Source organism: Pseudomonas sp. LFS044 (assembly GCF_047978245.1).
GTDB lineage: Bacteria > Pseudomonadota > Gammaproteobacteria > Pseudomonadales > Pseudomonadaceae > Aquipseudomonas.
The window spans coordinates 1-56,208 of the sequence record NZ_JBFPFX010000005.1; the positions used below are offsets into that span (position 1 = coordinate 1).

The window sequence follows — 56,208 nt, forward strand, 5'->3', positions numbered from 1 at the left end:
GGCTCCTACAGGTACACCACCGGCCTGAAGGCATGCGCTGTACCTGTGGGAGCCGGCTTGCCGGCGATAGGGCCCGCCCAGTCGATACATCTCCCCAACCCGCCAAAAACAGTCAATACTTCCCCCATCCGCACGTGGGCAGGATCGCCCGTTGTCGTGCCAAGACCAATAACAATCACGCTTCCAAGGAACCGGACCTATGCTGCGCCGGCGCATGCTCATCATGTTGGCCGTGGTTCTGCTGATCGTGTTGGCCCTGGGGGGCTACAAGGCCTTCTCGGTCTATCAGCAGATCCAGCTGTTCACCGCTCCCAAGCCACCCGTCACCGTGGCCGCAGCCTTGGCCGAAGAGCGCCAGTGGCAGCAACGCCTGCCGGCTGTAGGCAGCCTCAAGGCACTGCAGGGCGTCGAACTCAGCCTTGAGGTCGAAGGCACGGTCAAATCGCTGCACTTCGACTCCGGCCAGAAGGTCAAGGCCGGGCAACTGCTGCTGCAGCTAAACGACGACCAGGAAACCGCCCTGCTTGGCACTGCCCAGGCCGACCTGGGGCTGGCCAAGGTCGACTTTGGCCGTGGCAGCCAACTGGTAGGCGACTCGGCCATTTCCCGTGGCGAGTACGACCGCCTTACCGCCCAGTACCGGCGCAATCAGGCGGTGGTCGACCAACTCAAGGCGTCGAAGACCAAGAAGAGCATCAGCGCGCCGTTCAGCGGCACCATCGGCATCCGCCAGGTGGATGTGGGCGACTACCTGGCCCCCGGCACCGTGATTGCCACCCTGCAGGACCTGTCCAGCCTCTACGTCGACTTCAATGTGCCCGAGCAGGCGCTGCCGCAGCTGAGCCTGGGCCAACAGGTGCTGGTACAAGTGGCTGCCTACCCTGGCCAGAGCTTCCCTGCCAGCCTCAGCGCGATCAACCCCAAGGTCGACGAGAGCACACGCAACCTGCTGGTGCGCGCCACCCTGGGCAACCCGGATGGCAAGCTGCTGCCGGGCATGTTCGCCAACCTGTTGGTGCTGCTGCCCAACCCGCAGCCGCAAGTGGTGGTGCCAGAAAGCGCCATCACCTACACGCTGTATGGCAACTCGGTGTATGTGGCCACGCCCAGGAAAGACAAGGACGGCAACCCCGAGCAGGATGACAAGGGCCAACCGCAGCTCAGCGCCGAACAGCGCAGCGTGCAGACCGGCGAACGCCGCGATGGCGTGGTGGTGGTCAGCAAGGGGCTCAAAGCTGGCGAGCAGGTGGTCACCGCCGGGCAGCTCAAGCTGACCCCGGGCGCCGCCATCCGCATCGGCCAGGACACCGCCCTGAAACCCGAACCAGGCGCCCCGCGCGCAGACTGACCCGGAGGCAGGCATGGCGTTCACCGACCCGTTCATCCGCCGCCCGGTACTGGCCAGCGTGGTCAGCCTGCTGATCCTGCTGCTGGGCTTCCAGGCCTGGAGCAAGCTGCAGATCCGCCAGTACCCGCAGATGGAAAACGCCCTGATCACGGTGACCACCGCCTACCCCGGGGCCAACGCCGAGACCATCCAGGGCTATATCACCCAGCCACTGCAGCAAAGCCTGGCGAGCGCCGAAGGCATCGACTACATGACCTCGGTGAGCCGGCAGAACTTCTCGATCATCTCCATCTACGCGCGCATTGGCGCCGACAGCGACCGCCTGTTCACCGAGCTGCTGGCCAAGGCCAATGAAGTGCGCAACCAGCTGCCGCAGGACTCCGAAGACCCGGTGCTGAGCAAGGAAGCGGCGGACGCTTCAGCACTGATGTACGTCAGCTTCTACAGCAAGGACATGAGCAACCCGCAGATCACCGACTACCTGTCCCGGGTGATCCAGCCGAAGCTTGCGACCTTGCCAGGCATGGCCGAGGCAGAGATCCTCGGCAACCAGGTATTTGCCATGCGCATCTGGATCGACCCGGTCAAGCTGGCCGGCTTCGGCCTGGCTGCCACCGATGTGACCAACGCAGTGCGCCGCTACAACTTCCTGGCTGCCGCCGGTGAGGTCAAGGGCGAGTACGTGGTCACCAGCATCAATGCCAACACCGAGCTGAAATCGGCCGAGGCCTTCGCCGCATTGCCGGTCAAGACTGCAGGCGACAGCCGGGTGCTGCTGGGTGATGTGGCGCGGGTCGAAATGGGTGCGGAAAACTACGACACGGTCAGTTCGTTCGACGGCATCCCCTCCGTGTACATCGGCATCAAAGCCACCCCGGCGGCCAACCCGCTGGACGTGATCAAGGAGGTCCGGCGGATCATGCCGGAGCTGGAAAGCCAGCTGCCTGCCGCGCTCAAGGTCTCGATCGCCTATGACGCCACGCTGTTCATCCAGGCCTCCATCGACGAAGTGATCAAGACCCTCGGCGAAGCGGTGCTGATCGTCATCGTGGTGGTGTTCCTGTTCCTCGGCGCGCTGCGCTCGGTGCTGATCCCGGTGGTGACCATCCCGCTGTCGATGATCGGTGTGCTGTTCTTCATGCAGATGATGGGCTACTCGCTGAACCTGCTGACCCTGCTGGCGATGGTGTTGGCCATCGGCCTGGTGGTGGACGACGCCATCGTCGTGGTGGAAAACATCCATCGGCACATGGAAGAAGGCAAGACGCCGTTCGACGCAGCGCTGGAAGGTGCACGGGAAATCGCCATGCCGGTGGTGTCGATGACCATCACCCTGGCTGCCGTCTATGCGCCGATCGGCTTTCTGACCGGGCTTACGGGTGCCCTGTTCAAGGAGTTTGCCTTGACCCTGGCGGGTGCGGTGATCATCTCAGGCATCGTTGCCCTGACCTTGTCGCCCATGATGTGCGCACTGTTACTGCGCCAGGAGCAGAATGCCCACGGCCTGGCCCATCGCCTTGACGTGATCTTCGAGCGCCTGAAAAACCGCTACCAGCGCCTGCTGCGCACCACCCTGGACAGCCGCCCGGTGGTGCTGGTGTTCGCAGTGATCATCCTGTGCCTGATCCCGGTGCTGCTCAAGTTCACCCAGAACGAGCTGGCGCCCAACGAGGACCAGGGGGTGATCTTCATGATCAGCAGCTCGCCGCAGCCAGCCAACCTCGATTACCTGAACGCCTACACCGACCAGTTCACGCCGCTGTTCAAGGCCTTCCCCGAGTACTACTCATCGTTCCAGATCAATGGCTTCAATGGGGTGCAGAGTGGCATAGGCGGCTTCCTGCTCAAACCGTGGAACGAGCGCGAGCGTACGCAAATGGAATTGCTGCCCCAGGTACAGGCCAAGCTCGAAGAAAGCGGCGGCCTGCAGATTTTCGGCTTCAACCTGCCGTCATTACCGGGCACCGGCGAAGGCTTGCCGTTCCAGTTCGTGATCAATACTGCGGGCGATTACCCGGCGCTGCTGGAGGTCGCCCAGCGGGTCAAGGAGCGCGCCCAGGCATCAGGCAAATTCGCCTTCCTCGACATCGACCTGGCGTTCGACAAGCCCGAGGTGGTGGTCGACATCGACCGGGCCAAAGCGGCGCAGATGGGCGTGTCCATGGACACCCTTGGCGGCACCTTGGCTACTTTGCTGGGCGAAGCGGAGATCAACCGGTTTACCCTGGAAGGCCGCAGCTACAAGGTGATCGCCCAGGTCGAGCGGCCCTACCGGGACAACGCCGGCTGGCTGAACAATTACTACGTGAAAAACGACCAGGGTCAGTTACTGCCGTTGTCGACCCTGATAACCCTCAGCGACCGCGCCCGCCCGCGCCAGCTCAACCAGTTTCAGCAGCTCAACTCGGCGATTATCCAGGGCGTCCCCCTGGTCAGCATCGGCGAGGCCTTGCAGACGGTTCGGGACATCGCCGCCGAGGAGGCGCCGGACGGGTTTTCGTTCGACTATGCCGGTGCCGCGCGGCAGTACATTCAGGAGGGCAGCGCGCTGTGGGTGACCTTTGGCCTGGCCCTGGCGATCATCTTCCTGGTGCTGGCGGCGCAGTTCGAAAGTTTCCGCGACCCACTGGTGATTCTGGTGACGGTGCCACTGTCGATCTGCGGGGCGCTGCTGCCGCTGTTCCTGGGCATCTCCAGCATGAATATCTACACCCAGGTCGGGCTGGTGACACTGATCGGCCTGATCAGCAAGCACGGCATCCTGATCGTCGAGTTTGCCAATCAATTGCGTGAGGAAAAGGGCTTGAGCGTGCGCGAGGCCATCGAAGAAGCGGCGGCCATTCGCCTGCGGCCGGTACTCATGACTACTGCGGCGATGGTGTTTGGCATGGTGCCGCTGATCTTGGCGACCGGGGCCGGGGCCGTGAGCCGGTTCGACATCGGCACGGTGATTGCGACCGGGATGTCGATCGGGACATTGTTCACCCTGTTTGTGTTGCCTTGCATTTATACCCTGCTGGCGCACAAGACGGTGGCCAAGGAGACTGTTGTCGCCTGAGACGGCCTCTTCGCGGGTGTACGCTCCCACAGTCAACCCGTTGAACCTGAATGTTCCAACACCCGAAAAGCAAAGGCCCCGCAACTGCGGGGCCTTGTTTGCTCGAACGGGTCAGCCGAACGGCCGAAGCCCCTGTCGCAAGCCGAACAGGAACAGCAACAGGTCATGATCAGGCTGAGCCTGAACCTGATGTTGCTTGACTTCCTTCGGCAACGCGCACTGCTCTGCCTGCTCAGCCTTGCTGAACACCACCGGCCGCGGCTCTTCCCAGGCAGCTACCGCCACCGTGGTCACCGCCAGCCCAGCTACCAGAAACAAAGCTCGAGCTATTTCTAGTTTCATTGCCCTAACCCTTTGACAGCGCTGCCAAACGCCATCTGGTAAAAGTAGAGCAGCTGCTGCCATTCTGCGTCGTTGAGCGACGAATGGCGGCGCAACTGGCGCAAGTCATTGCCGGCCGCGCGCTGGCAGCTGATGCGGCGGCGGCACTTCTCGAGATCGAGCAGCGCGACTTCGACCCGGGCCTGCTCACCCTCGCCGATCACCTTGATGAATACGTGCTTGCCGTACAGGCAGCCATGCTGCCAGTGGCCCAGGTGCATGCGCGCCAGGTTGTCGGCCAGGTCCTTGAGCATGCGCTCGTGCACCACCTGCGGGTAGCGCTCGCGGGCACCTTCGGCGTGCCAGGTATCAAGCTCGACGAAGCCATCCAGCGCCTCGCTGACCAGCAGCGCACGCCATTTGTGCTCGGCATCGCGCTCTGCACCACAAAAGACGATACGCGGTACACGTACGCCCAATTGTTCAAAGCTGTTCAGCGCGTCGAGCTCACGCAGTACCGTCGGCCTGCCGAACGGGTGCAGCAGGCTGCGGTAGATATGGCCGACCTGGCGCTTGGCATAAAGCAGCTTGCCGTTGCCGTCGTTCAGCCGTTGCACACCACTCTCACCACCACGCCGCTGGTTAGGTTCTTCAACCCATTCGCCCTGTTGCCGCCAGTAAAAATCGAAGCGTGACTCCCCGCTCTGGGCTACAGCCATCAAACACTACCCCTTACGCAATACATAGACCCGCCACATGGCATAGAACGGCAGGAAATCGAGGCGCTCCTGGATTCTGAAGCCGGCGGCCTTGAATTCTTCTTCAACTGTCTCTGCTGGTAACACAAAACGGTTCTGGTAGCTGCCCTGCTCGGCCTTGGCACTGCGCCGCTGCTCGAGTTTCTGCCGCCGCCATGCCTTGAAATTACCATCCACCCACAATGACAGGATTACGCTGTCACGGCTAACCCTTTGAAATTCGGAAAGAATTGTTTTCCGATGAGCGGGCTCGCCAATATGGTGGAACAGCCGCATGCAAAAAATGCTGTCCACCGCGTTATCCGGTAGATCGATCGCGAAAGCAGATGTTTGCAAGGGCCGTACCCGCGCCACCACTTCCGGCGGTTGTGCCGCACAGGCTGTCTCGATCATCGCCTCGGAATTGTCGGCACCAATGATCACGCGGTTGGGTTTTTCTGCCAGTAGCGGCCAGAACCGCCCGGCACCGCAGGGCAGATCGAGCACCAAGCCCGGTTCTCCGGCCAGCGCCAGAGCACGACGCGCCAATTGCTCGTCACGCTTGTGGGACAGGCGACGCGCCAGCCCATCCTGGTGCTTGAGGAAGTACTCGCGAGCATGTTGCTGGTCGTACTTCTCGGAAAATTCGAGTTTGATCGGGCTACGCATTGGGCATCTCCTGGCTCCATTGCGCTCACCTTAGGTAACACCGCGTTGGAAACAGGTTATGCCAATGTGAAAAAAGTGTTATCACCAAAGCAAGATGTTTCAGCGCATTACTCGCAGAGCTGGGACGGGTCAGTCTTCTCCGCGCCTTGGCTCAAATCCACCTGGAATCGGCAACCATGGGGTGCGGTGGATGTGAGTGTCACCCGCCAGCCTTGATCGTCACAGATCCGCTGCACCAGCGACAAGCCCAGGCCCAGGCCTTCACCCCGCCGCTCGTCGCCGCGCACGAAGGGCTTGAACATCGCTTCGCGCTGCTCTTCCGGGATGCCCACACCACTGTCTTCCACGCTGAAACCATTGGCCTCCAGGCTCAGCCGGATGTAACCACTGTCGGTGTAGTGCGCAGCGTTACGCAGCAGGTTGCCCATCACCGATTGCAGGAAAGTCGCGTTGTACAACAACGGGCCGGCACTGACGCGGCCATCGAAGTACAGCGCCAGCCCCTTCTGCTCGATGGTATCGCGCCACACGCCGATCAGGTCATCGGCGACTTCGCGCAGTGTCGCCTGGGATGCCACGGCGCCTTGGTCACGCTGGGCACGGGCAAGCATCAGGAAGGTCTTGACCAGCTCGCGCATTTCTTCGGTGGCGCGGGCAATCCGCTCCACCTGGCTGCGTGAGCGGGTATCCAGGTTGGGGTTCTCGATCAGCAGCTCGCAGGAGGTGGCCAGCACCATCAGCGGCGTGCGCAACTCGTGGCTGACATCGCTGGTAAACAGGCGCTCACGTGTCAGTGCATCGCGCAGGCGGCCGAGCGTATCGTCGAACGCCACGGCCAGCTGGCCGACTTCATCGGCGGCATAATCCGGTGCCAGGGGCGGTGCCAGGCCAAGCAACTGGTCTCGGTGGCGTACTTGCCGCGCCAGGCGGATCACCGGCGCCATCACCCGCCGCGCCAGCAGCCAGCCGAGGAACACCGCCAGCACCAGGCTGAGCACAAAGCCCACCACGACAACGGCGAACAGCACCCGCTCGCGCTCTTCGAAATCGCTCTGGTCCTGCAGCAGCACATAGCGGCGACCGTCCACGATCTCCACCATCGCGTGGTAGGACAACTGGTCGCGGAATACCTCGTGGAAGCCTTTATCAAGGTGGCGCAGGTCTTTGGGCAGCTCGAAGTCATCACGCCCGCCACTGAAGTAGAACAACTGGTCAGGGCGCGGGCGGTGGCTCCAGTCACTGACGCTGTCCATGCGCAACAGGCGTTGCAGGTCGCCGCCCAGCACCGATGAGATCAAACGCTCCTCGACCAGGTGCACGGTGGCGACGATACCGAAGGCGAACGCCCCGGCAACCAGTGCGCTCATCAGCGCGAACGCAATGATGATGCGCTGCGCCAGGCTTTGCTTAAACTCCATCACGGCCCTCGGCGAGGCGATAGCCGACGCCATGGACGGTATGCAGCAAGGGTTTTTCGAACGGTTTGTCGATCACCTGGCGCAGCTGGTGCACATGGCTGCGCAGGCTGTCGCTGTCGGGGCAGTCGTCGCCCCACAGCGCCTCTTCAAGCACCTCGCGGCGCAACACGTGCGGGCTCTTCTGCATCAGCACGGCGAGCAGCTTGAGCCCGACCGGGTTGAGCTTGAGCAGGCGGCCCTGGCGGGTGACTTCGAGGGTGTCGAGGTCGTAGCTCAGGTCGGCGACCTGCAACGTACGCCGCCCACCCCCTTGGGCGCGGCGCAACACGGCCTCGATGCGAGCCGCGAGTTCCGACAGGGCGAACGGTTTGAGCAGGTAGTCGTCGGCGCCGGAGCGGAAGCCTTGCAGGCGGTCGTCCAGCTGGTCGCGGGCGGTCAGCATGATCACCGGCGTATCGCGGCGGGCATCCTCGCGCAGGCGCTTGCACAGGGTGTAGCCATCGATGCCCGGCAGCATGATGTCGAGCACGATCAGGTCGTAGTGCTCGGTGGCGGCCAGGTGCAAGCCGGACAGACCGTCCTGGGCACAGTCGACGGTGTAGCCCTTCATGCCCAGGTAATCGGCAAGGTTGGCAAGGATATCGCGGTTGTCTTCAACCAAAAGAATGCGCATCGGGTTCTCCTGAGCGGCGCTTCGCTGTGGTGCGCGGCAGGCGCAGCTTAAGGCCATCGCCCGGACTGTGCCAGCCCCACGGCAAATTCAGCGAAGTTGACGGATTTTTCACTGATCCTTCACGCACACAGCATAGCGGCCGCAGGACAATCCCCGGTCTTTTCCGCCCCCTTGGAGCCGTCATGCAACAACGCATTCGCCCCCGCCCGATCAATTACTGGTTGTATCTGGGAATTCCGCTGGCAACTGCAGTGGCCTTGATCCTCCTCGAACTGACCTCGGTCGACATGGACGTGGCCAACCTGTTTTTCGATCAGACCGCCGGCGCGTTCATCGGCCGCCACAGCTATCTGCTCGAGAACATTCTGCATGATCGGGTCAAGCAGGGTGTGATCCTGATGGGGCTGGTGGCGCTGGTGGCATTTGCCGCGAGTTGCTTCTGGCAGCGCCTGTTCGGCTGGCGCCGCGAACTGGGTTGCCTGGTGCTGGCGCTGGGGCTTTCCACGGCCTTCGTCACACCGTTGAAGAAGGTCACACAAGTGCAGTGCCCGTGGAGCCTGAGCCAGTTTGGCGGCAAGGAAACCTACAGCAAGCTGCTGGAGCCGCGCCCCGCAACCGACAAGCCAGGGCTGTGCTGGCCCGGTGGGCATGCGGCCACCGGTTTCTGCCTGTTCGGGTTGTTCTTCATGCTGCGTGATCGGCGCCCGCGCCTGGCGCGGGTGGCATTTGCGGTGGCCTTGGTGGCCGGGTCGGTGTTGTCGGTGGGGAGGATGATGCAGGGGGCGCACTTTCTGTCGCATAACATTTGGACAGCGGTGTTTTGCTGGCTGATCGGGTTGGGGTCGTACTACCTGATCCTGTATCGACGCCGGGTGACGGAGGTAACCGCTGCCGAGCGCGGTATTGCCTGATAAAGCACTGACAAACGAAAAAGCCCCGCACTAGGCGGGGCTTTTCCTGAAGCTATGGGTAAGGCTGGCTTACATCATGCCGCCCATGCCACCCATGCCGCCCATGTCTGGCATACCGCCGCCAGCTGGAGCTTCGCTCGGTGCATCGGCAATCATGGCTTCGGTGGTGATCATCAGACCGCCGATCGAAGCAGCAGCTTGCAGTGCCGACCGGGTGACCTTGGCTGGGTCGAGGATACCCATCTCGATCATGTCGCCGTATTCGCCGGTAGCAGCGTTGTAGCCGTAGTTGCCCGAACCCTGCTTGACCTTGTCGGCCACAACGCTTGGCTCGTCGCCGGCGTTGGCAGTGATCTGACGCAGCGGCGCTTCGACAGCGCGACGCAGCAGAGCGATACCGACGTTCTGGTCTTCGTTGTCGCCTTTGAGGTCAACGATTGCGTTCAGAGCGCGCACCAGGGCAACACCACCGCCAGGCACCACGCCTTCTTCAACGGCTGCACGGGTAGCGTGCAGGGCGTCTTCAACGCGGGCTTTCTTCTCTTTCATTTCAACTTCGGTGCCTGCACCGACCTTGATCACGGCAACACCGCCAGCCAGCTTGGCCAGACGCTCTTGCAGCTTCTCACGGTCGTAGTCCGAAGTGGTGTCTTCGATCTGGGCGCGGATCTGCTTGACGCGTGCCTGGATGTCATCTTCAACGCCAGCGCCGTCGATGATGGTGGTGTTTTCCTTGGACAGGATGACGCGCTTGGCGTTACCCAGGTGCTCCAGGGTAGCGGTTTCCAGGGACAGGCCGATTTCTTCGGAGATGACCTGGCCGCCGGTCAGGACAGCGATGTCCTGCAGCATGGCTTTGCGGCGGTCGCCGAAGCCTGGTGCCTTGACCGCAGCAACCTTGACGATACCGCGCATGTTGTTGACTACCAGGGTAGCCAGCGCTTCGCCTTCGACGTCTTCAGCAACGATCAGCAGTGGGCGGCCGGCCTTGGCAACGGCTTCCAGCACTGGCAGCAGCTCGCGGATGTTGGAGATTTTCTTGTCGACCAGCAGCAGCAGCGGGCCTTCCAGCTCGGCAACCATGGTGTCTGGCTTGTTGACGAAGTACGGCGACAGGTAGCCGCGGTCGAACTGCATGCCTTCTACGACGGACAGTTCGTTGTCCAGGCCCGAGCCTTCTTCAACGGTGATCACGCCTTCTTTGCCGACTTTTTCCATGGCTTCGGCAATGATGCTGCCGATGGAGTCGTCAGAGTTGGCGGAGATGGTGCCTACCTGGGCGATGGCCTTGGAGTCGGCGCATGGCTTGGACAGGTTTTTCAGTTCGGCGACGACAGCAGCGGTGGCCTTGTCGATGCCGCGCTTCAGGTCCATCGGGTTCATGCCGGCAGCGACGGCTTTCAGGCCTTCGTTGACGATGGCCTGAGCCAGAACGGTCGCGGTGGTGGTGCCGTCACCGGCAGCGTCGTTGGCCTTGGAAGCAACTTCCTTGACCAGCTGGGCGCCCATGTTTTCGAAGGCGTCTTTCAGCTCGATTTCCTTGGCAACCGAAACACCGTCTTTGGTGATGGTTGGCGCGCCGAAGCTCTTGGCCAGAACAACGTTACGGCCTTTCGGGCCCAGGGTAGCTTTTACCGCGTCAGCCAGAACGTTGACACCAACGAGCATTTTCTTGCGGGCGGAATCGCCGAATTTTACGTCTTTAGCAGCCATGATCGTTTAATCCTTGGAATTCTTTGGAGTAACGGGAAGTCGGGTAAATCAGCCTTCGACGACAGCGAGAATCTCGTTCTCGGCCATCACCAGCAGGTCTTCTCCATCAACTTTCACGGTGTTGCTGCCCGAGTACGGGCCGAAAACCACTTTGTCACCCACTTTCACGGCCAGCGCGCGAACTTCGCCGTTGTCCAGGATGCGACCGGTGCCGACGGCGACAACTTCGCCACGGTTTGGTTTTTCAGCGGCCGAACCCGGCAGGACGATACCGCCAGCGGTTTTCGATTCTTCTTCGCTGCGACGGATGACTACGCGGTCATGCAGAGGACGAAGCTTCATTGTCGATCTCTCCCAAATTGTGGTTTTCATCGGCCGGTGTCGACACCGGCGGGTTGATGCGGTCCGGCGTTGCCGGGGGTGGCCCGCGACGGGCGAGCCACCTGTGTTTTGTCTGGCGTTGCCGCCAGAAACCTTGCGGTGACCACATACATGAGGCCGACATAATCAATTACAAGGCTTGCTGCAGAAAATTTTTCAGTGGCATGAAAAGGTTGGGGCCGCAAAGCGGCCCCTGGGGTGGTTACTTGTCGCGGCGCTCGTATTCGCCTTCGATGACATTCGGCCGGTGGCCGCTGTCGCGCGGCTGTGCCTGGAAGGGGTCGTCCTGAAACGCCCGCTGGCGCATGGCCTGGGCCTCGGCACGCTGACGCATCTTGCGCGCGGCAAGGTGGCGGGTGAACGGCAGCAGGCACAGCAGGCCCAGCACGTCGCTGATGAAGCCCGGCAACAACAACAGGCCGCCGCCGACTGCCAGCATCATGCCCTGAAACATGTCCTCGGCGGGCAGTTCGCCACGCTGCAGGCTCTCACGGGCACGCAGGGCGGTGGCCAGGCCGGCCACACGCATCACCAGCACACCCAGTGCGGACCCGGCGATGATCAACAGCAGCGCCGGAAAGAAACCGATGGCTGCGCTGACCTTGACGAAAACGAACAGCTCCAGCACAGGAAACAGCAAAAACAGCAGTAGAAAAGCACGCATCAAGGATTCCTCGACGGAAGACAATCTTCCCTTACGACCATCACATGGATGCGTATGCTCGGTTTTTCAAGCTTCGACTTCCGTCGCAGCCGGCCATTGGTCGGCGCGCGCCAGCAATACCAGGGCCTCGCGAACTTGTGTCGGCGTGTTGCAAATAGACGGGAACGGTAACCAGTGAACGCTTTGGCCAATACGCAGGTGCATGCCTTCGCTGTCGATGCCGACCATCTGCGCAGGTGCGCTGCGCGGCAGGTCGCTCAACTCGACGTAATGGGCGATGGCGTTGGCGTGGTCGCTGTTCATGTGTTCGATCATGCTGGCCTCGGCCTTGCCCGCGAACGGGTTGGCCCGGGTTACCTGGTCGAGCCAGTGAATTGCACCGAAGCCGCCGATGTAACGGTGGCGTACCGGTTGCAGTACCCAGAAGTCGAAATCGTGCGCCTTGTGGTAATTGGCAGCATCGGCGAAGTAGCGGTAGTAGCGCTCGGCAGCCGCCTCGATGGCGGCTTCGTCGACCAGCTTGTGAGCCTCGGCCATCACCGTCAGGCGGCCAACGGCTTGCACATCCTCGGCTTCACGTTCGCCGACCAGCAGCGAGCACTTCGGGTCTTTCTGCAGGTTGTGGGTGTGCTGGGCGATGCGGCTGATGAGGATCAGCGGGTTGCCATCGGCATCCAGGCAATACGGCACCACCGACCCGAAGGGAAAGCCGGGCATGGACTTGGAATGGGTCGAGAGCACGCCGCGGTACTCTTTGAGCAGCAGTTCCCGGGCGGGGCGGATGGCATTGGTACTCACTGAAGGGGCTCCTGCAGGCGGACTGGATGGGTGACAAGATAATCATTATCACCCGCCAGTGCCACCAGGGCTGCTTGACGCCCCCCGGGTATTTACCAGGTCACACCGAAGCCTGCGGTGTAACGGGTCTTGTCCAGGTCACTTTCACGTGTGCCGGTGATGATGTCCTTTTCTGCCTTGAGGTTGAGCGAGGCCCATTCGGTGACCTTGTAGCGCAGGCCTACCTCGGCATCCAGCGAATAGTCGGCCACGCCACCCAGCGGTTTGGCGAACTCGCCATTGGTGAACAGCTGGACGTTCTTGCCGATCAGGTAACGGGTGTAATCCCACTTCACCGCCGCCGAATAGAAGTTGTCCTTGCCGCCATCCTGGTATTCGAAATCGGTGCGGTTGATCAGCGAACCCAGCGAGAATGCGCCCAGTTCGTCGTCCCAGAACTGGTAGCCCGGGCCAGTACCGACCGTACGCTGGCGCGCCAGGTCTTCGACGTGGTCGCGCTTGTATTCAAGCCGCCCCTGCCAGAACCACTTCTCGGTAATGAAGCGGTCGAGTGCGTACTCGGCACTCCAGTTGTTGGCGGTGGTGACGTCGTCCTTGGTTTCGCGGTTGTACTCGCCTTCGGCATTGTGCCGCCAACGGCCATGACGGGCGGTGGTCTTGAAGCCGATGTCGTAGTCGTCGGTATCGTTCTCGGCACGCTTGTAGTCCAGGGCAGCATCGACATTGCCCTTCCAGACCAGGTCTTCCACCACCGGCTTGGGCTTCATGATCTGCTGGATACTGGCAAGCTCGACGGTCTTCGGCGCTTCGCCGTTGGCCAGGGTCACCTTGCCCGCCTCGGCCGCCTTGAGCGACTTGGTCTTTTCGCCGTTGTAGGCATCCTGCTTGACCAGCAGTTCCTGGTCGCTCTCGAGGGTTTGAACCTGTTTCCAGTCCAGGGAGATCGAGCCGCCATAAGGCGTTTCCAGCAGCAGCTTGCCGCCGTCGAAGACGCGGATCTTGCCGCTCAAGCGGTCACCGTTTTTCATCCACACGGTGTCGGCGAACGCAGGAGCAGCGCACAGGGAAGCGGTCAACAGGCACAACAACGATCTAGAATGCATAAGCGGACTATGGGTTCGATTGGGCGAAAAAGCCGGGGATTATCCAGATACCGACGACCAGAGCAAGGACAGACCGACCATCATGCCGTTGAGTTCAACTCTCATTTGCCGTGACCATTGGTCCGGTTTCACTTCAGGCCAGGGCTGCCGCGATGTCTGAGGAATTTCCGCACACGCTGGATGCCCCGCAAGCCCGACGAACGGCGCTGTATTCGGTGCTGGGCCAAGTGCCTGAAGGCAAGGTGGTCAGCTATGGTCAACTTGCCGAGCTGGCCGGCCTTGGCCGTGCAGCGCGCTGGGTCGGGCGAACCCTTGGCCAGCTTCCGGCCGATACCCGCTTGCCATGGCATCGCGTGTTGGGCGCAGGTGGGCGTCTGAGCCTGGCGCTGGGTACGCCATCGGGCGATGAACAACGGGCACGGTTACGTGCGGAGGGCGTTAATGTAACCAATAATCGTGTGGATATGACGCGCCATGGCTGGCGCCCGATGGAGCACAGCGGTTAGAGTGCGCGTTTTGTTTTCGCAAACTTGAGGCAGATGTTGGCCCATGCCCCGTAAAACCTGGCGCGCTGCGCTTGCTGCCTATGCCAGCCCGTCAACCCTGGTGCTTTTGCTGCTCGGCTTTGCCGCCGGTCTGCCCTACATGCTGGTGTTCTCGACCCTTTCGGTGTGGCTGCGCGAAGCTGGCGTGGCGCGCGAAACCATTGGCTACGCGAGCCTGATCGGCCTGGCGTATGCCTTCAAGTGGGTATGGTCACCGCTGCTCGACCAATGGCGCCTGCCGCTGCTGGGCGGGCTTGGGCGCAGGCGTTCGTGGCTGTTGTTGTCACAAGCGCTGGTGGTGATCGGCCTGGTCGGCATGAGCCTGTGCGACCCGCAGCAACACCTGTCGTGGCTGATTGCCCTGGCGGTGCTGGTGGCGTTCGCCTCGGCCACCCAGGACATCGCCGTCGATGCCTATCGCCTGGAAATCGCCGACGACCAGCGCCAGGCAGCCCTTGCCGCCAGCTACATGGCCGGTTACCGGATCGCCGCCCTGCTGGCCACCGCCGGTGCGCTGTTCTTTGCCGAATGGTTCGGCTCTACCGGCTTCAGCTACCTGCACAAGGCCTGGGCCGGCACCTACGTGCTGTTCGGCGTGATGATGCTGCCTGCGCTGTTCACCACCCTGGTGATGCGCGAGCCCCCCGTGCCCCTGCGCACCCAGTTGTCGGCGGCGCGCTACGGCCTGATTCACCAGTTGGCTTCGGTGTTCGTGCTGATCATTCTGCTGGTGTCGGTACCGGCAAGCTTCACCCAGCTGTTCAACACCGATTGGGCCAGTGTCATCTTCGGCGATGCAACGCCCCTCGACCTGCTGCTGGAAGACCGTGCCTTCCTTCGGCTGATTCTATACGCACTGCTGACCTGGGCATGCCTGTCGAGCATGGGCCGCCGCGGCCTGGCACCGGTGCTGACGCCAGTAAACGACTTCATCACCCGCTACCGCTGGCAGGCGCTGCTGTTGCTCGGGCTGATCGCCACCTATCGCATGTCGGACACCGTGATGGGCGTGATGGCCAACGTGTTCTATATCGACATGGGCTTCACCAAGGACCAGATCGCAAGCGTCAGCAAGGTCTTCGGCCTGATCATGACCCTGGTCGGCGCGGGCGCGGGTGGCTTGCTGATCGTGCGGTTCGGCATCTTGCCGATCCTGTTCATCGGCGGCGCAGCTTCGGCTGCCACCAACATCCTGTTCCTGATGCTGGCCGATATGGGGCCGAACCTGGAGATGCTGGTGGTGACCATTTCGCTGGACAACTTCAGTTCAGGCTTGGCCACCTCAGCGTTCGTCGCCTATCTGTCGAGCCTGACCAACCTCAAGTTCTCGGCCACGCAATATGCCCTGCTCAGCTCGATCATGCTGTTGCTGCCGCGCCTGATCGGCGGCTATTCGGGGGTGATGGTGGAGAAGTTCGGGTATCACGACTTCTTCCTGATTACCGCGCTGCTGGGCGTGCCGACGCTGATCCTGATCGCCTTGCAATGGCGGCAGGAAGTGGGCCGAGGCAAGCAGGCACCGGTTGAGAACTCAGCGGCCGAGCGGCCCTGAGAGATTTCCGCTGTCTGCTCTGGCCTCTTCGCGGGGCAAGCACTGAAGATTACTGCGCGACAGCCCCTTCGTCAGGCCGGCCACCCACTACAAACCACAACGGCCAGAGCGCCAACGCCCCCGCCACCCCTGCGGCCAGCGCGAAGTGCAGCAGGCTCGCCCCTGCCCCGATCATCGCCATCACCGCGCCGCCCAGCCCCAGCAAGGCAATGGTGATCATCCCCAGCATCGCCGAGACCAAGCCCTTGCTCTGATCGCTGGAGAACAGCGTCATGCGGTACAGCACTGCGTTGGCGACACCCAGGCCAAGCGCATACAGTGACATCCCCGCCACCACGCTGGTCACCGTGGGCCAGTACCAGGTCGCCAGCACCATCAGGCACAGGCCGGCCAGGTAAGGCCACAGGGCACCGCGCACCAGGGCTGGCAATGGGTAGCGGTCGGCGATGCGGTTGATGATCAGGTTGCCAAGGATCAGCCCGCCAAACACGGGCAACTGCCACAACGCGTATTCCAGGGTGCTCAACCCCTCGTCGTGGATGAGCAGCACAGGCGACAGGCCGATCCAGCCGATCAGCGGCAGGCCCACCAGGCCCAATGCAGCGCTGCCGGCGACAAAGCGGCGGTTCGCCAGCAACTGGCCATAACCAGCAAGCAACGGCAGCAGGTGAATCGGCGTGAACGGCAAGCGCGAGCCGTCGCGACGCTCCACCCCCAGGGTCTCGGGCATCAGGCGGTACAATAGGCCCCACACCAGCACGGCACCCACGGCAAACGCCACGAACAGCCAGCGCCAGTCCAGCCATTGCAACATCAATGTGCCCACCAATGGACCCAACAGCGGCGACAGCAAGGCGATGTTTGCCAACAGGGCCATCATGCGTACCGCATCGGCTTCGCTGAATGCTTCGTTCAGGGCCGGGTAGCTGACCGTCACCACGAAGCCCAGGCCGATGCCCTGCAGCAGGCGCAGCAGGTTGAACAGGCCGATGTCCTGCACCCAATAAGTGGCCAGGCAGGCCGCACCGAAGAAAGCGCAGCCGACCAGCAGCAACGGGCGGCGGCCATAGCGGTCGGCCAGCGGGCCGATCAGCCACTGCAGTACCACGCCCCCCAGCAGGTACAGGTTGAGGGCGTGGGGGATGTACTCCGGGCTGGCGTTCAGGTGGTCGACCACCACCGGCATGGCTGGCATGACCGCGTCGCTGGCCAGGTAGGTCAGCAGCTCGAACAGGGCCAGGGTCAGGCCGAACAGCAGGGCTCTGAGGGGGGTGATGTACAGCAGTGGTTTCATGATGGCGTTCAGCTAGAGGCAGGTGCGGTCAGGGTATATGCCAGAAATGGCGGAATTTGGCTGTGAACAAGTGTAAAAGGGCAAAAAAAAAAGGGCCGCGAAAGCGGCCCCGGATTCCTCGCAGCAATTACTGCGCTGCGGTTTCCTGCACCACGCGAATCACCCGCTGCGGGAACGGAATGTCGATACCCTCGGCCTTCAGGCGGTCACGCGCCTGTTCATTGAGCATGAACATCACGTCCCAGTAATCGCTGGTCTTGGTCCACAGGCGCAGCGACACGGTGATCGAGCTGTCACCCAGGGTTGCCACCACGGCCTGCGGCGCCGGGTCGGGCAGCACGCGCGGGTCCTGCGCCAGCTCCAGCAGCACGTTGCGCGCCTTCTGCAGGTCGGCCTCGTAATCCACACCTACGTCGAACACCACCTTGCGGGTCGGCTGGCGGTTGGTGTTGGTGATGATGCCGTTGGACAGGCTGCCGTTGGGCATGATCACTGTCTTGTTGTCACCGGTACGCAGCACGGTGTGGAAGATCTGAATGCTGTCGACGGTACCGCTGACGCCCTGCGCCTCGATCCAGTCGCCAATGCGGAACGGGCGGAACATCAGGATCAGCACACCACCCGCGAAGTTGGCCAGGCTGCCCTGCAGGGCCAGGCCGATGGCCAGGCCGGCGGCACCGATGGCGGCGACGAACGAGGTGGTCTCGATGCCGATCATGGAGGCCACGCTGACCAGCAGCAGTACCTTCAAGACGATGTTGGCCAAGGTGCTGATGAAGCCTTGCAGAGCCAGGTCGGCGTTACGCAGGCCGACCAGTTTGCCCAGGCGGGCGCTGACCTTGTTGACGATCCACCAGCCGACCGCCAGGGTCAGCAGTGCCAGCAGCACGCGGCTGCCGTATTCCATGATCAAGGGGATCCAGGTCTGCGATTGGCGGACCAGCTGATCGACTTCAGCGTTCAAATCCATGTTCATCTCCTGATGCCGAACGGCATGTACGCGGTAAAACTGGCCGCAGGCATTTCAGCGGCCATGGACCCGATGGACATCATTGCGCCACAGGGGTTCCTGGCAACGCCCGCATCAATCGCGGAAGTTGTTGAACTGCAGCGGCATGTCGAATTCCTTGGCGCGCAAGGCCGCGATGGCCTCTTGCAGGTCGTCGCGCTTCTTGCCGGTGACGCGCACCTGCTCACCCTGGATAGCGGCCTGAACCTTGAGCTTGGCGTCCTTGATGTGGGCGACGATCTTCTTCGCCAGCTCCTTGTCGATGCCTTCGCGGAACTTGGCTTCCTGCTTCATTTCCTTGCCGGAAGGGTACGCGTCCTTGGTTTCCAGGCATTTGACGTCGATCTTGCGCTTGACCAGCGCCAGGCGCAGGATCTCGATCATCGCCTCGAGCTGGAACTCGGCCTCGGCGGTCAGCATCACGGTCTGCTCCTTGTCCTTGAACTCGAAGCTGCCCTTGCCTTTGAGGTCGTAACGGCGGTCGAGCTCCTTGATGGCGTTTTCGACGGCGTTCTGCACTTCGTGCTTGTCCAGTTCCGATACCACGTCGAACGAAGGCATGGTTGTTCTCCATAAAATAAAAGCGCGCTCAGTCTGAAGATGGAGCGCGTCGGGGTTAGAAGGTTAAAATGCGGACTCATTATAACGGGTTGCGAAACGCAGATGAGCAGCACCTGGCATATTCTCGGCGCCGGTAGCCTCGGCAGCCTCTGGGCTTGCCGCCTGGCGCGGGCGGGCAAGGCAGTGCGCCTGATCCTGCGCGACGGGCAGCGTTTGCAGGCCTACCAGCAGGCCGGTGGCCTGACGCTGGTGGAACAGGACCAGCCGACGCATTATGCGATCCCTGCCGAAACTGCCGAGTCCAGCGGGCCCGTGCACCGCCTGCTGGTGGCGTGCAAAGCCTATGACGCGGCGCCGGCAATCGATCGCCTGGCCGCGCGCTTGGCCGATGGCGCCGAAATCGTGCTGCTGCAGAACGGTCTTGGCAGCCAGGATGAGGTCGCAGACCAGGTCCCGCATGCCCGCTGCATCTTCGCCTCGAGCACCGAGGGTGCGTTCCGCGAGGACGATTGGCGGGTACGCTTTGCCGGCCACGGCTTCAACTGGCTGGGCGACCCCGCCAACCCAGCCATACCCGAATGGTTCGACGACCTGCACGAGGCCGGCATTCCGGCTGAATGGACCGTGGACATCCTCACCCGCCTGTGGCGCAAACTGGCGCTTAATTGCGCGATCAACCCGCTGACCGTGCTGCACGACTGCCACAACGGCGGCTTGCTGGCGCACCTGAGCGAAGTCGACGGTTTGAGCAATGAACTGGCCCAGCTGCTGCAACGCTGCGGCCAGCCGGAGGCTGCGCAAAACCTCGACGAAGAAGTGCAACGGGTGATCCTCGCCACCTCAGCCAACTACTCTTCCATGTACCAGGACGTGCGCGCGGGCCGACGTACCGAGGTTCACTACCTGCTCGGCCATGCCTGCCGCGCCGCAGCCCGCCACGGCATGGTGCTGCCGCAGCTGGAACGCCTGCACCGGCGCCTGGTCGATAACCTGCGTGCGCGTGGTTTGCCCTGCGCCTGACGCGCCCTCTCAACCGGATACGGACATTGCCTAGCCCATGACCTTGCGCCAACGCCTGGAAAACCTCCCGGTCGGGCAGAAGCTGCTGGCGGCCCTGCTGGTGCTGCTGGTGACCATCCTGCTGGTGGCCAACCTCACGTTCATCAGCGCCGCCTACTGGATCACCCAGGAGAGCATGGCGCCGCAAGCCTTGCAGACCATCGGCCGGCTGGTCGCCAACCCGCAACTGGCAGCCCGCGCCGGTGACAATCAGGACACCGCCACGGCGCTGCTCAAGGAACTGGACAGCTACACCCCGCTGCGCGCCGCGGCCGTCTACGGTGGCGATGGCCGCCTGCTGGCCCAGTTGCAGCATGGCGACCCCCTGGCCCTGCCCAAACGGTATCGCAACATCGACGGCTGGCGCCTGATGGAGTTTCGCAGCACCCAGCTGATCCGCATCCCCCGCGATGCCAGCCCGCCAGCCCACCTGCTGCTGGTGGCCAGCAGCGAACTGCCTACAGCCTTCTACACCGGCACGCTCAGTGCCAGCCTAGCGATCCTGGTGTTCAGCATTCTGCTTTGGCTGGTGATCGCCCGGCAGATCAAGCGCCTGATTACTCAGCCGATCAACCAGCTCGAAGAGCTCAGCCGCCAGGTCACCCGCGAAGAAAGCTACGCCATGCGCGCCAAACGCGGCAACGACGACGAAATCGGCAGCCTGGCCGACGCCTTCAACACCATGCTCTCGCGCATCGAGGCGCGCGAGCAGCAGCTCAAGCGCACCCGCGACGAATTCCAGGACGCTTACGACCAGGCCCAGGGCCTGGCCGAGGAAACCCGTCATACCAACCGCAAACTGGAGCTGGAAGTCCAGGTGCGCAGCAAGATCGAGAAAAAGCTCACCGGCTTTCAGAACTACCTCAACAGCATCATCGACTCCATGCCTTCGGCGCTGATCGCCCTCGACGAACAGCTCTACGTAACCCAGTGGAACCACGAAGCCACGGTGCTCTCCGGCACGCCGCTGGACGAGGCGCTCAACCAGCCGATCTTCATCGCCTTCGAACCGCTCAAGCCGTTTTTGCCACAGCTCAAGGAGACCGTGGAGAAACACCGCGTGGCGAAGATCGAACGGGTTACCTGGCCCAAGGACGATGACCTGCGCCATTATGCGCTGACCTTCTACCCGCTGATGGGCGGTGGCGGCCGTGGCGTGGTCATCCGTATCGACGACATTACCCAGCGTCTGTCGCTGGAAGAAATGATGGTGCAATCGGAAAAAATGCTCTCGGTCGGTGGCCTCGCCGCGGGCATGGCACACGAGATCAACAACCCGCTGGGGGCGATCCTGCACAACGTGCAGAACATCCGCCGGCGCCTCTCGCCAGAACTGCCGCGCAATCAGGAGCAGGCAAGCGAACTGGGCATCGACCTGCCCATGGTCAACCGCTACCTGGAAAGCCGCGAGGTGCCGCAGCTGCTGAACGGCATTCAGCAGGCTGGCGCCCGGGCGGCCAAAATCGTCACCCACATGCTCAGCTTCAGCCGCCGCAGCAATCGTCAACTGGCGCCCTGCGACTTGCCAGCGCTGATCGACCAGGCAGTGGAGATCGCCGGCAACGACTTCGACCTGGCCATCGGCTTCGACTTCAAGGGCCAGGCGATCGTCCGTCAGTTCGACCCCAACCTCGGCCCGGTGCCGTGTACCGCCAACGAACTGGAGCAAGTGCTGCTGAACCTGCTGAAGAACGCCGCCCAGGCCATCCACCAGCGGCCGCAAACCAACGAACCCGGGCGCATCACCTTGCGCACCCGGCTTAGCCCGCCCTGGGCGGAAATCCAGGTCGAGGACAATGGCGTCGGCATGCCCGAGGCCGTGCGCAAGCGCACCTTCGAGCCGTTCTTCACCACCAAGGAGATCGGCCAGGGTACTGGCCTTGGGCTGTCGGTTTCGTACTTCATCATCACCAACAACCACAAGGGGCAGATGGAAGTGCAGTCCACGCCCGGCCAGGGCACCTGCTTCACCCTGCGCCTGCCCCTGGGCCTGCCAGCAGCGGCGGCGCCGACCAAAACGGAGGCATGACATGGGCTATCGCCTGTCGAAGATCTACACCCGCACCGGCGACCAAGGCGAAACCGGCCTGGGCGATGGGCGCCGGGTGCCCAAGGACCATCCTCGGATCGAAGCGATCGGCGAGGTGGACAGCCTCAACAGCCAGCTTGGGCTGCTGCTGGCCGGCTTGGCCGAGCAGGGGCTGGACGAGGTCAGCGAGGTTCTGGCGCCCTGCCAGCACCGTTTGTTCGACCTGGGCGGCGAACTGGCGATGCCCAGTTACCAAGCGTTGAACCAGGCCGAAGTGGAGCGGCTGGAGGCCGCCATCGATGTGTGGAACGAAGAGCTGGGGCCGCTGAAAAACTTCATTCTGCCCAGCGGCTCGGCGCTGATCGCCCAAGCCCATGTGTGCCGTAGCCTGGCGCGCAGTGCGGAGCGGCGGTGTCAGCAGTTGAATGCTGTGGAACCGCTGGCAGGCGTAGGGTTGGCGTACATCAACCGCCTTTCGGATCTGCTGTTTGTCGCGGCGCGGATCATCGGGCGGCGGCAGGGGGTTGCCGAGGTGTTATGGCAGGCGGCGGATAAGCCAGCAAGCTGACACCGCGAGTTGCGGCTTTGCCTCCCACAGAGTCACCAATGCCCGTGCGGCCGGCGCAGTCCCTGTGGGAGCCGGCTTGCCGGCGAAAGGGCCGCGAAGCGGCCCCTCTACCCGCCCACTCAGGCCTCAGGCCAGAACGCCCGAATCCCGGCAACACCTTGCGCGCCAGCTTCCCACGCGCGCTCACGCTCGCCCGGCCCGACCCCACCGAGCAAGAACACCGGGTGGCTGAACCCTGCAATCAACCGCTGCGCCTCCTCCCAGCCCAGCGGCACCGCCTCAGGGTGTGTCTGGGTCGCCTGCACCGGCGACAGGGTGACGAAATCAACGCCCATCTGCTCCGCCAGCGCCAGCTCCTCGGCCGTGTGGCAGGACGCTGCCAGCCACCGCTCCTTGGGGAATGGCCGGCCCTTGGCGGCGTACTTGCGCAGCTGCGCTGCAGTCAGGTGCCAACCGGCGGACGGGAAGTCGCCCAACCACTCAAGCGGCCCTTTGAGCATCAGCTGTGCCTTGCCGCCACACAGCCCCACTGCATCCACCGCCACGTCCCGGTACTTGGGGTCGTACATGTCCGGCGCGCGCAGTTGGATCAAGCGGGTACCATTGGCCACGGCCCTCTGGATGCCCTTGAGCATCTGGGGCACTTCCAGGCCGTCCGGGGTAATCAGGTACTGGTCCGGCAGGCGCGCAGCGGCCACGATCGGCTTGTTGGCCTCGGGGAAGTCGTAATCCGCAAGCTCCCGTGGCGTAACCCAGGCCAGCGGCTGGCCCTCAGCACCATGGGGTTCGCCCGTAAACGCCTGAACCTCGCGGACATCCAGCAATACCTGCTTGTCAGGGTAATCGTGGCTGACCTTGATCAGCGCCCGCGAACGGGTCACTTCGATACCAAGCTCTTCGCGAAGCTCGCGGGCCAGCGCCGTTTCGACGCTTTCGCCCTCCTCCACCTTGCCGCCGGGAAACTCCCAGAGGCCGCCCTGGTGCTGGCCATCGGCGCGCCGGGCAATGAGAATGCGGCCATCGTTACCGCGAATGACCGCTGCTGCTACATGAATCCGTTTCACCCTTCACGCTCCGCCAGGCCAGCTTGTTGCCAGGCCTTGAAGGCTGGCCACTGGTAAATAGTCTCGATGTAAGCGGCTGCCTGCGCGGGCACTTCTACGCGGTAGCTGCGCAAGCGCACGGCCACCGGGGCGAAGAAGGCATCGGCCAGGGTCGCTGTGCCGAACAGGAATGGCCCGCTGTCCTTGGACACCAGACGGCATTCGGACCACAGCGCGACGATTCGGTCGATGTCCACCTGCACGTCCAGCGGAACATTCTCCAGCCCCTCATCCCGCGACAGGTCGAACGGCATGGCCCCACGCAGGGCGAAGAAGCCGCTGTGCATCTGTGCGCAGGCCGAGCGGGCCTGGGCACGTGCGGCCACGTCGGCCGGCCACAGCTGGGCCTCGGGGTGGCATTCGTTGAGGTATTCGGCGATGGCCAAAGAGTCGGCGATCACGCCGTGCTCGGTCTTGAGCAGCGGCACCTTGCCGGTAGAGGAGAATGCCAGGATGCGCCGACGGGTGTCGGGCTGGTTGAGTTTGATCAGGGTTTCTTCGTAGGGCACACCGGCCAGTTCAAGGGCCAGGGCGGCGCGTAGCGACCACGAAGAATACAGCTTGTCGCCGATGATCAGGTGATAGCTCATGGGTCGGCTCCATTGTTTGGAATTATGGGGCTGCTGTGCAGCCCTTTCGCGACACAAGGCCGCTCCTGCAGAGAAGCAGACCGATGCAGGAGCGGCCTTGTGTCGCGATGGGCCGCGAAGCGGCCCCTGTTGCATCAGGTACGGTATTCGGCGTTGATTTTCACGTACTCGTGGGACAGGTCGGTGGTCCAGATGGTTTCGCTGCACTGGCCACGGCCCAGCTCGATACGGATGGTGATTTCTTCCTGGGCCATCACTGCCGAACCCTGCGCCTCGGTGTAGCTCGGGCTGCGGCCGCCTTGGCTGGCGATGCAGACGTTGTCGAGGTACACGTCGATCAGGCTGACATCCAGTTCCGGCACACCGGCACGGCCCACAGCGGCCAGGATACGGCCCCAGTTCGGGTCGGAGGCGAACAGCGCGGTCTTGATCAGCGGCGAATGGGCAACGGCGTAACCGACGTCCAGGCACTCTTGATGGTTACCACCGCCGTTGACCTGCACGGTAACGAACTTGGTGGCGCCTTCGCCGTCACGGACGATGGCCTGGGCCACTTCCATGCACACTTCGAACACAGCCTTTTTCAGCGCTTCGAACAGCGCCCCGCTGGCTTCGGTGACTTCCGGCAGGTTGGCCTTGCCGGTGGCGATGAGCATGCAGCAGTCGTTGGTCGAGGTGTCGCCATCGATGGTGATGCGGTTGAACGACTTGTTGGCACCGTCGAGCATCAGGTCCTTGAGCACCTTGGGGGCGACCTTGGCGTCGGTGGCGATGTAGCCGAGCATGGTGGCCATGTTCGGGCGGATCATGCCGGCGCCTTTGCTGATACCGGTCACGGTGACGGTCACGCCCTCGTGCTGGAACTGGCGGCTGGCCCCCTTGGGCAGGGTGTCGGTGGTCATGATGCCAGTGGCGGCTTCGGCCCAGTTGTTTTCCGACAGGTTATCCAGCGCGGCCTGCAGGGCGCCTTCGATCTTCTCGACCGGCAGCGGCTCGCCGATTACACCGGTGGAAAACGGCAATACCGCTTCGGCGGGTACGCCGGTCAGCTCTGCCAGCTTGGCGCAGGTACGCTCGGCAGCGGCCAGGCCCGGTGCGCCGGTACCGGCGTTGGCATTGCCGGTGTTGGTCAGCAGGTAGCGCACGGTGCCCTGAACGCGCTGCTTGGAGAGGATCACCGGCGCTGCACAGAAGGCGTTGAGGGTGAACACGCCAGCCACGCTGGAACCTTCGGCGCAGCGCATGACCACTACATCCTTGCGCCCTGGGCGCTTGATGCCGGCAGACGCGATGCCGAGTTCAAAACCCGGAACCGGGTGCAGGGTGGGCAAAGGACCAAGACCAACAGCCATTAGAGCGCTCCTAGAAAAACGGTGAATTGATGATGGAAGAGCGGGGCCGCTTCGCGCCCCATTCGCGGCACAAGGCCGCTCCCACAAGAACGCACGCGGTCCCTGTGGGAGCGGCCTTGTGCCGCGAATGGGGCGCACAGCGGCCCCGGTTTTGTCACGTTACTGCGAGAGGTTCAGATCACTCGATCTGCCCATGGCAATGCTTGAACTTCTTGCCCGAACCACACCAGCACGGCTCGTTGCGGCCCAGCTTCTGGTCGTTGCGCACCGGGGCAGCTGCCACGGCCACTTCAGCACCCTCTTCGCTCAGCTGCTCGCTCTCCAGGCCTGGCGCCGGGGCATGCTGGAACTGCATGCGGCTGGCCAGTTCTTCGGCTTCGCGGCGCAGGCGGGCTTCTTCTTCGATCGGGTCTTCGCGGCGCACTTGAACGTGCGACAGCACGCGGATGGTGTCGCGCTTGATCGACTCGAGCAGCTCCTGGAACAGGCTGAAGGATTCGCGCTTGTACTCCTGCTTCGGGTTCTTCTGCGCATAGCCACGCAGGTGAATACCGTGGCGCAGGTGGTCCATGGTCGACAGGTGGTCTTTCCACAGGTCGTCCAGCACGCGCAGCAAAATCTGCTTCTCGAAGGTGCGCAGGGCGTCGATGCCGGCCTGGTCTTCCTTCTCGGTGTAGGCGGTGGTGATTTCTTTCAGCAGCTTCTCGCGCAGGGTCTCTTCGTAGAGGTGATCATCCTCGTCGAGCCACTGCTGGATCGGCAGCTTCATGGCGAAGTCGCTGGACAGCGCAGCTTCAAGGCCCGCCACGTCCCACTGCTCAGGCAGCGACTGCGGCGGAATGTGCTGGCTGATGGTGGCGTCGAGCACTTCCTTGCGGAACTCCTCGATGGTATCGCCGATGTTCTCGGCCGCCAGCAGGCTGTTGCGCATGTGGTAGATCACCTTGCGCTGTTCGTTGGCCACGTCATCGTATTCGAGCAGCTGCTTGCGAATGTCGAAGTTGCGGCCTTCAACCTTGCGCTGCGCCTTTTCGATGGCATTGGTGACCATGCGGTGCTCGATGGCCTCGCCAGACTGCATGCCCAGCGCCTTCATGAAGTTCTTCACCCGGTCGGAGGCGAAGATGCGCATCAGGCTGTCTTCCAACGACAGGTAGAAGCGGCTGGAGCCTGGGTCGCCCTGGCGACCGGAACGGCCACGCAGCTGGTTGTCGATACGGCGCGATTCGTGGCGCTCGGAGGCGATCACGTGCAGGCCACCCGATTCGATCACCTGCTGGTGACGCTTCTGCCAGTCAGCCTTGATCTGCGCGATCTGCTCGGCGCTCGGGTTGTCCAGGGCAGCCACTTCGGCTTCCCAGTTGCCGCCCAACAGGATGTCGGTACCACGGCCGGCCATGTTGGTGGCGATGGTCAGCGCACCCGGGGCACCGGCCTGGGCAATGATCTCGGCTTCTTTCTCGTGGTACTTGGCGTTCAGTACCTTGTGCTCGATACCCTCTTTCTGCAGCAGGGCCGACATGTGCTCGGAGGTTTCGATGGTCGCGGTACCCACCAGAACCGGGCGGCCGAGAACCATGCTTTCCTTGATGTCGGCAATGATCGCGGCGTATTTCTCGTCGGCGGTCAGGTACACCAGGTCGTTGAAGTCCTTACGCGCCAGCGGCTTGTTCGGCGGGATGACCATCACGTTGAGGCCATAGATCGACTGGAACTCGAACGCTTCGGTGTCGGCGGTACCGGTCATGCCGGACAGCTTGGTGTACAGACGGAAGTAGTTCTGGAAGGTGGTCGACGCCAGGGTCTGGCTCTCGGCCTGGATGTTCAGGTTCTCTTTCGCTTCGATGGCCTGGTGCAGGCCTTCGGACAAGCGGCGGCCCGGCATGGTACGGCCGGTGTGTTCGTCGATCAGCAGAACCTGGCCGTCCTGGACGATGTACTCGACGTTGCGGTGGAACAGCTTGTGCGCACGCAGGCCAGCGTAAACGTGGGTCAGCAGGCCCAGGTTGTGCGCCGAGTAGAGGCTCTCGCCCTCGGCCAGCAGCCCGGCCTGGGTGAGCATCTCTTCGATGAACTGGTGACCGGCTTCGTTGAGCTCGACCTGGCGGCTCTTCTCGTCGATGGTGAAGTGGCCTTCCTGGGTGACCTGGCCTTCGACTTCTTCGATGTGCTGGGTCAGGCGCGGGATCAGGCGGTTGATCTCGATGTACAGCTTGGAGCTGTCCTCGGCCTGGCCGGAGATGATCAGCGGGGTACGCGCTTCGTCGATGAGGATCGAGTCGACTTCGTCGATGACCGAGAAGTTGAGTTCACGCTGGAACTTCTCTTCCTGGCTGAACGCCATGTTGTCGCGCAGGTAGTCGAAACCGAACTCGTTGTTGGTGCCGTAGGTGATGTCGGACGCATACGCAGCGCGCTTTTCTTCAGGCGGCTGGAACGCCGAGACGATGCCCACGGACAGGCCGAGGAATTCGTACAGCGGGCGCATCCAGTTGGCGTCACGGCGGGCCAGGTAATCGTTGACGGTAACCACGTGCACGCCTTTGCCGGACAAGGCATTGAGGTAGACGGCCAGGGTACCGACCAAGGTCTTGCCTTCACCGGTGCGCATTTCTGCGATCATACCCTCGTGCAGGGTCATACCGCCGATCAGCTGCACGTCGAAGTGGCGCATGCCCATCACGCGCTTGCCGGCCTCACGGGCCACGGCGAAGGCTTCAGGCAGCAGTTGGTCCAGTGTCTCGCCTTTGGCCAGGCGCTCCTTGAACTCTGCGGTCTTGGCGCGCAGTTGCTCATCGGAGAGGGCGACCATTTTCTCTTCGAAGGCATTGACGATACTTACCGTCTTGAGCATGCGTTTGACTTCACGCTCATTCTTGCTTCCAAAAAGTTTCTTTAACAAAGGCGCAAACATATCGGCAGGATCTTCCACACGTAGGGATGGAGGGCGGCCCCATGAGTCGCCCGTGCAGCCCTGAGGCCGCATGCGAACGAGCATTCTACCCGGAAACGATGGTGAGGAAAGTGGTGGTTTACCACGATGCTGGCACAGCGCTCAGGCGGGGCTTTTCTAAGATAGGGGCATTTTCCCTGAGTTCAACCCGATGCATGATGAAACGTATCGAGAATGGCTCGTATCCTTCAGCGCCTGTCCTGGCCCTATCGCCGGCAAGCCGGCTGCCACAGGAATAGCCGCAGGCCTCAGGCCCTGCTTTGCGGCGATTAGGCCGGTACAGGCGACAGAGATGTTAGACTGCCGATCTTGTAACTTCATACGTACCCCATGGCCTACAAACCCTCCCCCGCCCAGCCGCCCTCCGCGCTGCTGCGCCAGGTGCGCCCGCTGCGCCTGCTGCTGAACCAGGCCGAGCGCCTGGAACACCTGCAACGCCTGCTGGAGAGCCAGCTGCAGCCTGCTGCGCGTGAGCATTGCCATGTGGCGTCGTGGCGCGACGGCACGCTGTTGCTGGTGGTTACCGACGGGCACTGGGCCACACGCCTGCGCTACCAGCAGAAGCGCCTGATGCGGGAGTTGCAGGCCATGGAGGCATTTGGAAACTTGCGACGTATCCTCTACAAGGTGCAACCTCCGCTGGTCCCCGTGAAACGTGGCCGGCACAGCGCCGAACTCTCCCCCAATGCTGCTGAAAGCATTCGCGATTCCGCCGAGGGCATCGCCGACCCCAAACTGCGCGCCGCCCTGGAGCGACTTGCCAAACATGCATCAAAGTAAAAGATTGAATATAAGCTGGGTGGTTCGCAGCCTAGACCTATCATTTCTACCAGTTGCGCTTCCACGAATGCGGTGACTTACTGCACGCTCCTTCATTCGAGTGCAGCAAGATGCCTATCCCAACCAACTACAGCGAACACACATCTTTCTTCAACGATAACTGGAATGGCTGGGCAATCATCGAGCCTAGGCACTCAATGAAATTTATCCACGAAGCGCAGAACACTTACGTCGGGGTCAGCATTGCGTCACCTCCGCTCCCACTCCCCGAACACTACGAAGGATCGCTGCTAATCCATAAGGAAGCCAATTTCATTGCAGGCGAATGCTACACGATTTCCTTACGCGCAAAACGTTTGTCTGACACAGTCAAAAGCCCACAACTCTCCTGGTACATCGACAGCACCATCAAATATCGCTCCACCTTCAAAGCAAATGATGAATGGCAAAATTTCGTCATTTCATTCAAAGCCACACAATCCACCCACGTTCTTACACTAGGCAGCGACCATGAGGTTGAATTTGCCCTGGATGATATTCGCATGTTCCCTCACGTTCTCAAGATCGACTTTGAGGATGAGGCTGCGGTAATCCTAGGCCCGGGTGAGGAAAGCCCGCTCAGGCATTTCACCCTACGCAATGTCAGCAGTGAAAACGGTTCGATTACCGGAATTCGAAAGGTCGACATAACAAAGCCCGGCAAGGCCGAGGGCATGGCGCTGATCCTGGCACAAAGCCAAAGTTCGGACAATCAAGTAGTCCAACTCGATTTGAACGGCGAATATCATAGTATTGAATTCTTCTGGACCCAACTTCATCATCAGGCAACCGTCAGCTTCTTTACCACAAATGGAAAGTTAATAGACGAATTACCCTACAGCGGCACCGGGGAAGTAAGAGATTTCGAAGTGAAATTCACCTCCCCAGAATCCAAGCCAATCACTAGAGTTCAGTTTAACATCAAGGATCACAGCTATGTCGATTTCATCACCCTAAAAACACTAGACTGCTGCGCAACCCTTTGCGAAACCACTCATAGAGACTAGCCTTACGAGGCGTCCGGATACTGCGTCGGGGGTTAATTATCTCCACCTCAACCCACTAGACTCAGGCATAAAAAAGGCCACCCGAAGGTGGCCTTAATCACTAGAGAGAGTGTTCGAACTTACACGGCCGCAACAGGGCGCATATAAGAGATCGGTGCCGTACTGGCATCTTCGAAGGTGACCACTTCCCAGGCATCGGTTTCGGCAATGAGCTTGCGCAGCAGCTGGTTGTTCAGCGCGTGCCCGGACTTGTAGCCCTTGAACTCGCCGATCAGGCTGTTGCCCAGCAGATACAGGTCGCCGATGGCGTCGAGGATCTTGTGCTTGACGAATTCGTCTTCGGAACGAAGGCCGTCTTCGTTAAGTACGCCGGTCTCATCGACAACAATGGCGTTCTCTACACTGCCGCCCAGCGCAAGGTTGTGCTTGCGCAGGTACTCGATGTCACGCATGAAACCGAAGGTGCGGGCGCGGCTGACTTCCTTCACGAACGAGGTGCTGGAGAAGTCGACGACTGCGCTCTGGGTCTGGCCCTTGAGGACCGGGTGATCGAAGTCGATCTCGAAGCTCACCTTGAAGCCTTCGAAAGGCAGGAAAGTGGCGCGCTTGTCGCCCTCTTCCACTGTTACTTCACGCAGGATACGGATGAACTTCTTGGCTGCGTCCTGTTCTTCCAGGCCAGCAGACTGAATCAGGAATACGAAGGGACCGGCGCTGCCATCCATGATCGGAACTTCCGAGGCGGAGAGCTCGACGTAGGCGTTATCGATGCCCAGACCCGCCATGGCGGAGAGCAGGTGCTCGACGGTATCGACCTTGACGTCACCGTTGACCAGCGTGGTGGACATGGTGGTCTCACCGACGTTGGCCGCACGTGCCGGGATCTCGACCACAGGGTCGAGGTCGGCGCGACGGAAGACGATGCCGGTGTCGACAGGCGCAGGCTTGAGGGTCAGGTAGACCTTCTCCCCGGAGTGCAGGCCGACGCCTGTGGCACGGATGGTATTCTTCAGGGTGCGTTGTCTAATCATGGCATTGGCCGCTTCATCGCAAATTGCGAACAGGTATCAACAAAGGCTGGGGATAATAACAGACCCGGCCTTTGCTGAACACCAACCACCCTTATACCCCTGATAAATTCCATTAATCAGCCTGACGGCGCAGGAAGGCTGGGATATCCAGGTAATCCAGGTCATCCTGTGGGTTGAGTTTAGCTGCCGCAGCGGCACCTGCATGGGCCTGGTTGCGCATGACGGTCGGGCGCTCCAGGTCACGGTAGTTGACCGCAGGCTGCTCCTGGCGAACCGGGGCCGGGTTGGAAGCCTCGTATGCCTGCTGAGCGGTCTGCAGGGTGTTGTCGACTACCTTGACCGGCTTCTCGATGCGCGCGCCCAGGCCAGTGGCAACCACGGTCACGTGCAGTTCGTCACGCATGTCCGGGTCGATCACGGTGCCCACCTTGACCATCGCGTGGTCGGAGGCGAAGGCTTCGATGATGCTACCCACGTCGGAGTACTCACCCAGCGACAGGTCAGGGCCTGCGGTGATGTTCACCAGGATGCCGCGGGCGCCCTGCAGGTTGACGTCTTCGAGCAACGGGTTGCGGATTGCCGCCTCGGTGGCTTCGCGAGCACGGTTCGGGCCGCTGGCGCAACCGGTACCCATCATCGCCATGCCCATTTCGCCCATCACGGTGCGCACGTCGGCAAAGTCGACGTTGATCATGCCCGGGCGCTTGATGATGTCGGAGATACCGCGAACGGCACCGGCCAGTACATCGTCGGCCTTGGCAAAGGCGGACAGCAGGCTGGCATCCTTGCCCAGGATGGTCAGCAGCTTCTCGTTGGGGATGGTGATCAGCGAGTCGACGCTCTCGGCCAGCATGCGGATGCCTTCATCGGCGATCTGCATACGTTTGCGGCCTTCGAACGGGAACGGACGGGTCACCACGGCTACGGTGAGGATGCCCATTTCCTTCGCCACTTCGGCGATGATCGGCGCCGCACCGGTACCGGTACCGCCACCCATGCCGGTGGTGATGAACACCATGTTGGTGCCCTGCAGCACCTCGGCGATGCGCTCACGGTCTTCCAGCGCGGCCTGACGGCCGACTTCCGGGTTGGCACCGGCACCCAGACCTTTGGTCACGCCGGTACCCAGTTGCAGGATGGTGCGTGCGCCAATGCTTTTCAGCGCCTGGGCATCGGTGTTGGCGCAGATGAATTCGACGCCTTCGATGCTGCTCTTCACCATGTGGTTGACGGCGTTGCCGCCGCCACCGCCGACGCCGATCACTTTGATGACCGGGCTTTGCGGGACGTTGTCTACGAGCTCGAACATTTTCCCTCTCCTTACAGTTCTCTAGTTGTCGCGCCTACCACTACTGCTTTGAAACTTAGAAGTTGCCCTGGACCCACTTCTTGAAGCGCTCAAGTACTGGGGCCTTCGGTTCATCGCCATAGCTGTTGTTGCTGCTGTTGCTGTTACCGGTCAGGATCAGGTCCTCGGACTGCTTCAGCAGGCCGTAAGTGAGCAAGCCCACGCCGGTGGAATAGATCGGGTTGCGCACCACGTCGCTCAGCCCCCGAACGCTGTGCGGTACGCCCAGGCGTACCGGCATGTGGAAGATTTCTTCGGCCAGTTCGACGGCGCCTTCCATCTTCGCGGTGCCGCCGGTGAGGACGATGCCGGCTGGCACCAGGTCCTCGTAACCGCTGCGGCGCAGCTCGGCCTGGATCAGGGTGAAGAGCTCGTCGTAACGCGGCTCTACCACTTCGGCCAGGGCCTGGCGCGACAGCTCGCGCGGTGGACGGTCGCCCACGCTCGGCACCTTGATGGTCTCGCCGGCGCCGGCCAGCTTGGCCAGGGCGCAGGCGTAGCGAATCTTGATTTCCTCGGCGTACTGGGTCGGTGTACGCAGGGCCATGGCGATGTCGTTGGTCACCTGGTCGCCGGCAATCGGGATCACCGCGGTGTGACGGATTGCGCCTTCGGTGAAGATGGCGATGTCGGTGGTGCCGCCGCCGATGTCCACCAGGCACACGCCAAGTTCTTTTTCATCGTCGGTCAGCACCGAGTAGGCCGAAGCCAGCTGCTCAAGGATGATGTCGTCGATTTCCAGACCGCAGCGGCGTACGCACTTCTCGATGTTCTGCGCCGCGTTGACCGCGCAGGTGACCACGTGAACCTTGGCTTCCAGGCGCACGCCAGACATGCCCAGCGGCTCGCGCACGCCTTCCTGGTTATCGATCACGTAGTCCTGGGGCAAGGTGTGCAGCACGCGCTGGTCAGCCGGAATGGCCACCGCCTGGGCGGCGTCGAGCACACGCTCGAGGTCGGCGACGCTGACCTCGCGGTCGCGGATCGCGACGATGCCGTGGGAGTTCAGGCTGCGGATGTGGTTGCCCGCTACACCGACGAAGGCCGAGTGGATGCGGCAGCCTGCCATCAGCTGCGCTTCTTCCACTGCGCGCTGGATCGACTGCACGGTCGACTCGATGTTCACCACCACGCCCTTCTTCAGGCCGCGGGACGGATGGGTGCCGATACCCACGATCTCGAGGGTGCCGTCTTCGCCCACTTCACCCACCAGCGCCACCACCTTGGAGGTGCCAATGTCCAGCCCGACGATCATTTTGCCGCTATGCGCGTTTGCCATTGTCCTGCCTCTCTCTAATTCTTCGCAACGGCGGGTTGGGCCGTCGTCGGTGCGTTCGGTTCCCGCCAACCAACGGCAAGTCCGTTGGAATAACGCAGATCAATGCGGGCGATGTTGGTGATCTGCTCTTTGAGTGTCTTGTCGTAAATGGCAATGAAACGGCGCATCTTCTCCACCAGATGGTCGCGCCCCAACAGCAGCTCGATCCCTGGGCCGGCACTGCTTGCACCGGTGGTCAGGAACCAACTGCCCCGCTCGCGCAGCTCCAGGCGAGCGATGGAAAAGCCCAAGGGGCGCAGCATCTGGCTCAGTACCTGATACTGCTGCATGACTTGTTGCTGGGCACGCTGCGGCCCGGCCAGCTGCGGCAGGTGCTCGTAGTTGGCCAGCTCGCGCGGGGTAAAGGCCTGGCCCTGGTTGTTGAGCAAAGCCTCGTCACCCCAGCGTGCCACCGGCAGCTGTTCTTCAAGGCGGATCACCACTTCGTCCGGCCACACCCGGCGCACCTCGGCGTGGGCGATCCACGGCATCTGCTCAAGCTCCACACGCATGGCAGCAAGGTCGACACTGAAGAAGCTCGCCGCCACGTAGGGCGCGATCCGCTGCTGCACCGACTGCTGGCTGATGTAGCTGAGGTCGCCCTGCACGTCGATCTTGGTGATCGGCCGGTCGGCATAGGGCATCAGGCGAACGGCGCCCTCGTAGGCGCCAAAGCCTGCGGCCACCAGCAATACCGGCCACAGCAGGCGCTTGAGGCCCCCCAGGCTCGGCCGCGGCAGGCGCGACGATACGGGCTCGTCGGCCACCAGTCGGCTGGCACCACGCGGCACCGGCTTGCTACGGCCGGTAACGGGTTGCTGCTGACGTATCATCGCGCCTTGCATGGCTTGTTAACCTCGCGTCGCTACGCTGTCGGCCAGGATCGCCAGCACCAGTTGCTGGAAGTCCAGGCCGGCCGCGCGGGCCGCCATGGGCACCAGGCTATGATCAGTCATGCCCGGTGCGGTGTTGACTTCGAGCAGCCAGAACCGGCCCTGCTCGTCCTGCATCACGTCCAGCCGGCCCCAGCCTTCGATGCCAATGGCATCGCAGGCGCGCGCGGTCAGGTCGATCAGTTCCTGTTCCTTGACGGTGTCCAGGCCGCACGGGATGCGGTACTGGGTGTCGTTGGCGATGTACTTGGCGTCGTAGTCGTAGAACACGTGCGGGGTGCCCAGCGCGATCGGCGGCAGCACCTGGCCACGCAGAACCGCGATGGTGAACTCCGGGCCGTGGATCCATTGCTCGACCAGAACTTGCGAATCGTAATTGGCAGCGTCCTTCCAGGCAGCGATCAATTCTTGCTCGCTGCTCACCTTGGCCATGCCGATGCTAGAGCCTTCATGGGCAGGTTTGACGATCAGCGGGAAGCCCAGTTCCGTACTTGCTGCAACACAATCACTTTCGCTGGCCAATACGGCGTGGCGCGGGGTCGGAATACCCAGGCTCTGCCACACCTGCTTGGTGCGCAGCTTGTCCATGGCCAGGGCCGAAGCGAGGATGCCGCTGCCGGTGTAAGGGATGCCGAGGCACTCCAGCAGGCCCTGCATGCTGCCGTCTTCACCGCCACGGCCGTGCAGGATGATGAAGGCGCGGTCGATCTTCTCGCTTTGCAGGCGTGCCAGCAGGTCGTCGCCCACGTCGATAGCGACGACATCCACACCGGCGCTGGTCAGGGCTTCGATCACCGCGGCGCCGGACTTCAGCGATACCTCACGCTCGGCGCTCTTGCCGCCGTACAGCACAGCCACGCGGCCGAATGCCTTGACGTCCAGGGTCGAGTGCAACTTGTCGTAGGCGCTGGTCATTTCGACTTCTCCTGCTTGGCGCCAGCGAACAGCGGGCTTTTCATCAATTGCGGGGCCAGGCCACCGACGTCACCGGCACCCTGGCACAGCAGGATGTCGCCGGCGCGCAGCAGCGGCTGGACCACCGGCGCCAGCTCGGCGCCACGTTCGATGTAGATCGGGTCCAGCTTGCCGCGCTGGCGGATGCTGTGGCACAGCTGGCGGCTGTCGGCCCCAGGGATCGGCTCTTCGCCGGCCGGATAGACCTCCATCAGCAGCAGCACGTTGGCATCGCCCAGCACTTGTACGAAGTCGTCGTACAGGTCGCGGGTGCGGCTATAACGGTGCGGCTGATAGACAATCACCAGGCGCCGGCTTGGCCAGCCGCCACGCACGGCCTTGATCACCGCGGCCACTTCGGTCGGGTGGTGGCCGTAGTCGTCGACCAGCATCACGCTGCCGCCGTCGACTGGCAGCTCGCCGTATACCTGGAAGCGTCGGCCGACGCCCTGGAAGCCCGACAGGCCCTGGACGATGGCTTCGTCGCTGATACCTTCGTCGGTGGCGATGGCGATGGTGGCCAGCGCGTTGAGCACGTTGTGGTTGCCGGGCATGTTCACCGACACTTCCAGCGGCTCGCAGTCGCGGCGCAGCACGGTGAAATGGGTCTGCATGCCCTGCTGGCGCACGTTGATGGCGCGGATATCGGCCTCTTCGCTGAAGCCATAGGTCACGGTCGGGCGCTTGACCTGTGGCAGGATCTCGCGCACCACCGGGTCATCCAGGCACATCACGGCCAGGCCGTAGAAAGGCAGGTTGTGCAGGAACTCGACGAAGGTTTTCTTCAGTTTGTTGAAGTCACCTTCGTAGGTGGCCATGTGATCGGCGTCGATGTTGGTGACCACGGCGACCATCGGTTGCAGGTGCAGGAAGCTCGCGTCGCTTTCATCGGCTTCGGCGATCAGGTAGCGGCTGGTGCCCAGCTGGGCATTGGTGCCCGCAGCGGTCAGGCGGCCACCAATGACGAAGGTCGGGTCCAGGCCGCCTGCGGCGAACACCGAGGCCAGCAAACTGGTGGTGGTGGTCTTGCCGTGGGTACCGGCAACAGCGACGCCGTGGCGATAGCGCATCAGCTCGGCGAGCATCTCGGCACGCGGCACCACCGGAATGCGCCGCTCAAGGGCGGTGGCAACTTCCGGGTTGGCCGGGTTGATGGCGCTGGACACCACCAGCACATCGGCATTGGCGGCGTTCTCGGCGCGGTGGCCGACGAAGATCTCGGCGCCGAACGACTCCAGGCGCTCGGTGACCGGCGACGCCTTGAGGTCGGAACCGGACACCTGGTAGCCCAGGTTCAGCAGTACTTCAGCGATACCGCACATGCCCACGCCGCCGATGCCGACGAAGTGGATGCGGTTGATCCGGCCCATTTTCGGGTGGGGCATGGCTTTCTGGCTTTCAACCATGGGCCACCTCCAGGCAGATATCGACCACGGTGCTGGTTGCTGCAGGCTTGGCCAGGCGCCGTGCGGTGCCTGCCATGGTGTTGAGTTTCTCGGGTTGCATCAGCACCTCGTTCAGGCGTTCAGCGAGCTGCGCTGCGCCAGTTGTCGCTTGTGGCATAAGGAAGGCGGCGCCTTCCCGAGCCAGATATTGGGCGTTGTGGGTCTGGTGGTCGTCGATCGCATAGGGCAAAGGCACCAGCATCGAAGGCAGGCCCGCTGCCGCGAGTTCGCTGACAGTCAGGGCACCGGCCCGGCACACCACCAGGTCGGCCCAGCCATAGGCATGGGCCATGTCTTTGATGAACGGTTCTACCTGAGCCTCGACCCCCGCCTCCTGATAACGCTCGGCGGTGATCGGCGCGTGGCTCTTGCCGGCCTGATGGAACACCTCGGGCCGCAGGTTCGCGGGCACCTCGGACAGGGCCTTAGGCAACAATTTGTTCAATGGTTCCGCACCCAGGCTGCCACCCATTACCAACAGGCGGGCGCGGCGCTCGGCCAGGGGCGCACGGTGTGCGTCCATGAACAGCTCCGGGCGCACTGGGTTGCCAGTGGTACGCAGCTTGTCATTGGCCTCGAAGGTACCTGGGAACGCTTCGCAGACGCGTGCCGACAGCGGCACCAGCAGGCGATTGGCAGTCCCGGCACGGGCGTTCTGTTCGTGAATCACCAGCGGCACGCCGCAAAGGCGTGCAGCCACGCCACCTGGGCCTGTGAGGTAGCCGCCAAAGCCGACCACACAGACCGGCTTGAGCTGCCGAATGATCCGGCGCGCTTGCAGCACGGCCTTGACCAGGGTGAACGGCGCCTTGAGCAGCGACAGCTTGCCCTTGCCACGCAGGCCGCTGACCTGGATCAGGTGCAGCGGCAAGCCGGCCTGCGGCACCAGCTCATTTTCAATACCGCGCGGGGTGCCCAGCCAGTGCACGCTGTAACCGCGCGCCTGGAATTCACGGGCGCAGGCCAGGGCCGGGAACACGTGGCCCCCAGTGCCGCCTGCCATGATCAGTACGTTCTTGCCGTCAGCGGCCATGACTGGTCTCCTCGGCAAAATCGCTTTCCTTGAATTCGTGCTCCTCGCTGCCCAGGTGCGTGCGGCTCTCCCACTCGATGCGCAGCAACAAGCCTACGCAGGCGCAGCAGATCACCAGCGAGCTGCCCCCATAGCTGAGGAACGGCAAGGTCAGGCCCTTGGTCGGCAGCAGGCCGACGTTCACGCCTATGTTGATGAGGAACTGGCCGATCCAGAGGAACGCCAGGCCGAACGCCATGTAGGCGGCAAAGAACTGTTTGGCCTTCTCGGCCCACAGGCCGATGTACAAGGCGCGGACGGTGACGAAGACGAACAGCGCGATGGTCACCAGCGAACCGACCACACCCAGTTCTTCGGCGAGCACCGAGAACACGAAGTCGGTGTGCGCTTCGGGCAGGTAGAACTGCTTCTGGACGCTATTGCCCAGGCCCACGCCCAGCCACTCGCCGCGGCCGAAGGCAATCAATGCCTGGGTCAGCTGGTAGCCGGAGCCGAACTGGTCGGACCAAGGGTCGGTGAAGGTGATCAGACGTGCCATCCGGTAGGGCTGCGCCTGCACCAGCACGAATACCGCAACCACCGCCAGCACCACCATCAGGCTGAAGCGGAACAGCCCCACCCCGCCTAGGAACAGCATGGCTGCGGCGGCGCCCATCATCACCACGGTGGCGCCGAAGTCCGGCTCCATCAGCAGCAGGCCAGCCATCGGCAGCAGCACGATGAACGGTTTGAAGAAGCCCATCCAGCTTTCGCGCACCTCGGTCTGCCGGCGTACCAGGTAGCCTGCGAGGTAGATGACCACGAAGACCTTGGCGATCTCCGAAGGCTGGACGTTGAAGAAGCTGAAACCGATCCAGCGCATCGAGCCGTTCACTTCACGACCAATGCCCGGCACCAGCACCATGACCAGCAGCGCGAAGGCACCGACCAGCATCATGAAGCCCATGCGCTGCCAGGTGGCGATCGGCACCATCATGGTCGCGCCGCAGGCGACCAGGCCGATGGCCACGTACACCAGGTGGCGGAACATGTGGTAGAGCGGGTTGCCCGATTGCACCGCCGCTACTTCCGACGACGCCGAAGTGATCATCACCAGGCCCAGGCCAAGCAGCGCCAGGCAGCCGGCCAGGAAGGCGAAGTCGAGGTCGATGCCACGGCCGCTGATCAGCGGCGACGGGTACGGCTTGAGGATGCCGAAGATCATGCCAGCCCCCCCGCCGCCTGGGCGAACAGGCGCCCGCGTTCTTCGAAGTTCTTGAACATGTCGAGGCTGGCGCAGGCTGGCGACAGCAGCACGGCATCGCCGGGCTGTGCCAGGTCGGCACACTGTTGCACGGCCTCGTCCAGGGCCTTGACCCGCACCAGTGGTACGCCGTCGCCCAGAGCTTCAGCCAGGCGCTCGGCATCACGGCCGAGCAACACCACGGCGCGGCAGAAGCGTGCGACCGGCTCGCGCAGGGCAGCGAAATCGGCACCCTTGCCGTCACCACCGGCGATCAGCACCAGCTTGCCTTCGATGTCCGCGCCCAAGCCTTCGATGGCTGCCAGCGCTGCGCCAACGTTGGTGGCCTTGGAATCGTCGTACCAGTTCACGCCGTTGCGCTCACGCACCCACTGGCAACGATGGGCCAGGCCACCGAACTCGCGCAGGGCCGCGAGCATCGGCTCGAACGGCAGCCCTGCAGCATGGCCCAGGGCCAGAGCCGCCAGGGCGTTGCTCTGGTTGTGCGCGCCACGCACTTTCAGCTCGCGCGCAGGCATCAGCGCCTGGAATTCGAAGGCCAGGTATTTCTCACCATCCACTTCACGCAGGCCGAACCCTTTGAAGTCCGGCTGGTTGAGGCCGAAGGTCCAGCATGGGCGGCCTTCCACCGGCAGCGGCCGGGTCAGGGCGTCCTGGCGGTTGACCACCACCTGCTGGGCGCCACGGAAAATCCGGTGCTTGGCCAGGTGATAGGCAGGCAGCCCGCTGTAGCGGTCCATGTGGTCTTCGCTGATGTTGAGCACGGTGGCGACTTCGGCGTTGAGCTGGTCGGTGGTTTCCAATTGGAAGCTCGACAGCTCCATGACGTACAGCTCGACATCATCGCTGAGCAGGTCCAGGGCCGGGGTGCCCAGGTTGCCACCGACAGCCACGCGTTTGCCCGCCTTGGCAGCCATCTCGCCGACCAGGGTGGTCACGGTGCTTTTCGCGTTGGAGCCACTGATCGCGATGATCGGAGCCTTGGCATGGCGGGCGAACAGTTCGATGTCGCCGGACAGTTTGACGCCACGCGCTGCAGCCTGCTGCAGCGCCGGGGTGGCCAGGGCCAGGCCGGGGCTCACGTACAGCTCATTGGCGCGGCACAGGAAGTCCACGTCCAGTTCACCACAACGTACTTCCACCTGCGGGTAATCACGGCGCAGGGTGTCCAGTTCCGGCGGCTGCTCACGGGTGTCGGCGACCGCAAAGGCAATGCCCCGGCTCGCCAGGAAGCGAACCAGGGACATGCCGCTCTTGCCGAGGCCGACAACGATGCGGAATTGGTCGGAAGCGATCAGTGACACGCTCGTCTACCTCAGTTTCAGGGTTGCAAGGCCGATCAGCACCAGAATCACGGTGATGATCCAGAAACGGACGATCACGCGCGGCTCAGGCCAGCCCTTGAGTTCAAAGTGGTGGTGGATCGGCGCCATGCGGAACACGCGCTTGCCGGTCAACTTGAAGGAGGCGACCTGGATCACCACCGACAGGGTTTCCATGACGAAGATGCCACCCATGATGAACAGCACGATTTCCTGGCGCACGATCACGGCGATAGTGCCCAGCGCGGCGCCCAGCGCCAGCGCGCCGACATCGCCCATGAACACCTGGGCCGGATACGTGTTGAACCACAGGAAGCCGAGGCCCGCGCCGATCAACGCGCCGCAGAACACGATCAGTTCGCCCGAGCCGGGTACGTACGGGATCAGCAGGTATTCGGCGAATTTCACGTTACCCGACAGGTAGCAGAAGATGCCCAGGGCGCCGCCGACCATGACCGTTGGCATGATCGCCAGGCCATCCAGGCCGTCAGTCAGGTTGACCGCGTTGCTCGAGCCGACGATGACGAAGTAGGTCAGGACGACGAAGCCGATACCCAGCGGAATGGTGACGTCTTTGAGGAACGGCACGATCAGGGTGGTTTCGACACTGGTCGGCGCTGTCTTGTACAGGAAGATTGCAGCACCCAGGCCGAACACCGACTGCCAGAAGTACTTCCAGCGGCTCGGCAGGCCACGCGAGTTCTTTTCGATCACTTTGCGGTAATCGTCGACCCAGCCGATGGCCCCGAACAACATGGTGACGATCAGCACCGTCCACACGTAACGGTTGGACAGGTCGGCCCACAGCAGGGTGCTGATGCCGATGGCGGACAGGATCAAGGCACCGCCCATGGTAGGAGTGCCTGATTTGGACAAGTGCGATTGCGGGCCGTCATTACGGACAGCCTGACCGATCTGGCGAATCTGCAGGGTACGGATCATCCACGGGCCCAGGCACAGTGCCAGCGACAACGCGGTCAGTACACCGAGGATCCCGCGCAGGGACAGGTACTGGAAGACCGCGAAGCCCTTGTGGAACTGTTGCAGATACTCAGCCAACAGCAGCAGCATTAATGTTTCTCCCCGCTGGCACCGCACAGTGCAGCCACGACGTTTTCCATCGCAGCGCTGCGCGAGCCCTTGATCAAGATAGTGGTATTGCTGGCAGTCTCGGCGCGAACGGCTTCGATCAGCTCAGCTTGAGTAGCGAAATGTCGGCCATCGGCGCCGAACGCCGTGACCGCATGAATCATGTTGGTACCCACTGCATACAGGGCGTCGACCTTGCCGCGTGCGTAATCGCCCACCTGACGGTGGCCTTCCTCCGCCCACTGGCCCAGTTCGCCGATATCCCCAAGCACCAGAACGGTGCGCCCGGAAAAGCCGGCGAGTATATCAATGGCCGCGCACATCGAGGTGGGATTTGCGTTGTAACTGTCATCGATCACCCGCACGCCGTTAGGCGCGATCTGCGCCACGGTGCGGCCCTTGACCGGTTGCACGGCATTCAGGCCGGCGGCGATGCCGTTCAGGCTCAGACCAACGGCATGGGCGGCGGCCGCGGCGGCCAGGGCGTTGCTGACGTTATGCTCACCCAGCACGTTGAGTTGCACCGCCACCGAGTCACCGGCGCCATGCAGCGTGAACGACGGGCAGCCACGGGCATCGCGACCGATGTCACTGGCGTAGAAGTCCGCCTTGATATCGCTGCGGGCGAAACTGATGACCGTGTGCGCACCGGCGCGGGCTTTCCAGGTAGCGAAGGCCTTGTCGTCCAGATTCAGAATGGCCGTACCGCCCTCGCCCAGGCCTTCGAGGATTTCGCCCTTGGCTTCGACGATTTTCTCGGGGCCGCCGAACTCGCCGACATGGGCCGTACCGGCATTATTGATGATGACCACCTGCGGCCGGGCAAGGCCGACGGTGTAGCGGATTTCACCAATGCGCGACGCCCCCAGCTCGATCACCGCAGCGCTGTGCTCCGGGGCGATTTCCAGCAGGGTCAGCGGTGCACCGAGGTCATTGTTCAGGTTGCCGCGGGTCGCATGCACCAGGCCACGGGTGCGCAGGATACTGGCAAGCATCTCCTTGACCGTGGTCTTGCCGCTGGAGCCGGTAATGGCCACCACCGGTTTGTCGAATGCGGCGCGGTTCAGTGCACCCAGCTGGCCCAACGCCACGCGGCAGTCCTTGACCAGCAGTTGCGGCAGGTCGACATCGGCGACCTCACGCTCGACCAGAGCCGCCACGGCCCCCTTGGCCTTCACATCAGCCAGGTAGTCATGGCCATCGAAACGCGGGCCGGTCAGGGCAATGAACAACTGCCCGGCACCGACACTACGGCTATCGATGCTGACACCGGTGAAGCTGGCATCGGCGCCGACCTGCCGAGCACTCAGTGCTGTGGTCAGCTGGCTGAGTGTCATGGGCTTAAGCATGTGGAGCCTCCCAGGCTGAAAGTGCCTTCTCGGCTTCGACCAGATCGGAGAAATCATGGCGCTCGCCATGAATCTCCTGATAGTCCTCGTGCCCCTTGCCAGCCAGAACGATGACGTCGTCGGCGGCAGCGGTAGCGATCAGGCGGGCAATGGCCTCGCCACGGCCAGCGACGAATTCGACGGCGGCAGGCTGGGCAAAACCAGGGCGAATATCGTCGAAGATGCCTTGCGGGTCTTCACTACGCGGGTTGTCGTCGGTGACCAGCACACGGTCAGCCAGGCGCTCGGCAACCTCGGCCATCAGCGGGCGTTTGCCGCGGTCGCGGTCGCCACCACAGCCGAACAGGCACAGCAGCTGGCCATGGGCGTGAGGGCGCAAGGCCTCGAGGACTTTTTCCAGGGCATCTGGAGTGTGTGCGTAATCGACCACCACCAGCGGCTTCTTGCCACCGCCCAGGCGCTGCATGCGGCCAACAGGCCCTTGCAGCTGTGGGGTGACCTTGAGAATTTCGTCCAGCGAATAATCCAGCGCCAGCAGCGCCGCCACGGCCGCGAGCACGTTGCTCAGGTTGAAGCGGCCGAGCAGCTGGCTGCGCAAGGTGCGCTCACCCTGGGCGGTCACCAGCACTGCGCGCACGCCATCGTCATCGAACTTCGCTTCACGGCAATACAGGGAAGCGTCCGGGTTTTCCAGGCTGTAGCTGAGCAGCCGGGTCTCGACATGGTCAGCGTTCGGGCGACGGGCGAAGTCTGCCGCCAGGCGACGGCCAAAGTCGTCATCCAGGTTGACCACCTGGCAACGCAGGCTGGGCCAGGCGAACAGCTTGGCCTTGGCGGCCTCGTAGGCCTCCATGCTGCCGTGGTAGTCGAGGTGATCACGGGACAGGTTGGTCATGACCGCGATGTCGAATTCCAGCGCAGCGACACGGCCCTGCTCTAGGGCATGCGAGGACACTTCCATCGCCACGGCCTTGGCGCCGCCCTTCTTCAGGTCGTAAAGGGTCGACTGCACGGCGATCGGGTCTGGCGTGGTCAGGCGGCCGCTCTGCAACTCGCCGTAGAAACCGGTACCCAGCGTACCGATCAGGCCACAACGCTGGCCAAGCGCATCAAGCGCCTGCGCCACCAACTGGGTGACGCTGGTCTTGCCATTGGTGCCGGTAACCCCGATCAGGTTCAGCTGACGGCTCGGCTCGCCGTAGAAGCGACCGGCGATGGACGACAGCTGGGCGATCAAGCCTTTGACCGGAATCAGCGGCACGTCGGTGATCGGCAGCACGCTGGCGCCCTGCACTTCATAAGCGACTGCAGCGGCGCCATGGGCCAGGGCATCGGCGATATGATCGCGGCCATCGACCTTGGCGCCCGGTACGGCCAGGAACAGGTCGCCCGGGCGCACGGCACGGCTGTCCAGGGTCAGCTCACGGATCAAGGGGTCGCGGCTGGCGTCGGCGAAAAGCTTGCTCAGTGGCATTGTCATCATCCACGCCCTCCCTTGGCGGGTACTGCATTGACTTGCTGCGGGTCTGTGGCTGGCGGCAGGTTATCCGGCGGCACGTTCATCAGCCGCAGGGTGCCCGACATGACCTTGCTGAACACTGGCGCAGATACCAGGCCACCGAAGTAACCGCCCTTGCTCGGCTCATCGATGACCACGACGATGGCGTAACGCGGGTCGCTCATCGGGCCGAAGCCTGCAAACAGCGAGCGGTAGGCGTTTTCGGTGTAGCCCTTGGACCCCACGGTGGCTTTACGCGCGGTGCCCGACTTGCCCCCCACGTGATAGAACGGCACCTGGGCACGGAACACCCCGCGCGGCGCTTCGATCACCTGCTGCAACATGCCTTGCACGGTTTCAGCGGTTTCTTTCGGGATGGCCTGCACGGCTTCCGGCGCCTTGTCGACCTTGAGGATCGACAGCGGCACCATCTTGCCGTCGTTGGCCAGCGCCGCGTAGGCATGAACCAGCTGCAATGCGGTAACCGATACGCCATAGCCGTACGACAGGGTTGCTGTCTCGGCCTTGCGCCACTCGCGGTGGTTGGGCAGGTTGCCAACCCGCTCGCCCGGGAAGCCCAGGCCGGTGTACTGGCCCAGGCCGACCTGGGACATGACCCGGTAGATGGCTTCACCGCCGATGTCGAAGGCAATCTTGCTCATGCCGACGTTACTGGAGTTGATCAGGATGCCGGTCAGGTCGAGGATCGGGCCTTCGCTTCGGGAAACGTCCTTGATGGTGTATCGGCCGATCTGCAGGCTGCCCGGGTAGACCTCGACCTTGTCGGTGGTTTTCCAGCGGCCACTCTGCAATGCGGCACTCATCGAGATCGGCTTCACCGTCGAGCCTGGCTCGAACACGTCGATAATGGCGCGGTTACGCATCGCGGCCGGGAACATGCTGCGGCGGTTGTTCGGGTTGTAGGTCGGCTGGTTGACCATGGCCAGGACCTCACCGGTCTTCACGTCCATGATCACCAGGCTGCCGGCCTTGGCATCCTGTTCAGCGATGGCGTTGCGCAGCTCGCGGGTGGCCAGGTATTGCAGGCGCAGGTCGATGGACAACGCCAAGGTCTTGCCGGCCTTGGCGTTCTTGGTCACCTGGATGTCCTTGATCAGCCGGCCGCGCCGGTCCTTGATCACCTGCCGCTTGCCAGGCACACCGGCCAGCCACTCATCGTAGGCCAGTTCCACCCCTTCACGACCGTGGTCGTCGAGGTCGGTGAAGCCAACCATGTGGGCGGTGACATCGCCGGCCGGATAGAAACGGCGGAATTCTTCGAGGCCGTACACCCCAGGCACTTTCAGGTCGAGCACATGCTGGCCCTGCTCCGGGGTCAGGCCACGGACCAGGTAGATGAATTCCTTGCCCGCCTGCTGGGTGAGGCGCTCGGTCAGCTGCTGGGCATTTTGCCCCAGCGCCGCGGCCAGCTGCGGCCAGCGCTCCCTGGACGCCTGCATCTCCTTGGGGTTTGCCCACAAGGTGGTGACCGGCGTGCTGACGGCCAGCGGCTCACCGTTGCGGTCGGTAATCAGACCACGGTGTGCCGGGATAGGAATATGACGCAGGCTGCGGGCATCGCCCTGGCCTTTGAGGAAGTCACGGTCGACCACCTGCAAGTCGATGATGCGCCAGCAGATGGCACCGACCATCACCGCCAGCAAGCCGATCACTACGCGAAAACGCCAAGGGTAGAGTGCGCCTTCGAGCTTCATCATGGCGCCACCATCCGCACTTCGTCAGCCGCAGGCACACGCATTTTCAGCTGCTCGGAGGCCAGGCTCTCGATACGGCTGGCAGCGGTCCAGGTACTTTGTTCGAGGATCAGCCGGCCCCACTCGGCCTGGGCCTTGTCGCGCTCATTCAATTCACCGTACAAAGTGTTGAGCAACTGGCGGTTCCAGTGGGCGCTATACGACACGGCGATGGCCGAAACGAGCACACCGACAAACAGCAGAAGCATCAGGAAGCTTCCGCCTGGCAAAGGCTTGGCAAATAGCCGGCTCACCGAAGCTTCTCCGCCACCCGCATCACGGCGCTGCGCGACCGCGGGTTGGCTTTGAGTTCCGCTTCCGAGGCGAATTGTGCCTTGCCGATGAGCTTGATTTTTGGCTCGAAGACCTTGTGCTGCACAGGCAGGTTGCGCGGCAGGTTGTCTGCCTCACCCTTGACCAGCTTGCGCATGAACAGTTTGACGATGCGGTCTTCGAGCGAATGGAAGCTGATCACCGCCAGGCGACCGCCGACCTCCAGCGCATCGAGTGCAGCCTCAAGGCCTGTCTCGAGGTCGCCCAACTCGTTGTTGACGTGGATGCGCAGGCCCTGGAAGGCGCGGGTAGCCGGGTTCTTGCCCTTTTCCCAGGCGGGGTTGGCGACCTTGAGCACTTCGGCCAGGTCGGCGGTACGGGTGAAAGGCTGCTTTTCGCGGCGCTCCACGACGGCTCGCGCCATGCGCCCGGCAAAACGCTCCTCGCCATACTCTTTGAATACGCGGGCGATTTCTTCGGCAGGCGCGGTGGCGATGAACTCGGCGGCGCTGATGCCCTGGTCAGGGTTCATGCGCATGTCCAGCGGGCCATCATTGAGGAAGCTGAAGCCACGCTCAGGGTCGTCCAGCTGCGGCGAGGAAACGCCCAGGTCAAGCAGGATACCGCTGACCTTGCCGTCCAGGCCGCGCTCGGCCACCTCGGCCCCCAGCTCGGCAAAACTGCGCTGCACAATGACAAAGCGGCCGTCTTCGGCCGCTAGCGCTTGCCCGGTGGCAATCGCTTGTGGATCTTTGTCGAAGCCCAGCAGCCGACCTTGCGGCCCCAGCTTGCTGAGGATCAGACGGCTGTGCCCGCCTCGACCGAAAGTGCCGTCGAGATAGCAACCGTCGGCGCGCAGGGCCAATGCCTCGACAGCTTCGTCGAGCAGGACGGTGATGTGGTTGAAGCCGCTATCTATGGTCACAGGATCAGGTCACGCAAATCGTCGGGCATGGCGCCCGGTTGTTGGATAGCTGCAAGATCGGCTGCCGAAACTGCGTTCCAGGCATCCTCATCCCACAGCTGGAATTTGTTCAGCTGCCCCACCAGCATCGCCTTCTTGTCCAGCTTGGCGTACTCACGCAGACGGGGCGGCACCAGGAAACGCCCACTGCCATCGAGCTCCAGGTCAACCGCATTACCAATCAGCAAACGCTGGAGGCGGCGGTTTTCCTCACGCAACGACGGCAAGGCGCGCAACTTGGCTTCAATCTGTTCCCACTCATCGAGGGGGTAAACACACAAGCAGGGGTCAACGGCGTCGATGGTCACGATCAGCTGACCATTGCAGCGCGAATCGAGCTCGTCACGGTACCGGCTCGGCATTGCGAGACGGCCCTTTGCATCGAGGCTGACGGCGTTGGCTCCGCGGAACACGGCTGCGATTCCCCACAATGTTAGCTTTTTTGTGCCAGAAAACCCACTTCATCCCACTTTCTGCCACTTGCGCACACTATAGGAATCCGCCCGCTGCACCGTCAAGGCACGTTCATAAGGAAAACCCTTACAGGACCGAGATTTAGCGCGATAAAGGAAGGAGGAAGGTGTGCCAGGGGATAAAAAAAACGTGAAAAATCAAACCGACTCAAACGAATGCAGCTCGAAGTTAAAGTGATTTATGAAGAGTAAGATCTTTTCGGTATTACCAGGAAGGATCTGCTATCGATCAAGCAGAAGGGAAGAGGTGGAGAGTCGATCTGTAAGCCGGGTTTTGTCGAGGACAGTCATTCCTCTACGACGGCCATCACTGGACGCCTCTAGCAACCTACCCGGTTCCGACGCGGGCCACGCCTGATGGAACCCTATTTGGTCTTGCTCCGAGTGGGGTTTACCTAGCCACGGACTGTTGCCAGCCGTGCGGTGCGCTCTTACCGCACCTTTTCACCCTTACCGGCACCGAAGTGCTTAGGCGGTTATTTTCTGTGGCACTTTCCGTAGGCTCGCGCCTCCCAGGCGTTACCTGGCACTCTGCCCTATGGAGCCCGGACTTTCCTCCCCCGTCTTTTGCGGAACAAAAGGCGGCAGCGACTGTCCGATCGACTCTCCGCCGACAAGGTTAACGGCACGCGCGCTCAAGAACAAGCGATACCGCAACTTATATCAAATAGCCACTACTGCTCTTTCTGCTTTTCCAGTGCTACTTGATACAACAGGTTCTTGCGCACACCGGTGATTTCCGCCGCCAACGCCGCTGCACGCTTGAGGGGCAACTCGGCCAGCAGCAGGTCTAGCACGCGCTGCGCTTCGGTGCTGATGGCCTGCTCGCCTTCAGGTGCGCTCCAGCCGCCCACCAGCACCACACACTCGCCGCGCTGCTGGTTGGAATCACCGGCCACGAATGCCCGTAACTCGGCGAGCGGCAACCCCTTGAGGGTCTCGAAGGTCTTGGTCAGCTCACGCGCCAGCAACGCCGGGCGCTCGCCCCCGAACACCAGCTCCATGTCTTCCAGGCATTCAAGGATACGGTGCGGTGCTTCATAGAAGATCAACGTACGCGGCTCTTCCCTGACCTGCTCCAGACGCGCCCGACGACCGGCAGTCTTGGCCGGCAGGAAACCTTCGAAGATGAATCGGTCAGACGGCAGTCCCGCCGCCGAGAGCGCAGCAATCAAGGCGCAGGCACCTGGCACGGGCACCACGTTGACGCCCGCAGCACGCGCCTGACGCACCAGGTGGTAGCCCGGATCGGAAATCAACGGGGTACCGGCATCGGACACCAGCGCCACATCCTCGCCGGCCAGCAGCTTGGTGATGAAGCGCCCACCCTCGTCGCGCTCGTTGTGCTCATGGCAGGCTGCCAAGGGCGTATCGATGCCGAAGTGCTGCAGCAGGCGGATCGAATGCCGGGTGTCCTCGGCGGCGATCAGGGCGACATCGGCCAGCACCTTCAATGCCCGAGCGCTCATGTCGTCGAGGTTGCCGATAGGGGTAGCGACCACGTACAGCGTCCCCACGGTGGATTTCGAAGCCCCTGCCACATCAGTCACTGCGCACACCTGTCTTTCGGATCAAAGGCGCCATTGTAGCCCGAGCGCCGGCAACAGGGCGCAAAGAACTTCACCCGCATCCACCGCCCAGCCACCTATAGTGAAGGTTCTGCAATCAGCATGATCGCGCCCCGGCCAACGCTTCGGTACAATTGCCGGCCAACTTGATCGAGTAACAGGACCTTTACATGATCGCTTGCCTGCGGCTGTTCACAGCCCTCTGCCTCGCTGCCTTGCTGGCAGCCTGCGCCAGCTCGCCCTCATCCAGCCTGGGCGAGCTGCCACGCACCCCGGACGCCAGCATCGAGCAACTGCTTGAAAAAGCGGCGACCAGCAAGTCCGCGCAGGACGCTGCCTTGCTGCGCCTGAGCGCTGCCGACCTGGCCTACCAGCAGAAGGACTACCCGCGCGCCGCACGCATTCTCGAGCAGGTCCCGATGGATACGCTCAAGCCTGCCCAGCAGATTTTCGCTGCCACCCTGAGCGCGGAACTGGCGATGAGCCGCAACCAGCCCAAGGCTGCCCTCAGCGCATTGTCGCACCCCAGCCTGCAGCACATCGCCGAGCTGCCGGAAGAGCAGCAGGTGCGCACCTACAGCGTGCACGCAGCCGCCCTTGAGGCCGATGGCCAGGCCCTGGCTGCAGCCCAGCAACGTGTACTGCTGACGCCTTTGCTCAGCGGCCAGGCCGCCAGCGCCAACAACGACGCGATCTGGGCGCTGGTGGCATCGCTGCCTGCCGAACAACTGCAGCAGCCTGCCAACAACCAGACCCTGGCGGGCTGGACCAGCCTGGCCCTGGCAGTGAAAAGCGCTGGCACCCTGGAGCAGCAGCAGGCAGCCATCGACACCTGGCGCAAACAGAACCCCGATCACCCGGCAGCCAAACAACTGCCTCTGCCATTGACCAAGCTCAAGGAGCTGGCCAGCCAGCCGCTGACCAAGATCGGCCTGCTGCTGCCCCAGGAAGGCCCGCTGGCCGGTGTGGCGCGCGCCCTGCGTGACGGCTTCATGGCCGCCCACTTCCAGGCCCAGCAGGCTGGCCAGCAGGCGCCAGCGGTGCAGGTGTACGACAGCTCGCGCATCGGCTCGCTCGACGACTTCTATCGCCAGGCCCAGGCCGATGGCGTGCAACTGGTGGTCGGCCCGCTGGAAAAGCCGCTGGTGAAGAAGCTTGCCGCCAACGCGCAATTGCCAATCACCACCCTCGCCCTGAACTACGCCGACGCCGGCCAGACCGCCCCGCCGCAGTTGTTCCAGTTCGGCCTCGCCGCCGAAGACGAAGCCCGCGAAGTCTCGCGGCGCGCCCGTGCCGACGGCAAGGTCCGTGCCGTGGCCCTGGTGCCGAGCGGTGAATGGGGCGACCGCGTGCTCGCTGCCTTCCGTCAGGATTGGGAAGGCAACGGCGGCACCATTATCGCTGCCGAGCGCATCGCCCAGCCTGTCGCCCTCGCCCAACAGATCGCCAACCTGTTCCAGCTGCGCCAGAGCGAAGGCCGCGCGCAAAGCCTGCAGAGCACTGTCGGCGGTACCATTGCTGCGCAGCCGTCGCGCCGCCAGGACATCGATTTCATCTTCCTCGCCTCGACCCCGCAACAGGCGCAGCAGATCAAACCGACCCTGAACTTCCAGTACGCCGGCGACGTACCGGTATACGCCACCTCGAACCTGTACAGTGCCAGCGGTGACGTCAACCAGTACAACGACATGAACGGCATCCGCTTCTGCGAAACGCCATGGCTGCTGGACACCACCAACAGCCTGCGCCAGCAGGTAGTTCAGCAATGGCCCCAAGCCGCCGGCAGCCTCGGCCGCCTGTATGCCATGGGCGTTGATGCCTACAGCCTGGCGCCGCGCCTGGGCCAGCTGAAAGCGCTGCCAGACAACCGCGTGCAAGGCCTTTCCGGCAGCCTGAGCATGAACCCCAGCCAGCGCATCGAACGCCAGCTGCCATGGGCCGAATTCTCGGGCGGCCAGGTCAAACGCCTGCCGGATACCGCTCGCTGATGCCTGACGCATCGCCAACCAGCGCTGGCCAGGCTGCAGAAAACCAAGCCCTTGAGTTCCTTCAAGGGCAAGGGTTGCAGCTACTGACGCGCAACTGGCGATGCAAAGGCGGTGAGCTTGATCTGGTCATGCTCGACGCCAATACAGTAGTATTCGTCGAAGTCCGCTACCGGTTGCATGCGGGCTTCGGTGGCGCCCTCGGCAGTATCGACGGGCGCAAGCAGAAGCGACTGGTGCTTGCCGCCAGCCTTTTTCTGCAGAAGGAGTCTCGCTGGGCCAACCACCCTTGCCGCTTCGACGTAGTCGCCTTGCAGGGTAGCCACCATGCAGGCCGGCCACTTCAATGGCTGAAAAACGCCTTCGAATGCTGAACCCACTCCCATTTTATTGCTCTATGTTTCGCGGGCTGGTCCCTGTTGCGCGTAGCAAAGGCCACCGCCCCACTTAAGGTCACCAGATGGACATGCAATCCCGAATCCGCCGGCTGTTCCAGGCCAGCATCGATACCAAGCAACAGGCAATGGACATCCTGGCACCGCACATCGAGCAGGCCAGCCTGGTCATGGTCAATGCGCTGCTCAACGAGGGCAAGATGCTCGCCTGCGGCAACGGCGGCTCGGCCGGCGACGCCCAGCACTTTTCTTCGGAACTGCTCAACCGCTTCGAGCGCGAGCGCCCGAGCCTGCCGGCGATCGCCCTGACCACCGACAGCTCGACACTGACCTCGATCGCCAACGACTACAGCTACAACGAAATCTTCTCCAAGCAGATCCGCGCCCTGGGCCAGCCCGGCGACGTTCTGCTGGCGATTTCGACCAGCGGCAACTCGGCCAACGTAATTCAAGCGATCCAGGCCGCACATGATCGCGAAATGATTGTCGTAGCATTGACCGGACGTGACGGCGGCGGCATGGCTTCGTTGCTGCTGCCCGAGGACGTGGAAATCCGCGTGCCTTCGACGGTCACTGCACGTATTCAGGAAGTCCACCTGCTGGCGATCCACTGCCTGTGCGATCTGATCGACAGCCAACTGTTCGGGAGTGAAGAATGATCCCCAAGCGCCTCGGCCTGATGGCCCTGACCCTGTGCCTGAGCGTCACCGGCTGCAGCTCGGTATTGACCTCGACCCGTAACTCGCCGATCGAAGACGATCGCGGTACACGCACCATCGGCAGCAAGATCGACGACTCGCTGATCGAAACCAAGGCCGCGGTCAACATTTCCAAGGCCAGCCCTGACCTGGACAACGGCTCGCACATCGTCGTCAGCAGCTACAACGGCGTTGTGCTGCTGGCAGGCCAGACCCCGCGGGCAGACCTCAAGAGCCTGGCTGAACAAACCGCCGGCCAAGTGCAGCGCGTCAAGAAGGTGCACAACGAGCTGCAGGTCATGCAGCCCTCCTCCATCCTTGCGCGCAACAACGACGCCTGGCTGACCACCAAGATCAAGACCCAGATGCTGACCGACAATGCCGTGCCCAGCTCGCGCATCAAGGTGATCACCGAGAACGGTATCGTCTACCTGCTCGGCCTGGTGACCCAGCAAGAAGCCAACTCGGCCACTGCCGTGGTACAGGGCGTGTCGGGCGTGCAGAAGATCGTCAAACTGTTCGAGTACATCGACTGATGCCTCTGCCTGCGCCGGCCTGTCGCGGGCCGGTGTAGGCAACGAACGTGCTCCACCCTTCCAGAACCCGGGAAACACCGCATGAAAAAGCTTTTGCTGCCTGCCCTGCTGTTTGGCACCTTCGCCACCCTGGCCGGCTGCTCCACACCCAGCCTCATCACCCTGAATGACGGCCGCGAATTCCAGACCGTTGACGAGCCGAAATTCGACCAGGATTCCGGCTTCTACGAGTTCCAGCAACTCGATGGCAAGCAGACTCGCATCAACCGCGACCAGATTCGCACGATCAGCGATCTGTAAGCGCAGCGATGCGACAAAGAAAAAAGGCGACCCCTAAAGGTCGCCTTTTTTTGTTACTTGACCACCTTCAGGCTTGGCCGACCACTCGGACGCGGTGGCTGCCCCCCCCCTTCCGGCGGGCCATCGTCATCCGGCTCCACGTCATCATTCTCCAGCTCTTCACTGTCCAGCAACGACGGCTCGAGCTCAAAGACCATGCCTTGGCCGTTCTCACGGGCGTAAATACCCAGAATGGCGCCGACCGGCACGAACAGCGAATGGGCAACACCGCCGAAGCGCCCCTCGAAGCTCACCGCATCGTTGTCCATGTGCAGGTTGCGCACGGCACTCGGAGAAATGTTCAGGACGATCTGGCCGTCACTGGCAAAACCTTGCGGCACCTGGACAGCCGGAAACTCGGCATTGACCAGCATATGAGGGGTGCAATCGTTGTCGACGATCCACTCGTACAGTGCTCGAACCAGATAGGGGCGACTGGAGTTCATCAACAGCTCCTTAAAGCTTGCGCATTTCACGTTCAACGGAGGACAGGCTGGCCAGGAATGGCTCACGGGCAAACTGCCGCTCCATGTAATCAAGCAGCGGCTTGGCTTGCCGCGGCAATTCGATACCCAGCACCGGCAAACGCCAGAGTATGGGCAATAGACAACAATCGACCAGGCTTTGCTCATCACTCATGAAGCAAGCGAACTCACCGAACAGCGGTGAGACCCCGGTCAGGCTCTCTCGTAGCGCCTTGCGCGCCTCGGCGCGGGCGGCATCGCTGCTGCGCGGGTCGAGCACGGTATCGGCCAGCGCGCACCAGTCACGCTGGATGCGGTGTATCAGCAAACGGCTGTTACCACGCGCCACCGGATACACCGGCATCAGTGGCGGGTGCGGGTAACGCTCCTCGAGGTATTCCATCACCACGGTCGACTCATACAACGCCAGGTCACGATCGACCAGGGTCGGCACGCTGCCGTAAGGGTTCACCTCAACCAGCTTGGGCGGCAGGCGGCCGGGATCGACGTCGATGATCTGTACGCTGACACCTTTCTCGGCGAGAACGAGGCGTACCCGATGAGAATAATGGTCAGCGGGATCGGAATAGCAGGCTAACCGGTTGGTCGCGCCCATGTAGCGCCTCCTCGCAAGGCATGCGTAAAACTCTAAATGAAAACGCGCCCGGGGCAGCCTGGCAATATTGCTAGGCTCCCCCGGGCGCGTTCAACTACCAGAAACTACTGCGTGATCAGTGCACGTCCTTCCAGTATTCGCGCTTGAGCAAGTAGGCGAACACGAAGAAGAAAGCCAGGTACAGCAACACGTAGGTACCGATGCGCTGGCTTTCCAGTTTGACCGGGTTGGCCGAATAGGCCAGGAAGGTCACCAGGTTCTTGACCTTCTCGTCGAACTGCTCGGCCGTCAGGGTACCGGAATTCGGCGTGATGGTCAGCTGGTCACACGCTTCATGCGTCAGCGGGCTCCCCGTCAATGGGTCGAATTGTTTCTTGCCATCAACCACCATCTGCACCTGCTTGCAGCCAATCACCTGGTTACCCTGCAGGCCGACCAGCACGTTGGGCATGCCAACGTTCGGGAACACCTTGTTGTTCACGCCGTACGGGCGCGAAGGGTCTTCGTAGAAGCTGCGCAGGTAGCTGTACAGCCAGTCAGTGCCGCGCACCCGGGCGACCAGGGTCAAGTCAGGCGGCGCTGCACCGAACCAGGTCTTGGCATCACTGGGCTTCATGCCGATGGTCATGTGGTCACCGATCTTGGCACCGGTGAACACCAGCTTCTCCAGCATCAGCTCATGGGGAATCCCCAGGTCGTCGGCAACACGCTCATAGCGCTGGAACTTGGCGCTGTGGCAGCCCATGCAATAGTTGGCAAAGGTCCGCGCACCGTCCTGCATGGCGGCCTTGTCCGCCAGGTCGATATCGACCTTGTCCAGCTCCAGGCCATGTTCGGCAGCGAAGGAAAAGGCGGGCATCACTGCCAGCAAAAATACTGCAATCAACTTTTTCATCAGCCAGTCACCCTTTCCGGAACCGGTTTGGTCTTCTCAAGCCTTGTGTAGAACGGCATCAGCAGGAAGTAGGCGAAGTACAACACCGTGCACACCTGCGAGAGCAAGGTGCGCCCCGGCGTCGGTGCCAGTACCCCCAGCACGCCGAGGATGACGAAGGCTATGCAGAACACCAGCAGGAAGACCTTGCTGATCCAGCCCTTGTAGCGCATGGAGCGCACCGGGCTGCGGTCGAGCCATGGCAATACGAACAGCACGGCGATGGCAGCGCCCATCGCGATCACGCCCAGCAGCTTGTCGGGCACCGCGCGCAAGATCGCGTAGAACGGCGTGAAGTACCAGACCGGCGCGATATGCTCAGGCGTCTTGAACGCGTTGGCCTGCTCGAAGTTGGGTTTTTCCAGGAAGTAACCACCCATTTCCGGGAAGAAGAACACCACTGCGCAGAATACGAAGAGAAACACCACTACCCCGACAATGTCTTTGACGG

The 56,208-nt window shown here is 62.5% G+C and carries 53 protein-coding genes and 1 other RNA gene (1 of these 54 only partly in view); 15 read left to right on the forward strand and 39 right to left on the reverse strand.

What is annotated here, in order from left to right; all coding sequences use genetic code 11:
- Positions 1-199: 199 nt before the first annotated feature.
- Both ACNQPL_RS05285 and ACNQPL_RS05290 read left to right on the forward strand, forming a co-directional pair.
- Complete coding sequence (locus ACNQPL_RS05285; protein WP_416466154.1) at positions 200-1,348, forward strand: efflux RND transporter periplasmic adaptor subunit; 1,149 nt, start codon at positions 200-202, stop codon at positions 1,346-1,348.
- A gap of 13 nt (positions 1,349-1,361) precedes the next feature.
- Positions 1,362-4,406, forward strand: a complete 3,045-nt coding sequence (locus ACNQPL_RS05290; protein ID WP_416466155.1) for a multidrug efflux RND transporter permease subunit — start codon at positions 1,362-1,364, stop codon at positions 4,404-4,406.
- 111 nt (positions 4,407-4,517) lie between these two features.
- Here the strand turns inward: ACNQPL_RS05290 and ACNQPL_RS05295 are convergent, their stop codons facing one another.
- From ACNQPL_RS05295 to colR, 5 genes are all read right to left on the reverse strand, one after another.
- Positions 4,518-4,748 carry a hypothetical protein gene (locus ACNQPL_RS05295; RefSeq protein WP_346615722.1) on the reverse strand — a complete coding sequence of 77 codons (231 nt, stop codon included), beginning with the start codon at positions 4,746-4,748 and terminating at the stop codon, positions 4,518-4,520.
- Positions 4,745-5,446: a lipopolysaccharide kinase InaA family protein gene (locus ACNQPL_RS05300; protein ID WP_416466156.1), complete on the reverse strand. Its 702-nt coding sequence runs from the start codon at positions 5,444-5,446 to the stop codon at positions 4,745-4,747. The genes ACNQPL_RS05295 and ACNQPL_RS05300 overlap by 4 nt, the downstream gene beginning before the upstream one ends.
- Positions 5,447-5,452: 6 nt before the next feature.
- Positions 5,453-6,133 carry a class I SAM-dependent methyltransferase gene (locus ACNQPL_RS05305; RefSeq protein ID WP_346615720.1) on the reverse strand — a complete coding sequence of 227 codons (681 nt, stop codon included), beginning with the start codon at positions 6,131-6,133 and terminating at the stop codon, positions 5,453-5,455.
- Positions 6,134-6,240: 107 nt separating this feature from the next.
- A complete protein-coding gene (locus ACNQPL_RS05310; protein ID WP_346615719.1) occupies positions 6,241-7,551 on the reverse strand; it encodes a sensor histidine kinase in 1,311 nt (436 codons plus the stop codon).
- Positions 7,541-8,224: a two-component system response regulator ColR gene (gene colR / locus ACNQPL_RS05315; protein ID WP_003255215.1), complete on the reverse strand. Its 684-nt coding sequence runs from the start codon at positions 8,222-8,224 to the stop codon at positions 7,541-7,543. Before colR ends, ACNQPL_RS05310 begins: the two co-directional genes overlap by 11 nt.
- A gap of 182 nt (positions 8,225-8,406) precedes the next feature.
- Here colR and ACNQPL_RS05320 point away from each other — a divergent pair, with 182 nt between their 5' ends.
- Positions 8,407-9,135 carry a phosphatase PAP2 family protein gene (locus ACNQPL_RS05320; RefSeq protein ID WP_416466157.1) on the forward strand — a complete coding sequence of 243 codons (729 nt, stop codon included), beginning with the start codon at positions 8,407-8,409 and terminating at the stop codon, positions 9,133-9,135.
- Between the two features lie 69 nt (positions 9,136-9,204).
- On the opposite strand, the gene groL is transcribed toward ACNQPL_RS05320, so the two are convergent.
- The 5 genes from groL to ACNQPL_RS05345 form a co-directional block, all read right to left on the reverse strand.
- On the reverse strand, positions 9,205-10,848 hold the full coding sequence (gene groL / locus ACNQPL_RS05325; protein WP_346615717.1) for a chaperonin GroEL: 1,644 nt from the start codon (positions 10,846-10,848) through the stop codon (positions 9,205-9,207).
- A gap of 48 nt (positions 10,849-10,896) precedes the next feature.
- Positions 10,897-11,190: a co-chaperone GroES gene (locus ACNQPL_RS05330; RefSeq protein WP_016488938.1), complete on the reverse strand. Its 294-nt coding sequence runs from the start codon at positions 11,188-11,190 to the stop codon at positions 10,897-10,899.
- Between the two features lie 241 nt (positions 11,191-11,431).
- On the reverse strand, positions 11,432-11,893 hold the full coding sequence (locus ACNQPL_RS05335) for an FxsA family protein (RefSeq protein ID WP_346615716.1): 462 nt from the start codon (positions 11,891-11,893) through the stop codon (positions 11,432-11,434).
- A 66-nt stretch (positions 11,894-11,959) separates the two neighbouring features.
- Positions 11,960-12,691 (reverse strand): HugZ family protein, encoded by a 732-nt coding sequence (locus ACNQPL_RS05340; protein ID WP_416466158.1) that lies wholly within the window; start codon positions 12,689-12,691, stop codon positions 11,960-11,962.
- A gap of 92 nt (positions 12,692-12,783) precedes the next feature.
- The gene (locus tag ACNQPL_RS05345) at positions 12,784-13,794 is read right to left on the reverse strand and encodes a DUF481 domain-containing protein (RefSeq protein WP_346615714.1); all 1,011 of its coding nucleotides are present in this window, start codon (positions 13,792-13,794) and stop codon (positions 12,784-12,786) included.
- A 152-nt stretch (positions 13,795-13,946) separates the two neighbouring features.
- Here ACNQPL_RS05345 and ACNQPL_RS05350 point away from each other — a divergent pair, with 152 nt between their 5' ends.
- Together ACNQPL_RS05350 and ACNQPL_RS05355 are read left to right on the forward strand one after the other, a co-directional pair.
- Entirely contained in the window at positions 13,947-14,300 is a 354-nt protein-coding gene (locus ACNQPL_RS05350) for an MGMT family protein (RefSeq protein ID WP_416466159.1), read from the forward strand.
- A gap of 43 nt (positions 14,301-14,343) precedes the next feature.
- On the forward strand, positions 14,344-15,891 hold the full coding sequence (locus tag ACNQPL_RS05355) for an AmpG family muropeptide MFS transporter (protein ID WP_346615712.1): 1,548 nt from the start codon (positions 14,344-14,346) through the stop codon (positions 15,889-15,891).
- Between the two features lie 49 nt (positions 15,892-15,940).
- On the opposite strand, the gene ACNQPL_RS05360 is transcribed toward ACNQPL_RS05355, so the two are convergent.
- The 3 genes from ACNQPL_RS05360 to ACNQPL_RS05370 all read right to left on the reverse strand — a co-directional run bounded on the left by ACNQPL_RS05360 (position 15,941) and on the right by ACNQPL_RS05370 (position 18,755).
- The gene (locus ACNQPL_RS05360; protein WP_346615711.1) at positions 15,941-17,185 is read right to left on the reverse strand and encodes an MFS transporter; all 1,245 of its coding nucleotides are present in this window, start codon (positions 17,183-17,185) and stop codon (positions 15,941-15,943) included.
- A gap of 127 nt (positions 17,186-17,312) precedes the next feature.
- Positions 17,313-18,155: a mechanosensitive ion channel family protein gene (locus tag ACNQPL_RS05365; RefSeq protein WP_387525671.1), complete on the reverse strand. Its 843-nt coding sequence runs from the start codon at positions 18,153-18,155 to the stop codon at positions 17,313-17,315.
- Positions 18,156-18,269: 114 nt separating this feature from the next.
- Entirely contained in the window at positions 18,270-18,755 is a 486-nt protein-coding gene (locus ACNQPL_RS05370; RefSeq protein ID WP_346615709.1) for a YajQ family cyclic di-GMP-binding protein, read from the reverse strand.
- A gap of 102 nt (positions 18,756-18,857) precedes the next feature.
- On the opposite strand from ACNQPL_RS05370, the gene ACNQPL_RS05375 reads away from it, so the two are divergent.
- From ACNQPL_RS05375 to ACNQPL_RS05385, 3 genes are read left to right on the forward strand one after another with little or no spacing between them, the layout of a single operon-like run.
- Positions 18,858-19,775: a putative 2-dehydropantoate 2-reductase gene (locus tag ACNQPL_RS05375; protein ID WP_416466160.1), complete on the forward strand. Its 918-nt coding sequence runs from the start codon at positions 18,858-18,860 to the stop codon at positions 19,773-19,775.
- Positions 19,776-19,812: 37 nt separating this feature from the next.
- Positions 19,813-21,843, forward strand: coding sequence for an ATP-binding protein (locus ACNQPL_RS05380; protein WP_346615707.1), 2,031 nt, complete (start codon positions 19,813-19,815; stop codon positions 21,841-21,843).
- Position 21,844: 1 nt separating this feature from the next.
- Positions 21,845-22,411, forward strand: coding sequence for a cob(I)yrinic acid a,c-diamide adenosyltransferase (locus tag ACNQPL_RS05385; protein WP_346615706.1), 567 nt, complete (start codon positions 21,845-21,847; stop codon positions 22,409-22,411).
- A gap of 119 nt (positions 22,412-22,530) precedes the next feature.
- Here the strand turns inward: ACNQPL_RS05385 and ACNQPL_RS05390 are convergent, their stop codons facing one another.
- The 4 genes from ACNQPL_RS05390 to secA form a co-directional block, all read right to left on the reverse strand.
- Positions 22,531-23,475 carry a Nudix family hydrolase gene (locus ACNQPL_RS05390; protein WP_346615705.1) on the reverse strand — a complete coding sequence of 315 codons (945 nt, stop codon included), beginning with the start codon at positions 23,473-23,475 and terminating at the stop codon, positions 22,531-22,533.
- On the reverse strand, positions 23,472-24,104 hold the full coding sequence (locus ACNQPL_RS05395; protein ID WP_416466161.1) for a glutathione S-transferase: 633 nt from the start codon (positions 24,102-24,104) through the stop codon (positions 23,472-23,474). The genes ACNQPL_RS05390 and ACNQPL_RS05395 overlap by 4 nt, the downstream gene beginning before the upstream one ends.
- Positions 24,105-24,238: 134 nt before the next feature.
- On the reverse strand, positions 24,239-25,456 hold the full coding sequence (gene argJ, locus ACNQPL_RS05400) for a bifunctional glutamate N-acetyltransferase/amino-acid acetyltransferase ArgJ (protein WP_346615703.1): 1,218 nt from the start codon (positions 25,454-25,456) through the stop codon (positions 24,239-24,241).
- Positions 25,457-25,634: 178 nt separating this feature from the next.
- On the reverse strand, positions 25,635-28,370 hold the full coding sequence (secA, locus tag ACNQPL_RS05405) for a preprotein translocase subunit SecA (RefSeq protein WP_346615702.1): 2,736 nt from the start codon (positions 28,368-28,370) through the stop codon (positions 25,635-25,637).
- Between the two features lie 369 nt (positions 28,371-28,739).
- On the opposite strand from secA, the gene ACNQPL_RS05410 reads away from it, so the two are divergent.
- Entirely contained in the window at positions 28,740-29,189 is a 450-nt protein-coding gene (locus ACNQPL_RS05410; protein ID WP_416466162.1) for a DUF721 domain-containing protein, read from the forward strand.
- A gap of 110 nt (positions 29,190-29,299) precedes the next feature.
- Positions 29,300-30,235, forward strand: coding sequence for a hypothetical protein (locus ACNQPL_RS05415; protein WP_416466163.1), 936 nt, complete (start codon positions 29,300-29,302; stop codon positions 30,233-30,235).
- A 119-nt stretch (positions 30,236-30,354) separates the two neighbouring features.
- Here ACNQPL_RS05415 and lpxC read toward each other — a convergent pair whose 3' ends face one another.
- The 18 genes from lpxC to rsmI form a co-directional block, all read right to left on the reverse strand.
- A complete protein-coding gene (gene lpxC, locus ACNQPL_RS05420; RefSeq protein WP_012312873.1) occupies positions 30,355-31,266 on the reverse strand; it encodes a UDP-3-O-acyl-N-acetylglucosamine deacetylase in 912 nt (303 codons plus the stop codon).
- Positions 31,267-31,378: 112 nt separating this feature from the next.
- A complete protein-coding gene (ftsZ, locus tag ACNQPL_RS05425; protein WP_016488958.1) occupies positions 31,379-32,575 on the reverse strand; it encodes a cell division protein FtsZ in 1,197 nt (398 codons plus the stop codon).
- 55 nt (positions 32,576-32,630) lie between these two features.
- Complete coding sequence (ftsA, locus tag ACNQPL_RS05430) at positions 32,631-33,893, reverse strand: cell division protein FtsA (RefSeq protein WP_346615700.1); 1,263 nt, start codon at positions 33,891-33,893, stop codon at positions 32,631-32,633.
- A gap of 14 nt (positions 33,894-33,907) precedes the next feature.
- Positions 33,908-34,777 (reverse strand): cell division protein FtsQ/DivIB, encoded by an 870-nt coding sequence (locus tag ACNQPL_RS05435; protein ID WP_346615699.1) that lies wholly within the window; start codon positions 34,775-34,777, stop codon positions 33,908-33,910.
- Positions 34,778-34,783: 6 nt separating this feature from the next.
- Positions 34,784-35,740, reverse strand: coding sequence for a D-alanine--D-alanine ligase (locus ACNQPL_RS05440; RefSeq protein WP_346615698.1), 957 nt, complete (start codon positions 35,738-35,740; stop codon positions 34,784-34,786).
- Positions 35,737-37,185, reverse strand: a complete 1,449-nt coding sequence (murC, locus tag ACNQPL_RS05445; RefSeq protein ID WP_346615697.1) for a UDP-N-acetylmuramate--L-alanine ligase — start codon at positions 37,183-37,185, stop codon at positions 35,737-35,739. The genes ACNQPL_RS05440 and murC overlap by 4 nt, the downstream gene beginning before the upstream one ends.
- Complete coding sequence (gene murG, locus ACNQPL_RS05450; RefSeq protein ID WP_346615696.1) at positions 37,178-38,257, reverse strand: undecaprenyldiphospho-muramoylpentapeptide beta-N-acetylglucosaminyltransferase; 1,080 nt, start codon at positions 38,255-38,257, stop codon at positions 37,178-37,180. The genes murC and murG overlap by 8 nt, the downstream gene beginning before the upstream one ends.
- A complete protein-coding gene (gene ftsW, locus ACNQPL_RS05455; protein WP_387525707.1) occupies positions 38,247-39,461 on the reverse strand; it encodes a putative lipid II flippase FtsW in 1,215 nt (404 codons plus the stop codon). Before ftsW ends, murG begins: the two co-directional genes overlap by 11 nt.
- A complete protein-coding gene (murD, locus tag ACNQPL_RS05460; protein WP_346615695.1) occupies positions 39,458-40,804 on the reverse strand; it encodes a UDP-N-acetylmuramoyl-L-alanine--D-glutamate ligase in 1,347 nt (448 codons plus the stop codon). Before murD ends, ftsW begins: the two co-directional genes overlap by 4 nt.
- A 6-nt stretch (positions 40,805-40,810) precedes the next feature.
- Positions 40,811-41,893: a phospho-N-acetylmuramoyl-pentapeptide-transferase gene (mraY, locus tag ACNQPL_RS05465; RefSeq protein ID WP_387525713.1), complete on the reverse strand. Its 1,083-nt coding sequence runs from the start codon at positions 41,891-41,893 to the stop codon at positions 40,811-40,813.
- Positions 41,893-43,260, reverse strand: a complete 1,368-nt coding sequence (locus ACNQPL_RS05470; RefSeq protein WP_346615693.1) for a UDP-N-acetylmuramoyl-tripeptide--D-alanyl-D-alanine ligase — start codon at positions 43,258-43,260, stop codon at positions 41,893-41,895. Before ACNQPL_RS05470 ends, mraY begins: the two co-directional genes overlap by 1 nt.
- A complete protein-coding gene (locus ACNQPL_RS05475) occupies positions 43,253-44,743 on the reverse strand; it encodes a UDP-N-acetylmuramoyl-L-alanyl-D-glutamate--2,6-diaminopimelate ligase (RefSeq protein ID WP_416466164.1) in 1,491 nt (496 codons plus the stop codon). The genes ACNQPL_RS05470 and ACNQPL_RS05475 overlap by 8 nt, the downstream gene beginning before the upstream one ends.
- Positions 44,740-46,473, reverse strand: a complete 1,734-nt coding sequence (locus ACNQPL_RS05480) for a peptidoglycan D,D-transpeptidase FtsI family protein (RefSeq protein ID WP_416466248.1) — start codon at positions 46,471-46,473, stop codon at positions 44,740-44,742. The genes ACNQPL_RS05475 and ACNQPL_RS05480 overlap by 4 nt, the downstream gene beginning before the upstream one ends.
- On the reverse strand, positions 46,473-46,766 hold the full coding sequence (gene ftsL, locus ACNQPL_RS05485; protein ID WP_346615691.1) for a cell division protein FtsL: 294 nt from the start codon (positions 46,764-46,766) through the stop codon (positions 46,473-46,475). Before ftsL ends, ACNQPL_RS05480 begins: the two co-directional genes overlap by 1 nt.
- Entirely contained in the window at positions 46,763-47,710 is a 948-nt protein-coding gene (rsmH, locus tag ACNQPL_RS05490) for a 16S rRNA (cytosine(1402)-N(4))-methyltransferase RsmH (RefSeq protein ID WP_387525722.1), read from the reverse strand. The genes ftsL and rsmH overlap by 4 nt, the downstream gene beginning before the upstream one ends.
- Positions 47,707-48,162, reverse strand: coding sequence for a division/cell wall cluster transcriptional repressor MraZ (mraZ, locus tag ACNQPL_RS05495; protein WP_011535546.1), 456 nt, complete (start codon positions 48,160-48,162; stop codon positions 47,707-47,709). The genes rsmH and mraZ overlap by 4 nt, the downstream gene beginning before the upstream one ends.
- 307 nt (positions 48,163-48,469) lie before the next feature.
- Positions 48,470-48,829, reverse strand: an RNA gene (gene rnpB, locus ACNQPL_RS05500) — RNase P RNA component class A.
- A gap of 67 nt (positions 48,830-48,896) precedes the next feature.
- Entirely contained in the window at positions 48,897-49,772 is an 876-nt protein-coding gene (gene rsmI, locus ACNQPL_RS05505) for a 16S rRNA (cytidine(1402)-2'-O)-methyltransferase (RefSeq protein ID WP_346615690.1), read from the reverse strand.
- 188 nt (positions 49,773-49,960) lie between these two features.
- Here rsmI and ACNQPL_RS05510 point away from each other — a divergent pair, with 188 nt between their 5' ends.
- The 5 genes from ACNQPL_RS05510 to ACNQPL_RS05530 all read left to right on the forward strand — a co-directional run bounded on the left by ACNQPL_RS05510 (position 49,961) and on the right by ACNQPL_RS05530 (position 53,704).
- Positions 49,961-51,778: a penicillin-binding protein activator gene (locus ACNQPL_RS05510; protein WP_416466165.1), complete on the forward strand. Its 1,818-nt coding sequence runs from the start codon at positions 49,961-49,963 to the stop codon at positions 51,776-51,778.
- A complete protein-coding gene (locus ACNQPL_RS05515) occupies positions 51,778-52,149 on the forward strand; it encodes a YraN family protein (RefSeq protein ID WP_346615688.1) in 372 nt (123 codons plus the stop codon). The genes ACNQPL_RS05510 and ACNQPL_RS05515 overlap by 1 nt, the downstream gene beginning before the upstream one ends.
- 86 nt (positions 52,150-52,235) lie before the next feature.
- The gene (locus ACNQPL_RS05520; protein ID WP_008097558.1) at positions 52,236-52,829 is read left to right on the forward strand and encodes a phosphoheptose isomerase; all 594 of its coding nucleotides are present in this window, start codon (positions 52,236-52,238) and stop codon (positions 52,827-52,829) included.
- Entirely contained in the window at positions 52,826-53,404 is a 579-nt protein-coding gene (locus ACNQPL_RS05525; protein WP_346615687.1) for a BON domain-containing protein, read from the forward strand. The genes ACNQPL_RS05520 and ACNQPL_RS05525 overlap by 4 nt, the downstream gene beginning before the upstream one ends.
- Before the next feature lie 81 nt (positions 53,405-53,485).
- A complete protein-coding gene (locus ACNQPL_RS05530; RefSeq protein ID WP_346615686.1) occupies positions 53,486-53,704 on the forward strand; it encodes a YgdI/YgdR family lipoprotein in 219 nt (72 codons plus the stop codon).
- A 53-nt stretch (positions 53,705-53,757) separates the two neighbouring features.
- Here ACNQPL_RS05530 and ACNQPL_RS05535 read toward each other — a convergent pair whose 3' ends face one another.
- The 4 genes from ACNQPL_RS05535 to ACNQPL_RS05550 form a co-directional block, all read right to left on the reverse strand.
- Complete coding sequence (locus ACNQPL_RS05535; RefSeq protein WP_346615546.1) at positions 53,758-54,189, reverse strand: ClpXP protease specificity-enhancing factor; 432 nt, start codon at positions 54,187-54,189, stop codon at positions 53,758-53,760.
- A gap of 10 nt (positions 54,190-54,199) precedes the next feature.
- The gene (locus tag ACNQPL_RS05540) at positions 54,200-54,823 is read right to left on the reverse strand and encodes a glutathione S-transferase N-terminal domain-containing protein (protein WP_416466166.1); all 624 of its coding nucleotides are present in this window, start codon (positions 54,821-54,823) and stop codon (positions 54,200-54,202) included.
- Positions 54,824-54,938: 115 nt separating this feature from the next.
- Positions 54,939-55,718, reverse strand: a complete 780-nt coding sequence (locus ACNQPL_RS05545; protein WP_346615549.1) for a cytochrome c1 — start codon at positions 55,716-55,718, stop codon at positions 54,939-54,941.
- Positions 55,718-56,208, reverse strand: the 3' end of a protein-coding gene (locus ACNQPL_RS05550; RefSeq protein ID WP_346615603.1) for a cytochrome b. 721 nt of this gene lie beyond the right edge of the window; the window shows 491 of its 1,212 coding nt (coding positions 722-1,212); the start codon falls outside the window, past its right edge; its stop codon occupies positions 55,718-55,720. Before ACNQPL_RS05550 ends, ACNQPL_RS05545 begins: the two co-directional genes overlap by 1 nt.

Excerpts from the sequence above, each read along its gene's own strand:
- ACNQPL_RS05285 (WP_416466154.1), top strand. The coding sequence starts at position 200 with ATGCTGCGCCGGCGCATGCTCATCATGTTGGCCGTGGTTCTGCTGATC.
- ACNQPL_RS05290 (WP_416466155.1), top strand. The coding sequence starts at position 1,362 with ATGGCGTTCACCGACCCGTTCATCCGCCGCCCGGTACTGGCCAGCGTG.
- ACNQPL_RS05295 (WP_346615722.1), bottom strand. The coding sequence starts at position 4,748 with ATGAAACTAGAAATAGCTCGAGCTTTGTTTCTGGTAGCTGGGCTGGCG.
- ACNQPL_RS05300 (WP_416466156.1), bottom strand. The coding sequence starts at position 5,446 with ATGGCTGTAGCCCAGAGCGGGGAGTCACGCTTCGATTTTTACTGGCGG.
- ACNQPL_RS05305 (WP_346615720.1), bottom strand. The coding sequence starts at position 6,133 with ATGCGTAGCCCGATCAAACTCGAATTTTCCGAGAAGTACGACCAGCAA.
- ACNQPL_RS05310 (WP_346615719.1), bottom strand. The coding sequence starts at position 7,551 with ATGGAGTTTAAGCAAAGCCTGGCGCAGCGCATCATCATTGCGTTCGCG.
- colR (WP_003255215.1), bottom strand. The coding sequence starts at position 8,224 with ATGCGCATTCTTTTGGTTGAAGACAACCGCGATATCCTTGCCAACCTT.
- ACNQPL_RS05320 (WP_416466157.1), top strand. The coding sequence starts at position 8,407 with ATGCAACAACGCATTCGCCCCCGCCCGATCAATTACTGGTTGTATCTG.
- groL (WP_346615717.1), bottom strand. The coding sequence starts at position 10,848 with ATGGCTGCTAAAGACGTAAAATTCGGCGATTCCGCCCGCAAGAAAATG.
- ACNQPL_RS05330 (WP_016488938.1), bottom strand. The coding sequence starts at position 11,190 with ATGAAGCTTCGTCCTCTGCATGACCGCGTAGTCATCCGTCGCAGCGAA.
- ACNQPL_RS05335 (WP_346615716.1), bottom strand. The coding sequence starts at position 11,893 with ATGCGTGCTTTTCTACTGCTGTTTTTGCTGTTTCCTGTGCTGGAGCTG.
- ACNQPL_RS05345 (WP_346615714.1), bottom strand. The coding sequence starts at position 13,794 with ATGCATTCTAGATCGTTGTTGTGCCTGTTGACCGCTTCCCTGTGCGCT.
- ACNQPL_RS05350 (WP_416466159.1), top strand. The coding sequence starts at position 13,947 with ATGTCTGAGGAATTTCCGCACACGCTGGATGCCCCGCAAGCCCGACGA.
- ACNQPL_RS05355 (WP_346615712.1), top strand. The coding sequence starts at position 14,344 with ATGCCCCGTAAAACCTGGCGCGCTGCGCTTGCTGCCTATGCCAGCCCG.
- ACNQPL_RS05360 (WP_346615711.1), bottom strand. The coding sequence starts at position 17,185 with ATGAAACCACTGCTGTACATCACCCCCCTCAGAGCCCTGCTGTTCGGC.
- ACNQPL_RS05365 (WP_387525671.1), bottom strand. The coding sequence starts at position 18,155 with ATGGATTTGAACGCTGAAGTCGATCAGCTGGTCCGCCAATCGCAGACC.
- ACNQPL_RS05370 (WP_346615709.1), bottom strand. The coding sequence starts at position 18,755 with ATGCCTTCGTTCGACGTGGTATCGGAACTGGACAAGCACGAAGTGCAG.
- ACNQPL_RS05375 (WP_416466160.1), top strand. The coding sequence starts at position 18,858 with ATGAGCAGCACCTGGCATATTCTCGGCGCCGGTAGCCTCGGCAGCCTC.
- ACNQPL_RS05380 (WP_346615707.1), top strand. The coding sequence starts at position 19,813 with ATGACCTTGCGCCAACGCCTGGAAAACCTCCCGGTCGGGCAGAAGCTG.
- ACNQPL_RS05385 (WP_346615706.1), top strand. The coding sequence starts at position 21,845 with ATGGGCTATCGCCTGTCGAAGATCTACACCCGCACCGGCGACCAAGGC.
- ACNQPL_RS05395 (WP_416466161.1), bottom strand. The coding sequence starts at position 24,104 with ATGAGCTATCACCTGATCATCGGCGACAAGCTGTATTCTTCGTGGTCG.
- argJ (WP_346615703.1), bottom strand. The coding sequence starts at position 25,456 with ATGGCTGTTGGTCTTGGTCCTTTGCCCACCCTGCACCCGGTTCCGGGT.
- secA (WP_346615702.1), bottom strand. The coding sequence starts at position 28,370 with ATGTTTGCGCCTTTGTTAAAGAAACTTTTTGGAAGCAAGAATGAGCGT.
- ACNQPL_RS05410 (WP_416466162.1), top strand. The coding sequence starts at position 28,740 with ATGGCCTACAAACCCTCCCCCGCCCAGCCGCCCTCCGCGCTGCTGCGC.
- ACNQPL_RS05415 (WP_416466163.1), top strand. The coding sequence starts at position 29,300 with ATGCCTATCCCAACCAACTACAGCGAACACACATCTTTCTTCAACGAT.
- lpxC (WP_012312873.1), bottom strand. The coding sequence starts at position 31,266 with ATGATTAGACAACGCACCCTGAAGAATACCATCCGTGCCACAGGCGTC.
- ftsZ (WP_016488958.1), bottom strand. The coding sequence starts at position 32,575 with ATGTTCGAGCTCGTAGACAACGTCCCGCAAAGCCCGGTCATCAAAGTG.
- ftsA (WP_346615700.1), bottom strand. The coding sequence starts at position 33,893 with ATGGCAAACGCGCATAGCGGCAAAATGATCGTCGGGCTGGACATTGGC.
- ACNQPL_RS05435 (WP_346615699.1), bottom strand. The coding sequence starts at position 34,777 with ATGCAAGGCGCGATGATACGTCAGCAGCAACCCGTTACCGGCCGTAGC.
- ACNQPL_RS05440 (WP_346615698.1), bottom strand. The coding sequence starts at position 35,740 with ATGACCAGCGCCTACGACAAGTTGCACTCGACCCTGGACGTCAAGGCA.
- murC (WP_346615697.1), bottom strand. The coding sequence starts at position 37,185 with ATGGTTGAAAGCCAGAAAGCCATGCCCCACCCGAAAATGGGCCGGATC.
- murG (WP_346615696.1), bottom strand. The coding sequence starts at position 38,257 with ATGGCCGCTGACGGCAAGAACGTACTGATCATGGCAGGCGGCACTGGG.
- ftsW (WP_387525707.1), bottom strand. The coding sequence starts at position 39,461 with ATGATCTTCGGCATCCTCAAGCCGTACCCGTCGCCGCTGATCAGCGGC.
- mraY (WP_387525713.1), bottom strand. The coding sequence starts at position 41,893 with ATGCTGCTGCTGTTGGCTGAGTATCTGCAACAGTTCCACAAGGGCTTC.
- ACNQPL_RS05470 (WP_346615693.1), bottom strand. The coding sequence starts at position 43,260 with ATGCTTAAGCCCATGACACTCAGCCAGCTGACCACAGCACTGAGTGCT.
- ACNQPL_RS05475 (WP_416466164.1), bottom strand. The coding sequence starts at position 44,743 with ATGATGACAATGCCACTGAGCAAGCTTTTCGCCGACGCCAGCCGCGAC.
- ACNQPL_RS05480 (WP_416466248.1), bottom strand. The coding sequence starts at position 46,473 with ATGAAGCTCGAAGGCGCACTCTACCCTTGGCGTTTTCGCGTAGTGATC.
- ACNQPL_RS05510 (WP_416466165.1), top strand. The coding sequence starts at position 49,961 with ATGATCGCTTGCCTGCGGCTGTTCACAGCCCTCTGCCTCGCTGCCTTG.
- ACNQPL_RS05515 (WP_346615688.1), top strand. The coding sequence starts at position 51,778 with ATGCCTGACGCATCGCCAACCAGCGCTGGCCAGGCTGCAGAAAACCAA.
- ACNQPL_RS05520 (WP_008097558.1), top strand. The coding sequence starts at position 52,236 with ATGGACATGCAATCCCGAATCCGCCGGCTGTTCCAGGCCAGCATCGAT.
- ACNQPL_RS05525 (WP_346615687.1), top strand. The coding sequence starts at position 52,826 with ATGATCCCCAAGCGCCTCGGCCTGATGGCCCTGACCCTGTGCCTGAGC.
- ACNQPL_RS05530 (WP_346615686.1), top strand. The coding sequence starts at position 53,486 with ATGAAAAAGCTTTTGCTGCCTGCCCTGCTGTTTGGCACCTTCGCCACC.
- ACNQPL_RS05535 (WP_346615546.1), bottom strand. The coding sequence starts at position 54,189 with ATGAACTCCAGTCGCCCCTATCTGGTTCGAGCACTGTACGAGTGGATC.
- ACNQPL_RS05540 (WP_416466166.1), bottom strand. The coding sequence starts at position 54,823 with ATGGGCGCGACCAACCGGTTAGCCTGCTATTCCGATCCCGCTGACCAT.
- ACNQPL_RS05545 (WP_346615549.1), bottom strand. The coding sequence starts at position 55,718 with ATGAAAAAGTTGATTGCAGTATTTTTGCTGGCAGTGATGCCCGCCTTT.